General features: G+C 41.4%; 48 protein-coding genes. 31 read left to right on the forward strand and 17 right to left on the reverse strand.

What is annotated here, in order from left to right; all coding sequences use genetic code 11:
• The first annotated feature begins 361 nt into the window (after positions 1–361).
• On the forward strand, positions 362–775 hold the full coding sequence (locus L1267_RS17115) for a hypothetical protein (RefSeq protein WP_235383567.1): 414 nt from the start codon (positions 362–364) through the stop codon (positions 773–775).
• Positions 776–1,012: 237 nt separating this feature from the next.
• On the opposite strand, the gene L1267_RS17120 is transcribed toward L1267_RS17115, so the two are convergent.
• On the reverse strand, positions 1,013–2,038 hold the full coding sequence (locus L1267_RS17120; protein WP_135926437.1) for a lytic murein transglycosylase: 1,026 nt from the start codon (positions 2,036–2,038) through the stop codon (positions 1,013–1,015).
• A complete protein-coding gene (locus L1267_RS17125; protein WP_135926436.1) occupies positions 2,031–2,312 on the reverse strand; it encodes a YcgL domain-containing protein in 282 nt (93 codons plus the stop codon). The genes L1267_RS17120 and L1267_RS17125 overlap by 8 nt, the downstream gene beginning before the upstream one ends.
• 155 nt (positions 2,313–2,467) lie before the next feature.
• Between L1267_RS17125 and minC the strand changes: the two genes are divergently transcribed.
• From minC to minE, 3 genes are read left to right on the forward strand one after another with little or no spacing between them, the layout of a single operon-like run.
• Positions 2,468–3,172: a septum site-determining protein MinC gene (minC, locus tag L1267_RS17130; protein ID WP_135926435.1), complete on the forward strand. Its 705-nt coding sequence runs from the start codon at positions 2,468–2,470 to the stop codon at positions 3,170–3,172.
• A 5-nt stretch (positions 3,173–3,177) separates the two neighbouring features.
• Positions 3,178–3,987 (forward strand): septum site-determining protein MinD, encoded by an 810-nt coding sequence (minD, locus tag L1267_RS17135; RefSeq protein WP_135926434.1) that lies wholly within the window; start codon positions 3,178–3,180, stop codon positions 3,985–3,987.
• A gap of 1 nt (position 3,988) precedes the next feature.
• Positions 3,989–4,252 (forward strand): cell division topological specificity factor MinE, encoded by a 264-nt coding sequence (minE, locus tag L1267_RS17140; protein WP_135926433.1) that lies wholly within the window; start codon positions 3,989–3,991, stop codon positions 4,250–4,252.
• Positions 4,253–4,308: 56 nt separating this feature from the next.
• Here minE and L1267_RS17145 read toward each other — a convergent pair whose 3' ends face one another.
• Positions 4,309–4,725 carry a GNAT family N-acetyltransferase gene (locus L1267_RS17145; protein WP_235383568.1) on the reverse strand — a complete coding sequence of 139 codons (417 nt, stop codon included), beginning with the start codon at positions 4,723–4,725 and terminating at the stop codon, positions 4,309–4,311.
• A 72-nt stretch (positions 4,726–4,797) separates the two neighbouring features.
• The gene (locus L1267_RS17150; protein ID WP_235383569.1) at positions 4,798–7,587 is read right to left on the reverse strand and encodes a TonB-dependent receptor; all 2,790 of its coding nucleotides are present in this window, start codon (positions 7,585–7,587) and stop codon (positions 4,798–4,800) included.
• Between the two features lie 391 nt (positions 7,588–7,978).
• Here L1267_RS17150 and L1267_RS17155 point away from each other — a divergent pair, with 391 nt between their 5' ends.
• Together L1267_RS17155 and L1267_RS17160 are read left to right on the forward strand one after the other, a co-directional pair.
• Positions 7,979–8,707: a copper homeostasis protein CutC gene (locus L1267_RS17155; RefSeq protein ID WP_235383570.1), complete on the forward strand. Its 729-nt coding sequence runs from the start codon at positions 7,979–7,981 to the stop codon at positions 8,705–8,707.
• A gap of 2 nt (positions 8,708–8,709) precedes the next feature.
• A complete protein-coding gene (locus L1267_RS17160) occupies positions 8,710–9,579 on the forward strand; it encodes a BadF/BadG/BcrA/BcrD ATPase family protein (RefSeq protein ID WP_235383571.1) in 870 nt (289 codons plus the stop codon).
• Here L1267_RS17160 and L1267_RS17165 read toward each other — a convergent pair.
• Entirely contained in the window at positions 9,576–10,301 is a 726-nt protein-coding gene (locus L1267_RS17165) for an AraC family transcriptional regulator (RefSeq protein ID WP_235383572.1), read from the reverse strand. The genes L1267_RS17160 and L1267_RS17165 overlap by 4 nt on opposite strands.
• 162 nt (positions 10,302–10,463) lie before the next feature.
• Between L1267_RS17165 and L1267_RS17170 the strand changes: the two genes are divergently transcribed.
• The 8 genes from L1267_RS17170 (at position 10,464) to L1267_RS17205 (ending at position 18,987) form a co-directional block, all read left to right on the forward strand.
• The gene (locus L1267_RS17170) at positions 10,464–11,624 is read left to right on the forward strand and encodes a Gfo/Idh/MocA family protein (protein WP_235383573.1); all 1,161 of its coding nucleotides are present in this window, start codon (positions 10,464–10,466) and stop codon (positions 11,622–11,624) included.
• Positions 11,625–11,630: 6 nt separating this feature from the next.
• On the forward strand, positions 11,631–12,683 hold the full coding sequence (locus L1267_RS17175; RefSeq protein WP_135926427.1) for a sugar phosphate isomerase/epimerase family protein: 1,053 nt from the start codon (positions 11,631–11,633) through the stop codon (positions 12,681–12,683).
• Between the two features lie 34 nt (positions 12,684–12,717).
• Positions 12,718–13,938, forward strand: coding sequence for an MFS transporter (locus L1267_RS17180; protein WP_235383574.1), 1,221 nt, complete (start codon positions 12,718–12,720; stop codon positions 13,936–13,938).
• 24 nt (positions 13,939–13,962) lie between these two features.
• On the forward strand, positions 13,963–14,655 hold the full coding sequence (locus tag L1267_RS17185; protein ID WP_054552038.1) for a 3-keto-disaccharide hydrolase: 693 nt from the start codon (positions 13,963–13,965) through the stop codon (positions 14,653–14,655).
• A 1-nt stretch (position 14,656) separates the two neighbouring features.
• Complete coding sequence (locus tag L1267_RS17190; RefSeq protein ID WP_235383575.1) at positions 14,657–16,336, forward strand: GMC family oxidoreductase; 1,680 nt, start codon at positions 14,657–14,659, stop codon at positions 16,334–16,336.
• A 2-nt stretch (positions 16,337–16,338) separates the two neighbouring features.
• The gene (locus L1267_RS17195) at positions 16,339–17,094 is read left to right on the forward strand and encodes a gluconate 2-dehydrogenase subunit 3 family protein (RefSeq protein ID WP_235383576.1); all 756 of its coding nucleotides are present in this window, start codon (positions 16,339–16,341) and stop codon (positions 17,092–17,094) included.
• Between the two features lie 73 nt (positions 17,095–17,167).
• Positions 17,168–17,998 carry a sugar phosphate isomerase/epimerase family protein gene (locus L1267_RS17200; RefSeq protein ID WP_235383577.1) on the forward strand — a complete coding sequence of 277 codons (831 nt, stop codon included), beginning with the start codon at positions 17,168–17,170 and terminating at the stop codon, positions 17,996–17,998.
• Positions 17,999–18,534: 536 nt separating this feature from the next.
• Positions 18,535–18,987, forward strand: coding sequence for a hypothetical protein (locus tag L1267_RS17205; protein WP_235383578.1), 453 nt, complete (start codon positions 18,535–18,537; stop codon positions 18,985–18,987).
• Between the two features lie 22 nt (positions 18,988–19,009).
• Here L1267_RS17205 and rnd read toward each other — a convergent pair whose 3' ends face one another.
• The 3 genes from rnd to L1267_RS17220 all read right to left on the reverse strand — a co-directional run bounded on the left by rnd (position 19,010) and on the right by L1267_RS17220 (position 22,820).
• Positions 19,010–20,140 carry a ribonuclease D gene (gene rnd, locus L1267_RS17210; protein ID WP_235383579.1) on the reverse strand — a complete coding sequence of 377 codons (1,131 nt, stop codon included), beginning with the start codon at positions 20,138–20,140 and terminating at the stop codon, positions 19,010–19,012.
• A gap of 48 nt (positions 20,141–20,188) precedes the next feature.
• Complete coding sequence (gene fadD / locus L1267_RS17215) at positions 20,189–21,850, reverse strand: long-chain-fatty-acid--CoA ligase FadD (protein ID WP_135926420.1); 1,662 nt, start codon at positions 21,848–21,850, stop codon at positions 20,189–20,191.
• Positions 21,851–21,968: 118 nt separating this feature from the next.
• A complete protein-coding gene (locus L1267_RS17220) occupies positions 21,969–22,820 on the reverse strand; it encodes an alpha/beta fold hydrolase (RefSeq protein WP_235383580.1) in 852 nt (283 codons plus the stop codon).
• 110 nt (positions 22,821–22,930) lie between these two features.
• Here L1267_RS17220 and L1267_RS17225 point away from each other — a divergent pair, with 110 nt between their 5' ends.
• Entirely contained in the window at positions 22,931–24,220 is a 1,290-nt protein-coding gene (locus L1267_RS17225; protein WP_235383581.1) for an alkaline phosphatase, read from the forward strand.
• An 82-nt stretch (positions 24,221–24,302) separates the two neighbouring features.
• Here the strand turns inward: L1267_RS17225 and L1267_RS17230 are convergent, their stop codons facing one another.
• The 5 genes from L1267_RS17230 to L1267_RS17250 form a co-directional block, all read right to left on the reverse strand.
• Entirely contained in the window at positions 24,303–24,626 is a 324-nt protein-coding gene (locus L1267_RS17230) for a hypothetical protein (RefSeq protein WP_235383582.1), read from the reverse strand.
• Positions 24,627–24,714: 88 nt separating this feature from the next.
• Positions 24,715–25,407 (reverse strand): tRNA (adenosine(37)-N6)-threonylcarbamoyltransferase complex dimerization subunit type 1 TsaB, encoded by a 693-nt coding sequence (gene tsaB, locus L1267_RS17235; protein ID WP_235383583.1) that lies wholly within the window; start codon positions 25,405–25,407, stop codon positions 24,715–24,717.
• Between the two features lie 10 nt (positions 25,408–25,417).
• On the reverse strand, positions 25,418–27,334 hold the full coding sequence (locus tag L1267_RS17240; protein WP_235383584.1) for an ATP-dependent DNA helicase: 1,917 nt from the start codon (positions 27,332–27,334) through the stop codon (positions 25,418–25,420).
• A gap of 104 nt (positions 27,335–27,438) precedes the next feature.
• The gene (locus tag L1267_RS17245; protein ID WP_235383585.1) at positions 27,439–29,301 is read right to left on the reverse strand and encodes a M28 family metallopeptidase; all 1,863 of its coding nucleotides are present in this window, start codon (positions 29,299–29,301) and stop codon (positions 27,439–27,441) included.
• Positions 29,302–29,362: 61 nt separating this feature from the next.
• Positions 29,363–31,558, reverse strand: a complete 2,196-nt coding sequence (locus L1267_RS17250) for a M4 family metallopeptidase (protein WP_235383586.1) — start codon at positions 31,556–31,558, stop codon at positions 29,363–29,365.
• Positions 31,559–31,945: 387 nt separating this feature from the next.
• Between L1267_RS17250 and L1267_RS17255 the strand changes: the two genes are divergently transcribed.
• Together L1267_RS17255 and L1267_RS17260 are read left to right on the forward strand one after the other, a co-directional pair.
• Positions 31,946–33,025, forward strand: a complete 1,080-nt coding sequence (locus L1267_RS17255; RefSeq protein ID WP_135926412.1) for a mechanosensitive ion channel family protein — start codon at positions 31,946–31,948, stop codon at positions 33,023–33,025.
• A gap of 221 nt (positions 33,026–33,246) precedes the next feature.
• Entirely contained in the window at positions 33,247–34,530 is a 1,284-nt protein-coding gene (locus tag L1267_RS17260; protein WP_235383587.1) for a cation:proton antiporter, read from the forward strand.
• Between the two features lie 25 nt (positions 34,531–34,555).
• Here the strand turns inward: L1267_RS17260 and L1267_RS17265 are convergent, their stop codons facing one another.
• Together L1267_RS17265 and L1267_RS17270 are read right to left on the reverse strand one after the other, a co-directional pair.
• Entirely contained in the window at positions 34,556–35,524 is a 969-nt protein-coding gene (locus tag L1267_RS17265; protein WP_235383588.1) for a sensor domain-containing diguanylate cyclase, read from the reverse strand.
• 83 nt (positions 35,525–35,607) lie between these two features.
• Positions 35,608–35,841 (reverse strand): hypothetical protein, encoded by a 234-nt coding sequence (locus L1267_RS17270; RefSeq protein WP_063529102.1) that lies wholly within the window; start codon positions 35,839–35,841, stop codon positions 35,608–35,610.
• A gap of 344 nt (positions 35,842–36,185) precedes the next feature.
• On the opposite strand from L1267_RS17270, the gene hisG reads away from it, so the two are divergent.
• The 9 genes from hisG to L1267_RS17315 all read left to right on the forward strand — a co-directional run bounded on the left by hisG (position 36,186) and on the right by L1267_RS17315 (position 44,214).
• The gene (gene hisG / locus L1267_RS17275) at positions 36,186–37,085 is read left to right on the forward strand and encodes an ATP phosphoribosyltransferase (RefSeq protein ID WP_235383589.1); all 900 of its coding nucleotides are present in this window, start codon (positions 36,186–36,188) and stop codon (positions 37,083–37,085) included.
• 6 nt (positions 37,086–37,091) lie between these two features.
• Complete coding sequence (hisD, locus tag L1267_RS17280) at positions 37,092–38,393, forward strand: histidinol dehydrogenase (protein ID WP_235383590.1); 1,302 nt, start codon at positions 37,092–37,094, stop codon at positions 38,391–38,393.
• Positions 38,383–39,480 carry a histidinol-phosphate transaminase gene (gene hisC, locus L1267_RS17285; RefSeq protein ID WP_235383591.1) on the forward strand — a complete coding sequence of 366 codons (1,098 nt, stop codon included), beginning with the start codon at positions 38,383–38,385 and terminating at the stop codon, positions 39,478–39,480. The genes hisD and hisC overlap by 11 nt, the downstream gene beginning before the upstream one ends.
• Positions 39,477–40,538, forward strand: a complete 1,062-nt coding sequence (gene hisB, locus L1267_RS17290; RefSeq protein ID WP_235383592.1) for a bifunctional histidinol-phosphatase/imidazoleglycerol-phosphate dehydratase HisB — start codon at positions 39,477–39,479, stop codon at positions 40,536–40,538. The genes hisC and hisB overlap by 4 nt, the downstream gene beginning before the upstream one ends.
• Positions 40,535–41,125, forward strand: a complete 591-nt coding sequence (hisH, locus tag L1267_RS17295; RefSeq protein ID WP_135926405.1) for an imidazole glycerol phosphate synthase subunit HisH — start codon at positions 40,535–40,537, stop codon at positions 41,123–41,125. Before hisB ends, hisH begins: the two co-directional genes overlap by 4 nt.
• 27 nt (positions 41,126–41,152) lie before the next feature.
• Entirely contained in the window at positions 41,153–41,887 is a 735-nt protein-coding gene (locus L1267_RS17300; RefSeq protein WP_235383593.1) for a 1-(5-phosphoribosyl)-5-[(5-phosphoribosylamino)methylideneamino] imidazole-4-carboxamide isomerase, read from the forward strand.
• Positions 41,869–42,648, forward strand: a complete 780-nt coding sequence (hisF, locus tag L1267_RS17305; RefSeq protein WP_055021694.1) for an imidazole glycerol phosphate synthase subunit HisF — start codon at positions 41,869–41,871, stop codon at positions 42,646–42,648. The genes L1267_RS17300 and hisF overlap by 19 nt, the downstream gene beginning before the upstream one ends.
• Positions 42,639–43,253 (forward strand): bifunctional phosphoribosyl-AMP cyclohydrolase/phosphoribosyl-ATP diphosphatase HisIE, encoded by a 615-nt coding sequence (hisIE, locus tag L1267_RS17310; protein ID WP_054552013.1) that lies wholly within the window; start codon positions 42,639–42,641, stop codon positions 43,251–43,253. The genes hisF and hisIE overlap by 10 nt, the downstream gene beginning before the upstream one ends.
• Before the next feature lie 373 nt (positions 43,254–43,626).
• Entirely contained in the window at positions 43,627–44,214 is a 588-nt protein-coding gene (locus L1267_RS17315) for a hypothetical protein (RefSeq protein ID WP_235383594.1), read from the forward strand.
• 129 nt (positions 44,215–44,343) lie between these two features.
• On the opposite strand, the gene L1267_RS17320 is transcribed toward L1267_RS17315, so the two are convergent.
• Positions 44,344–44,508, reverse strand: coding sequence for a hypothetical protein (locus L1267_RS17320; protein WP_199527748.1), 165 nt, complete (start codon positions 44,506–44,508; stop codon positions 44,344–44,346).
• A 187-nt stretch (positions 44,509–44,695) separates the two neighbouring features.
• Between L1267_RS17320 and L1267_RS17325 the strand changes: the two genes are divergently transcribed.
• From L1267_RS17325 to L1267_RS17340, 4 genes are all read left to right on the forward strand, one after another.
• The gene (locus L1267_RS17325; RefSeq protein ID WP_235383595.1) at positions 44,696–45,433 is read left to right on the forward strand and encodes a hypothetical protein; all 738 of its coding nucleotides are present in this window, start codon (positions 44,696–44,698) and stop codon (positions 45,431–45,433) included.
• 151 nt (positions 45,434–45,584) lie between these two features.
• Positions 45,585–46,097 carry a hypothetical protein gene (locus L1267_RS17330; RefSeq protein WP_235383596.1) on the forward strand — a complete coding sequence of 171 codons (513 nt, stop codon included), beginning with the start codon at positions 45,585–45,587 and terminating at the stop codon, positions 46,095–46,097.
• A gap of 41 nt (positions 46,098–46,138) precedes the next feature.
• Positions 46,139–46,324 (forward strand): DUF1289 domain-containing protein, encoded by a 186-nt coding sequence (locus L1267_RS17335; protein WP_235383597.1) that lies wholly within the window; start codon positions 46,139–46,141, stop codon positions 46,322–46,324.
• Positions 46,325–46,389: 65 nt separating this feature from the next.
• Positions 46,390–47,184: a glycosyltransferase family 25 protein gene (locus L1267_RS17340; protein WP_235383598.1), complete on the forward strand. Its 795-nt coding sequence runs from the start codon at positions 46,390–46,392 to the stop codon at positions 47,182–47,184.
• A 4-nt stretch (positions 47,185–47,188) separates the two neighbouring features.
• Here L1267_RS17340 and L1267_RS17345 read toward each other — a convergent pair whose 3' ends face one another.
• Positions 47,189–48,970: a M61 family metallopeptidase gene (locus tag L1267_RS17345; RefSeq protein WP_235383599.1), complete on the reverse strand. Its 1,782-nt coding sequence runs from the start codon at positions 48,968–48,970 to the stop codon at positions 47,189–47,191.
• Between the two features lie 202 nt (positions 48,971–49,172).
• Here L1267_RS17345 and L1267_RS17350 point away from each other — a divergent pair, with 202 nt between their 5' ends.
• Positions 49,173–50,186 (forward strand): GGDEF domain-containing protein, encoded by a 1,014-nt coding sequence (locus L1267_RS17350; protein ID WP_235383600.1) that lies wholly within the window; start codon positions 49,173–49,175, stop codon positions 50,184–50,186.
• The last annotated feature ends 99 nt before the right edge of the window (positions 50,187–50,285 follow it).

Genomic DNA, 50,285 nt, shown 5'->3' on the forward strand with positions numbered 1-50,285 from the left:
CGTTTTGTCGCCATAAATGACGACCTACATCAATATAATCCCTCAACAGAGGCCTTTAAAGCCAAACATCCAAAGATTCACGGCTGAAGCCGTTCCTACGATGTTTTGTAGGTCGTGCTTTAGCGCGTCATTTGAAAAATATTTAACGTTTTGTCGCCATAAATGACGACCTACATCAATATAATCCCTCAACAGAGGCCTTTAAAGCCAAACATCCAAAGATTCACGGCTGAAGCCGTTCCTACGATGTTTTGTAGGTCGTGCTTTAGCGCGATTGAACGGGTAATCATAACTGCTCTTGCCTTTGCTATACTAATAATTAAGTGTTTATTTACGTTCTGACTTAAAAGGATATTAATCTATGTATAAACAGACAGGAATAAATTACTCGTTAATTATTATTTTATTAGTGATTAGTGCCTTTATAATTTTATCGCCTGAACTGGCTGGCCTCAAAATAATTATATTATCGATAAACCTGCTTATTACTTTGTTATTCTTTTCACTAACAATTGTCATCGATGAGCAAACGCTTCGTTGGTATTTTGGCTTTGGGATTATTAGCAAACGTGTTGAATTATCTCAGATTGCCGATACTTCTGCATACCAAACAAAATGGTATCAAGGAATTGGTATACGTATGCTAAGTGATGGCTGGTTATATAATGCCTCAGTTGGAAATGCCGTTAAAATAACTTTAACTGACGGAAAAAACATATACCTTGGCTGTAAAAACGTAGAGGCACTGCAAAAAGCACTCAAGGTAAAGGTTTAAAATTGAATCGAGGGGAAAGTTTGCGAGTTTGTAGGAGGCGTTTTAACGCCGAACATCTAAGGTTCACGGCTGAAGCCGTTCCTACAAAAAATGTTCAAGATTGTGTCGCCATAAATGACGACCTACACCAATACAATTTCTCGACGTAGGAGGCGTTTTAACGCCGAGTAAGTTAGCAAGTTACTCGGGTAAAACTTGTAGCTTTACCCTTGGACCTTGCTAACTTTTATTAGTCAATTACTTAATCGCTGGGTAACCGATGCGGTCAGATAAGTAACCAACACTAGTAGCAAAGTAATACGAGCGATTCCAGTGCATAAGTGCTTTGTAGTTATCGTAGGCTAGATACATACGACCGTTTACGTCATCAGGCATTACCATTGCGGCGGTAATATCAACGTTTGGTAAGTCGCTACCATCCATTTTACGAACCCCAAGAGCTTGCCAATCAGCAAGGCTGCGCTCTGAATCTTTCCAATACTCTAACCATTGACTGCGGGTTTTAGTGCCGCGTTTAAGAATATTTGAATTATCGAAGCCTTCAGGTAATTTAACTTGGCGACCCCAGGTTAAATCATCGTTCCACCCTGCTTGCTTTAAGTAATTGGCGATTGAAGCGAATGCGTCTTCTTCTGTGGTCCAAATGTCTTTGCGGCCATCACCATTGTAATCAACAGCGTAAGCGTTAAATGAGGTTGGCATAAACTGCGTTTGCCCCATTGCACCAGCCCACGAGCCCTTGAACTTATCAAGGGTAATGTGCCCCTCTTTTAAGATATCAAGCGCTGCCCAAAGTTGGTTTTTGTACATAGTTTCGCGGCGGCCATCAAAAGCAAGTGTTACTAATGATGCAATGACACTGTGACCACCTTGGATTTTACCGAAGTTACTTTCAAGGCCCCAAAGTGCCACAATAAAACGTGCTTGAACGCCGTATTCTTTGGCTACTTTTTCTAGAACGTCTTGGTTTTCTTTGTATAACTTACGCGCGCGGTCAATTTTCCATTGCGGCACACGTTTAGGTAAATAAGTTTCGAGGGTTTCTTTTACTTCTGGCTGATTTTTATCTGCTGAGATTACTTTCTTTTTAAATTTAGCCGTTGCGAATGCTTGTTCAATCAGGGCTTGATCATAGCCCTTTTCAATTGCTTCTTTTTTTAATGCAGCAACGTAAACGTCAAAATCAGCTTGGGTTTTTTCTTCTGCCAGTACTGATGTGCTCAAAGAGGCACTAAGTAAAATAACGGCAAGTTTTTTAATCACTCTCAACTCCCTTGTTTTTTTTGAATTGGGTTAACAGGTTTTCTTCTGGCGGTGGTAATTGTAAGTAGAAACCTTTATCAATTAACGCTTGCTTAACCGTTTCGATATCTGCAAAACCTAACTTTTCACGACTAGCAAGATTGATCATCATTACGTATTTAGGTTGACCAAACGTTTCTAGTAAAGGTTCAGGAACACGACCAAAATCGTCTCTTTTTTCAATAAAAAGGTAAGTATCCGCTTTTTTAATACTTTTATACACCGCAGTTAGCATTATGGCCCTATAATATCTTGCTTAACGAAGTCGCACACTATAACATGAGTCAAATAATAAGTTAGAAAAAATAGATTAGTTTTTACTGTGTATGCCTTGTTCAGCCTGTGTTTATATACAAACTATACTAATCAAAACAAATCAATTGAGCGTGTATGTCGGAACAAATTTTTGAGCTAAAAGGGAACCTTTTTACGTTATCTGTTTTACATTTATTTTCAGCAGATACATCCCTCTTAAGTAAGCAGTTAGATGAGAAAATCGCCCAAGCACCTAAGTTTTTTGCTGGTGCCCCCATCGTAATTAACTTAAGTGACATACAAGACGAAACACTTGATTTCTCATTCTTAAAGTCAATGTTAAGCGGTCTTTCGCTAAACCCTGTTGGCGTTTGCAATGGCTCTCAAGAGCAAAACGAAAGCGCGAAAGCCGCAGGCCTGTCGGTGTTAAATTATTCACAAGACGTTAAGGGTGCAACCGCTAAACAACAAACAAATACATCTATCGTTGAAAAAACCGTTCATTTGCCTGCGCAGGTTATTAGCGGCACTGTACGCTCTGGTCAGCAAGTATATGCAAAAGACCGCGACCTAATCGTGATTGGTTCTGTAAGTCATGGCGCCGAAGTCATAAGCGACGGTAACGTGCACATTTATGGCACCCTTCGCGGCCGTGCAATTGCAGGGGCAAAAGGTTACAACGAAGCACATATATTTTGCCAAAAATTAGAAGCAGAACTTGTTTCAATTAATGGTAGTTATTGGATCAGCGACTCTCTTCAGGGTGAACACTGGGGTAGCGCAGTACAAATCCAACAAAAAAATGATTCATTAGAAATTTCAGCTTTGGTTAAAGGATAAATCTCATGGCAAAAGTGATTGTCGTTACTTCTGGTAAAGGTGGTGTTGGTAAAACCACATCGAGTGCTGCGATTGGCACAGGTTTAGCGCTTAAAGGCTTTAAAACCGTTATTATCGATTTTGATATTGGTCTGCGTAATCTTGACCTTATCATGGGTTGTGAGCGCCGCGTTGTTTATGATTTCGTAAACGTAATCAATGGTGAAGCAAACCTTAACCAAGCGCTTATCAAAGATAAACGCGTTGATAAGTTACATATTTTACCTGCTTCACAAACCCGCGATAAAGATGCCCTTACCCGTGATGGTGTTGAGCGTGTACTAAACGAGCTGAAAAAAGATTTTGATTACATTGTGTGTGATTCACCAGCAGGTATCGAAGCCGGTGCAATGATGGCAATGTACTTCGCTGACGAAGCGATTGTAACAACTAATCCAGAAGTATCATCAGTACGTGACTCTGACCGTATCCTAGGTATTTTACACAGCAAATCAAAACGTGCTGAAGAAGGCCTTGAAAGCGTAAAAGAACACTTACTATTAACTCGCTATAATCCTGAGCGTGTTGAAAAAGGCGAAATGCTTTCGGTAGAAGACGTACAAGAAATCTTAGCGATTAAACTACTGGGCGTTATTCCAGAATCACAAGCTGTACTTAGTGCATCAAACTCTGGTCAACCGGTTATCTTAGATTCTGAATCGGATGCAGGCCAAGCGTACACTGATGCTATCAATCGTTTATTAGGCGAAACTGTTGATTTTCGTTTCTTAGACGTAGAGAAGAAAGGCTTATTTAAACGGATTTTTGGAGGTTAATGTGTCTTTACTTGACTACTTCCGCTCAGAAAAGAAAAGCAGTGCGTCACTTGCAAAAGAGCGATTGCAGATCATCGTCGCGCACGAACGTTCACAGCGTGGTACTCCAGATTATTTACCACAGCTAAAACAAGACATCCTTGATGTTATTCGTAAATATGTGAATGTAAACAGTGATGCAGTTCAGGTGCAGTTTGACCAAAACGAAGATGACTTAGCGGTACTTGAGCTTAACGTCACTTTACCTGACGAAGAAAAGAAATAGTCAAAATTGGGCGCTTAGTTATTCTTAACAGCGCCCTTTTTTTATTTCTGCTGTATTTATTTTTGCCACTGCATATGAAACTCGTAGTCATCTTCGCCTAGAGTTTTAAACCCTGCCCGTTGATATAGCCCATACGCTGGGTTCGCTTTTAGCACCGTTAAATTAATTTCTGATGTTTGCGCTTTTAGTGCATCTAACACCTTTGTGCCTAGCCCCTTGCCCTGCTCTTTAGGTGCAATTTGTAGCTGTAATAAACTAATTGCTTGCTCACTAACTATGAACTTGGCAGCGCCTACACATTGCCCGTTATTTAACACTAAATGACTGTGCTCAAAGTGCTCTGCTACTCGTGCTTGATGCTGCTCAAGTGATAAAAATAATCCCTGATTCTCTAAGTGCTCAACCATGGTATTTAACCTTAAGTCGAGTAAATAGGCTTTGTCTTGCTCGGTAGTCGCTACAAATTCAATCATTATTGTCTTAAAAAGAAAAAGGTACTTTTATAAAAGTACCTTTTTAGGTTGCAACAAACAACATATCTAAGGTTAGAAGCTATAATTTGCGCCTAAGTAAAAACGGCGGCCCGAATATTGGTTATAGGTAAAGCGATTACTTTGTTTCCAATAACCTTCTTCTAATTCTTCTGTTAGGTTTACAACTGACGCGGTAAACGAAAGATCCTCTGTAAGGTTATAAGAGGCATTCACATCAAGCTGACCATAGTCTTTGGTATATAAGTTGTAGCCTTGGTGAATACCGTTGGCACGGTCGTCTTTCCAGTTATATGACGCACGAACACTAAAGTCGTCATTCTCAAAATACACCGATACATTATACTGGTGCTTAGCCGTGCCTGGAATTTCAGCCTTTGTTTTTTGCCCGTCAGTCGATACTTCGCTGGTGCTGGTATCTGTGTAGGTATAGTTGGTTAAAATACCAAAGCCATTATCAAACGAATGCTGGAAGAACAGCTCTAAGCCTTCTGATTTTGCATCACCGCCACCTACTTTGGTGTTCATTTCAACTTCAATTGGGCCATTACAACAATTGTGCTCACGCTCAACTATTTCCACTGATGAAATCGGTAAATTAGAAATATCCTTAGAGAATAAAGTTGCCCCTAGCGCAGAGCCATCATCGTAATACCATTCAATACCTAAATCGAATTGATCAGATAGCATTGGCTCAAGCCCGGTGTTTACAGAAGTACCTGTACCACGACCAGTCCATGAATCCGGCGAGTTAATGTTAACTGGTGGTCCGTATGATTCCGCTTGGCTTAAGTCTGAATAACTCACTCTTGCCATTGTGCGCGCTGCAGCAAAGCGAACGACAAGGTCTTCGGTTGCATCCCATGCTAAGTTAAAGCTTGGTAATACTTCACTGCCATCACTACTGCGTTCATTCGGGTCTGTATCATTATCATCATGGCCAATGACTTCGTCGTAAGTCAAAGTACTAAGCTCTGTGTTTACATAGCGCACACCAACATTACCGCGGAAATCTTGCCATTCGAAATCAGCTTGTGTGTAAACAGACCAAATTTTCTCTTCAAGGGCATAGGTACCCGACAGTGAAGGTACAACTGTTTGGCTAAAGTTCTCTTTTAAGTAGTTATCAAGCGCTCCAAAATCAAACGCTAAGAAGTTAAATGCACCGGTATCACCCGCACTGTTATCAACGACATGGTCGCTCACCAATGTTGGTGCATCCGGGTGAAAATCTGGATTATGGAACCACTCAGTTCCCGGTAAATAACCACGGTAACCACCGTTATCAGCTATGCCGTCATCCCAACGAAAGTCGTTACGAATACCTTTAATTTCGTGGTCGCGGTATTTAGCCCCTACATAGACACGGGTGAAAAAGCTGCCATCAAGGTCAAATTTTACATCAGTTTGAATGTAATCTTCTGAGTCTTCATTTTCTGATGAGTAAGAATCAAACCAATCATAATATTGGTACGCTTGTTTATCGGTGGCTAAATCAGTCGACACTTCGTAGCTTGGTTTTCCGTTTTCAATTGACCATAACCAGCTATTTACTGAGCCTAATCGAGCATCAATATTAGCGTAGGTTTCTTTTGAAGTACCACCTTCAGCTTCAGTATGACCAAGCTTTAATGTAACGCTGTAAGTATCGCCAAAATAAGTGCCTTCAAAATCATAGGTATTTGATTTTGACTCACCAAAGCGTTCACGCCCTGTCAACTGCGGCGATAACAAACCACGACGAACGGGCACTCCGCCATTTACATCGGCATCACCCCAGTTATTGTCATTCAGTAAACCGTTATCAGCATTACCATAGGCAACCACCGTATCACCATCTAATACAATACCGTAATACGGGTTGTGGTTATCGTTCCACTCAGCAAAAGTAATGGCTTGACTAGATTGGTCATAGCCTAGCTTGGCGCCAAAATAGTTAAAGTTTAAATCAAGTCTGTCACTCGGTGCCCACTGAACAGCCACTTGATAACCATCGCGTGTACGGTCTTGGTTTGAGTTTGTAACGTACATAGCACGAGGCGCCCACACATTGTTGTACACTTCGCCTATGGCTTGGTCTACCAGCGCTGGGCGCTCTGCCCCTTCAACGGTATCTGAGTGAAAACGCCAGTGTGATGCGTTGTTAGTGATGGTTGTTACGGTGCGATCTTGACGAGTAAATCCGGCAAGCACACCAAAGTTTTCGTCGTCATTTTTCCATGAATACAGCACATTAACTTGCGGCTTAGTGTCTTCAGACACATCATCGTAAGTCACCTCTGCGCTTAACGCCCCTGAGTTTGCTTCCATTTCAAGTGGTTTACGGGTGTGTAAAATAACTGTACCACCAATACCGCCTTCATCAATGCGAGCTTCAGCACTTTTGTATACTTCTACACTTTTGATCATGCTTGATGGCAATAGCGTGTAATTAAAACTACGGGTAGGAGTACCTGAACCTGATGAAGCGATATAGTTACCGTTTAATTGGGTAAGTGTCCAATCAGGTGACGTACCACGAATACTAACACGGCTACCTTCGCCACCATCGCGGTCAATCAAAACGCCCGATACACGTTGCAATGAATCAGCGACATTTTTATCAGGAAATTTACCAATATCCTCTGCTGTAATTGCATCGACAGTTGCAGCTGAAAGTCGTTTTATTGCTAAGTTTTCTGCGGTTGAAGAACGAATACCACGTACCTCAATCACTTCTACATCATCATTTACTTGCTCTGCCGCGTAACTTGTATTAACTGCAGCCAGTAGCGAAATCAAAATTGCATTACGCTTGAAATGCCGTCCCTGTCCTTTTGTTTTTATTACAGTTTGCTTGCCCATGCCTATCTCCAGTTGTGTGTTCGGTTTTTGTTTATGAGGCTTTAGCCTCTACAAAAACGATTTATTGTTGTCGGTTTTTAAACTGATTTTTGGTAGTTAACAGCTTGTTAAACTCAAACTCAGAATAGGGGGAGGTGGTCAAAAAGTGATAATAAAAATTCGGTGACAGATATGACAAAATCGGCGTTAAGAATATTTTATCTTATTTTTTGTAATTTATGTTTTATAGTGAATCACAAGTTTATACAGTCAAAAACTCTTGCATTTAAAATAGGAACTAAATAATAAGCCACTGATTTCAAATTAAAATAGTAACAGAAACAATACTATCATTATGGTTCTTAAATAGATACTTTAAAGCTGGTGCAATAAAAATGGCAAACAAATAACAATGAGCAATGGTAAAATTCTTGAAGTCTGCTTAAATGAAACAGACACAAAGCAGCTGACAAACAATGTTTTAATGGCTGGCAACTTAGGTGTAAGCCGTTTTGAGCTATGCAGTAATTTACACTTAGGTGGCCTAACACCAAGTGTAAATGCGATTAACTGTGCTGTAAAAAGCCTAACTAATGGCGCAGAGTTATTGGTGATGATCCGCCCTGAAGCTGGTGATTTTATTGTTAGTGCCGAGAGTCACAAATTAATGGAAAAACAAATAATAATGGCAGCTAATGCGGGGGTGCATGGGGTGGTATTCGGTGCAGTAAAGCATGGCAAACTTGATTTAGAGGTGACCCGCTCTTTAGTTGCCACAGCCAAACAGCATGGCCTGATGGTGACCTTTCACCGTGCATTCGATAGCCTAACAAACCCGTTAAGCGCACTTGATAAACTCATTAGCTTAGGCGTTGATCGCGTTTTAACAGCAGGCACGCCGTGGCAAAGCGGCCAAAGTGCCGTAGATGGCTACAAGCTGCTCAACACATACTTAGCGCACTGCGCTAATCAAATTGAAATTGTTATGGGTGGTGGCGTTACTTTAGAAAACGCGGAAGCTCTTTGGCAATTAATAGAAAATCATTCAGCACATGCATCTGTGCATGTACACTCATGCGTGCATAACGAAAATGGTGCAATTAACGCTGAGGCTATCAAAAAGCTTCTTTCAAAGGATTAAGCATGGCAAGCAAAGCAACGTATTTTTTAGGAATTGATGGCGGTGGCAGTAAGTGTAAAGTCCGTTTAGAAAACGAAAACGGCACTCTACTCAGCGAAGCTATAAGTGGCTCTGCAAACGTGGCCACCAACTGCCAACAAAGCCAAGAATCAATACTCCACGCCACTGAACATGCTTTTCATGTGGCTGGGCTTGCCCTAAGCGAGCTAAAAAACACTTATGTGCATGCAGGACTTGCCGGAGCTAATATCGACTCAGCTTACCAAGCCATGACCAAATGGCAGCACCCTTTTGCCAAGTTTACCCTCTCAACAGATATGCTGATTGCCTGTAAAGGCGCACATCAACACCATGATGGCGCGGTGATTATTCTTGGTACGGGCTTTTGTGCGGGTTACCAGCTGCAAAACCAATTTAGCGAATTAGGGGGTTATGGGTTATTACTGAGCGATGGTGCCAGTGGTGGTTGGTTAGGTTTACAACTTTGCCGAAAAGCATTTGAAGTTCTTGATGGTGTTGAAAAAAGTTCAGCGGCTGTAGATGCCCTGCTCACCCAGCTTAACTGCCACTCGAGCCAAGCGTTAAGTCAACGTTTAATATCGGCTCGCCCTGCTGAACTTGCCAAATTTGCGCCGCTTGTTTTTAGTCATTCAGACGACGCTTTTTGTCAGCAATTAATCAGTGAAGCGTGTGCATTCATTGCGCGCTATATCACTTACTTTGAAAAACAAGGTATTACAAAAGTCACCTTGATGGGCGGCATTGCCAGTGCCATCACGCCTTACTTAACTGATGCCGGTAAAGCGCATTTAACTCCCGCCCTTGCCAGTGCAGAGCAAGGGGCTATTCTAATGGCGAGAGAGGCAATTTAATCGTCTAATTGTTCACGCATTTGCGAAGGTATTTCACCAAACAAACGCCGAAATTGTTTGCTGAAGTAACTCGGTTCAGAAAACCCGCACTGATAAGCGACTTGTGAAATGGGCAGTCGCGTTTCAATCAGTAGCTTACGGGCATTTTCGAGACGCACTTCGTTAATAAATTGATTGGGTGTTTTTGCTAAGTGCTTTTTAAAACGACGCTCTAAAGCGCTAACCGACAAGTGTGCAAGCTCTGCCAATTCATCAATACTGATCTGACGATGAAAATGCTCACGAATAAATTTTACCGGCTCTTCAATTGCCCTGACATGAGAAAGCGCTTTTGAGGTTTTTTGTAAATGTCGGGTCACCCCATAGGTGCCAATCACATTACGATCGTGATCTTTTAAAGCATGCTTTGATGTAGAAAACCAACCAAGCTCACCTTGTTGGGTTTGGTTAAGCTCTAAACGGTCAGTTACTATGTAGCCTTCCATCACCCGTTTATCATCATTGACGTACTGAAACGCGAGGTGCTTTGGCGAAAAATCAAAGTCAGTTTTTAGCAATATTTGCTCCAGTGTTTTATAACCCTGATGCTCAATAAAATGCTGATTACAATGCACGATTCTACTATCTGTATCTTTTACCCAAAAAAGGATATCTGGCAGTAAATCAAATGCAGCAATCAGCTGATTTACGCCAGCTTTTTTAATTATTTCTTGAATATCCATCGCTTTAATTTGTCTCTATAAAGAACAATTCTATATATTTTAAACGCCGATTTTGTTGCATTGTCAACCGAATTTTTATTAGCGCTTATCGCTTAAGCTTTCCTATTATCAATAACATGATATTAACAGTAGCCGACGCTATTTAAATTAGGAGCGCTTAAGATGAGCAAAGCTAAGATCCGCATGGCAATGGTAGGCGGTGGCGATGGAGCCTTTATTGGCGCTATTCATCGAATTGCAGCGCGATTAGATGGAATGATAGAGCTTGTTGCAGGCGCATTCAGTTCAGACGCAAACAAATGTAAAGCAACCGGCGAACTACTCGGGCTTGATAGCAGCCGCTGCTACGACAGTTACCAGACACTATTTACCGAAGAAGCAAAATTACCCGCTGATGAGCGTATCGATTTTGTGGCTATTGTCACGCCAAACCATTTGCATTTCCCGGTCGCGAAAATGGCGCTTGAGCACGGCTTTCACGTGTTATCAGATAAACCTGCAACACTCACTCTCGCAGAAGCAGAGCAATTACAAAGCATTATTGCAAAACAGCAAGTTTTATATGGACTGACCCACACTTATACCGGTTACCCAATGGTAAAAGAAGCCAAGCATCGCGTTAAAGCTGGTGAGCTTGGCATCATACGAAAAGTCATTGTTGAGTACACCCAAGGTTGGTTAGCGCACAGCGAAGACGAAGGCTCAAAACAAGCGAGCTGGCGTTTAGACACCAGTAAGTCTGGCATTAGTTGTTGTATGGGCGATATTGGCGTGCATGCAGCTAACTTAGCCGAGTATGTTTCTGATCTCGAAATCACCGAGCTTTGCGCCGATTTAAACCATGTAGTTGAAGGCCGAGCCCTTGATGATGATGGCACCGTGCTACTTAGATTCAATAATGGTTGTAAGGGCGTTTTACTGGCAAGCCAAGTTGCTATTGGCGATGAAAACAATTTACGCCTGCGTATTTATGGCGATAAAGCCAGTCTTGAATGGTCGCAACTTGAGCCTAATAGCTTATGGCTAAGAGGCCATAATCAAGCAGCTACGTTACTAAGAGCTGGCGTGGGAGAATTACACCCTGACACTCAAAATGCCCTGCGCACCCCTGCCGGTCACCCAGAGGGCTACCTTGAAGCATTCGCCAATATTTACCGCAATTTTGCAGCACAAATTCATGCCTTTAAGCAAGGCGACAACGCGACAAATTTTGCATTTGATGTACCAGGCATTAAAGATGCCGTGCGCGGTATGGCGTTTATTGAGCACGTTGTAGCTTCTTCAAAACAAGACACTAAATGGCACAAATTACAGATTGGATAATAAAGAATGAATAAAATCAAAGGGCCAGCAATATTTTTGGCGCAGTTTATTTCAGAGCAAGCCCCGTTCAATAACTTTAAAGGTTTATGTGAGTGGGCAAGCGGTTTAGGTTACAAAGCGATTCAAGTGCCAACCTCAAACCCAGACATTTTCGATTTAGAAAAAGCAGCTCAAAGCCAGCAATACTGCGATGAAGTCACTGGTATTGCCACAGAGTATGGACTTACAATTTCAGAGTTATCAACGCATTTGCAAGGTCAGCTAATTGCTGTACACCCTGCCTACGATGAAATGTTCGATAACTTTGCCGCAGAACATGTAAAAGGTAACCCTGCTGCGCGTACCAAATGGGCAACAGAACAACTAATGCTAGCTGCGAAAGCGAGTAACAACCTTGGCTTAACCACCCATGCGACGTTCTCAGGTTCTTTTTTATGGCATACCTTTTACCCGTGGCCACAGCGTCCTCAAGGGCTTGTTGAACAAGGCTTTAGTGAACTTGCTAAGCGCTGGTTACCCATTTTAGATTGCTTTGACGAGTATGGCGTGGACGTGTGTTATGAATTGCATCCGGGTGAAGACCTACATGATGGTGTGACATTTGAGCGCTTTTTAGCAGCAACCAATAATCACCCACGCGTTAATATTCTTTATGATCCGAGCCATTTTGTATTGCAACAGCTCGACTATTTAGCGTTTATCGATATCTATCATTCGCGCATTAAGGCATTTCATGTCAAAGATGCCGAATTTATCGCAAATGGCCGCTCAGGTGTTTATGGCGGATTTCAGAACTGGCAAGACCGACCGGGGCGTTTTCGTTCTTTAGGTGATGGCCAAGTAGATTTTAAGCAAATCTTTAGCAAGTTAACTCAATATGGTTTTGACGGTTGGGCTGTACTTGAATGGGAATGTTGCTTAAAGCACCCAGAAGATGGGGCAAGAGAAGGAGCTGAGTTTATTAAAGCACACTTGATAAACCCAACAGACAAAGCCTTTGACGATTTTGCCAGTGGCGCAACAAACACTGAGCGTAATAATCGAATTTTAGGTTTATAAAACCGACAACAATTGAACACACAGGACACACAATATGGACAACAATAATTATAACCGCATTGTCTTTCGGCTTTGCTGTATAGCACTGATTGTGACCTCTATGACCTTTGCCATCCGTGCTGGTATTTTGGGTCAACTTGGCAGTGAGTTTGGCTTAACCGACACCGAATTAGGTTGGGTTAATGCCATGGCATTTTTAGGTTTTCCGGTTGCGACTATGGTCGGCGGTATTATTTATAATGCCATTGGCGCGAAGAAATTAGTGGCGTTAGCGTTTATCTGTCATTTACTTGGTCTTGTTTTGACGATAACAGCTGATGGTTTTTGGGGCTTACTGGTTTCTACCTTTTTAATTGGTTTTGCCAACGGGGCTGTTGAAGCGGGCTGTAACCCACTAATTGCAGAAATGTACCCTAAAAACACCACCACTATGCTAAACCGTTTTCATGTTTGGTTCCCTGGAGGCATTGTGATAGGCGCACTTGCGTCGAATTTTATGTCGGGAGCGGGTTTAAACTGGCAATGGCAAGTGGCTTTAATTTTAGTTCCTACGGTTATTTATGGCGCTATGCTGATCAAAGCGCAGTTTCCACGCTTTGATACACGTACTCACTCAACTAGCAGCAATATTCGCCACTTATTCACGCCGTTATACATCTTTTTAATTGCCTGCATGACATTCACCGCAACCACTGAGTTTGGCACACAACAATGGATTGAGCGTATTTTAGGGTCTTCAGGCGCCTCTCCTATGGTGGTGTTAGCCCTGATCACCGGCTTAATGGCTGTTGGTCGCTTCTTTGCAGGACCAATTGTACATAGGCTTAATCCTACCGGTGTGTTACTTGGCTCTGCCATTTGTGCAAGCTTGGGGATTTTTATGATGAGTCAGGCCGAGGGCAGCATGATTTATCTAGCAGCGATGCTTTTTGCACTTGGCGTTACCTACTTTTGGCCGACCATGCTTGGCTGCGTTGCTGAATACATTCCAAAGTCAGGAGCGCTGGGTATGTCGTTAATGGGCGGTGCAGGCATGTTTGCTATGAGCATCTGGAACCCTGTAATTGGTAGCTGGATAGATACGGCACGCTCATCAGCAGAAGCAAGTGGCGCAAGCCCTGAACAAATTGAAATCTTAGCCGGACAGGCTGTATTACAAAACCTACTGATCTTCCCAATTATTTTAATCGTCGCATTCATTGGGTTGCATTTAGTAATTAATAACAACAAACGCACCGAAAAATGTGCGCCTTAAGCAAGTAAATCGTCGAGGAACACTATGTTTAAATCTCTTAAAGCACTGACTTTAATGCTCACCGTTAGTAGCTGTGCACTCGCTAATGCGGCTGACAATCAGCTAACACAACAAGAAAAGCAAGCTGGCTGGCAGTTGTTGTTTGACGGCAAAGATATGTCGCAGTGGCGTAATTTTAAAAGCGAATCTTTAAATCCTGCATGGGTCGTTGAAGATGGCGCTATGACATTAACCAAAGGTGGCGGTGATCTGCTTACTAAAAAGCAGTACCAAAACTTTGAATTACAGATTGACTGGAAAATCTCTACTAAAGGCAATAGCGGTATTTTTGTCTTAGCTGATGAAACCGGACAGATGATTTACTCTCATGCACCTGAAATTCAAATTATCGATAACGAAGAACACCCAGATACCGAAATTGACTCGCACTTAGCAGGGTCAATTTACGATTTATTTGCTGCGCCAGTTGCGGCGCACAAACCAGCAAATAGCTGGAACCATGTACGCATTAAAATGCAAGACAACCACTTACAAGTTTGGCAAAACGGTATTAGCACCACCAGCATTGTAATTGGCAGTACAACATGGAACACCCTTGTAAAAGGCAGTAAGTTTGCAACCTGGAAAAACTTTGCAACGGCTGAACAAGGTCATATCGGGCTTCAAGACCATGGTGACAAAGTGTGGTTTAAAAATATAAAAATCAAGGAGCTATAAGATGTCTGATTTTAAACATAAGGTATTAGTTGTTGGCTCTGGTGCTGGCGGTGCAATGGCCGCATACACGTTAACCAAGCTTGGTCACAAGGTGTTATTACTTGAAGCGGGCCGTAATTATGACCCGAAAACAGAAAGCCCGATGTTTCGTCGTAACAACGAAGCCCCACTTATGGGTGCAGGTAACAAAGACAAAAACTTTGGCTTTTACGATGCAACCGTTGATGGCGGCTGGCAAGTACCTGATGAGCCATACACCAGCGCCAAAGGTAGCGACTTTTATTGGTGGCGCGCCCGTATGTTAGGTGGTCGAACAAACCACTGGGGCCGCTATTCATTACGCTTTAGTGAGCACGATTTTAAAGGTAAAAGCCGTGATGGTCACGGTGCCGACTGGCCATTTGAATACGCTGATTTAGCACCTTGGTACGATAAAACAGAAGAGCTTGTTGGCGTATGTGGCACTAATACAGGCCATGAAGATATGCCAGATTCGTCACCGGGTATTTTACAGCCGCCACCAAAACCGCGTGTGCCTGAACTTCTAATTGCCGCTTCTGCAAAGAAAATGGGCATTCAAGCAGTGCCGATGCATCGCGCTGTATTAACTCGTCCGAAAGATGATCGCATGGCGTGTTTTTATGCAACACCTTGTGGCTCTGGTTGCTCAATTGGTGCTGCTTTCCAAACTACGACATCATTACTGCCAATGGCAAAAGCCACCGGAAACTTAAAAGTCATTACCGATGCTATGGTTAAATCAGTTAAGGTTGATGAGCAAGGTAAAGTCACTGGCGTCACTTATGTTGATAAACACACAGTAACCGAACACGCTATTGATGCCGATGTGGTTATCTTAGCCGCCAGCGCCTGTGAATCAGCACGTATTTTATTAAACTCAAAGAATAAAAAGCACCCGAAAGGCCTTGCTAATTCAAGTGGCCAAGTAGGTCGAAATTTAATGGATTCGACGGGTGCATGGTTAGGTGCGCAAATTCCGGCACTTAAAGGTCGCCCGCGTTACAACGAAGATGGACATACCGCTAACCACTTATTTATTCCTTGGTGGGGTCATCAAGCACAAGCTAACAATGAATTAGATTTCCCACGTGGTTATCACTTTGAAATTGGCAGTGGCTTTGGTCAGCCGGGCTCAGGGGTGTCGGGTGATAAACAAGGCTATGGCCCTGCCCTTAAACAACAAATTCGTGATGCATATGGCTCTTACGTTGGCTTTGCCCTGCGTGGTGAGATGTTACCGAACAAAGATACCTACATGGAGATTGACGAAAACGTTAAAGACAAATGGGGTATTCCGGTATCAAAGTTTCACTTTAAGTGGTCTGACAGAGAGTTAAAGCAAATCGAACATGGTTTAAAAACCGCGAAACAAATCCTAGAAAACATGGGTGCGACCGTTGGCGAACTCCCGCCTGCTGAAAAGGCAATTTCAAAAGGTGGCGAAATCATCCACGAAGTGGGCACCACACGAATGGGTAACTCGAAGAAAGACTCGGTCACCAATCAATGGGGTCAAACATGGGATTGTAATAACCTATTTGTAATGGATGCGGGCGTATTTGCTTCTAACCCTCATAAAAACTGTACGCTCACCATCATGACACTGGCAATGCGTAATTCAACTTGGCTTGCTCAACAAATTGATAACGGGGTACTTTAATTATGCATCATCGTAACGAACACGACTCATATAACTATGTTTCTAACATGAGCCGCCGTGAGTCTTTAAAATGGCTTGGCTTATTAGCTGCAGGCTCGGCGGTTGGTTTAACTGCAGGTTGCACAAAAGCACTTGAAGATGACGGTGCAGTCTCTGCAAAAGAGCATTGGCCTGATTTAGATATTAAGCCTGTGACCGCTAAAGGCTATGGTCAAGACCCTAATTTGGTGATGCCACCAGAATCACCTTGGCCACTAACCTTAACCGCAGACGAGCTTACGTTAGTAGCATTATTAGCTGATTACATTGTGCCACGCGAAGGCGCTATTCCTTCAGCCAGTGAGTTAGAAGTACCGGCAGTTATTAATGAGTGGGTGAGCGCGCCTTATGAAGGCCAACAACGCGATAGAATTAAAATTTTAAACTCTCTAGCGTGGCTTAACGATGAAGCGCAGCTTCGCTTTAAAAAGCAATTTGTTGCGCTTAACGAAAAGCAACATCGTGCGATTTTAGACGATATTGCATTTTTAAACGAGCAAACACTTCTGCAATTTCAGCGTATTGGTAAAGCTTTTTTACGCTTTAAAGAATTAGTGCTCGCTGCTTTTTTCTGTACGCCAGAAGGCTGTAAAGACATAGGCTACTTAGGCAATGTTCCTATTGCTGGTGATTACCCAGGGCCTTCAGATGAAGCAAAAGCCCATTTAGATCAGGTTTTAGCTGAGCTTGGTTTAAGCGAGTACGCCTATACCGATTAACTTTCCCCCTTGTGTTGTTTAATAACACAATTTAATGCAGGGGGTCACTCCCCTGCTTTTTTAGGATTTGAGTATGTTTAAAACCCGCATTTTATTGCTCATTATTAGCCTTGTATTTAGTGGTCAATTATTCGCAAAACTGCCAGTGAGTGTGCAATTGTGGTCAGTCAAAGACACCTTAAAAAATGACTTTCATGGTACGCTTAAATCACTTGCCGAAATGGGATTTGACGGCGTTGAGTTTGCCGGAGATTTTGGCCCTTATTCTGATAACCCAGCGACCTTAAAAGCAAAGCTCTCTGAATTAGGTTTAGTTGCCAGTAGTGCCCACATCGGCTTTGATGCTCTCACCGAAAGCACTATTGATAGCACCCTACTGTTTTACAAAACCCTTGGTGTTACCACACTGTATGTACCTTGGGATGAGCGAGCATGGCATCCTGAAGGGGTTAAGTCACTGGTTAAAGAGCTCACTAAAGTTAGTGATTATGCAACTCGCTTTAATATGAAGATCGGTTTTCACAATCATAATAAAGAGTTTAATGCATTTAATAACGCTACATTTTGGGATTATATTGCCAGTAATACACCCAAGACCATGCCATTGCAGTTAGATATTGGCTGGGTTAATTACGCAGCTAAAGATCCAATTTACTTCATTAAACAGTACCCTAACCGCACACTTGCTACGCACATCAAAGTACGTACGATAGAAGGTAGCAACATGAGCCCGATTATCGGCGAAAACAACATTGATTGGCCTGCCATCATCGACACTTTAGAGTCGTACGGCAACACCAAGTGGTTAGTGCTGGAGCAAGAAGAATACCCAAGTGGACTAACACCGCTACAAAGCGTTGCGAAATCAAAACAAAATCTGGATAAGATTTTATTAAATAAGTAATTGATTTTGATCTCTAGTCTGAATTAATTGTTTGTTTAAAAGTAAGTGAATTTCATACTAAAAACCTAAGAAATCAACACTGACACTGTTTGTTTTTTATACTTATAAAATCCGTTTTTTTATTCGTCTGTGTCGGTTAAATAGGCATGCAGCTATTAGTTGCATGCCATATTACTTACTATTCACTTTATTGTAAGCAATAACGAAGCTTCCTTTATTTTTCAGTATAGTAAGTTTAATTGGTACTAATAATAAGCTGATATTAAGTTATCTACAAATAACATTATTCACTTTTTTTGCATTAACCTGCTCTGACCTTTGGTCAATTTCAAGTTGTTTCAATGCGGCTATAAACCAGCCCTCACAACCACATAATATATTGATTAAAAATATATTATTCATCATTCCTAGTAAAAAACATAGATAAAAAAATAATAATAAAAGCTGAACACTTGTCCCTATTTTCATTTTTTTGGCAGATTGCTTTAAATTCTTGGAGAGGTAGCATTAAGCTATAAAAATCTCAAGGGATGAGTATGAAAGTTCTAAATCTTAAGAAAAGGTCAGAAAAAAAGGTTTATTCTTTTTTAGCCTTAATATTGTTTTTCACATTGATGTTGTTAAAGCTTTTTTCTCCACAGCATATTATTTATGAGCTAATCGCTGCGCTGTGCTTTTTTATCGCGCTGGTTTTGTTCTTTCTGGCAATTAACTGCAAACATGCTCTTACTGTTTGCCGACACGGTATTTATTATCATTCAATTTGGGGGCACCACTACATTGCAGCGCAAGAAATAAAATTGATTCAGCATTACTCAAAGTTTGGTTTAAGCTGCATATTTATAATAGGTCCTAGGTTTATTATATTTGCTCCTTTTTATTGTTTAACATCAAAACAAATGCACAGATTAAAACGATACGATTACAACCTATTACAATGGCTGCAAGTAAGTAATAAACGCGACAAATTTTATGGCTCTAAGCTCTGAGCAATTGCTTAGAGCCAAATTTTTAGTTATCCCACTCTTTAAGGGTGTCTTTAACCAGTTCGTAACGCCACGAGTTTAATAAGTCGGGCTTTGAACTGTCTTTACGCTCTTGTGCATCTAGCTTCCAATTCCAACTAATCAATTGATTGATTTGCTTTTTAGATGCAAGCACATCTTCTGGGATTCCATTTGCTTTAGCAGCTTTGGTAATTTTTTGTTTTATATCTTTAGCGGCTTTTTTGTATGCCGGAAAATCAATAAGTCGTTTAAGTTGTGCAGGTTGCTCTTCTGGCGCAACCGCTTTACCCAGTTCGATGCATTTTAAAATTTCAACACCAGAACGGTTTACTTCCATTGGCTCAACACCCGGAACGCGGCGAAGTGCATTAAGACTTACTGGTTTACGTTTAGCTATTTCAACCAAGTTATGTTCTTTTAACACAAAGTTAAGAGCAAGATTTTTGCGCTCTGCCTTTTCACGGCGCCACTTAGCAAGTTCACGTAATACCGCTAAATCATGCGGTCGTAACTGCCAAGCATTTTTAATGTCTTTGTAAAGCTGCTCTGCAGGTGTTTGATAAGCACGTTTTTGCGCGACTAACTCACTTTCACTGATCACAATGTCAAAAAAGCCTGCTTCATCAATTTGTTTTTTAATAATTTCAAAGCATGGGAGTAAATGAAAGGTATCGGCAGCGGCATAATCTAGCTGTTTTTCTGTAAGCGGGCGCTGCAACCAATTAGTGCGCGATTCACTTTTATCAATTTCGATATCTAGTAACTCTTTGACCATATGCGCAAAGCCCATGCAGTTACCATGACCTAAAATTTGCAATGCAAATTGGGTATCAAATAGCGGTTTTGGTACAAAGCCAGCGTACTTTTGAAATACTTCAATATCTTCTGACGGTGAATGCAGTACTTTTAACACCTCTGGGTTTTTAAGTACTTGCCAAAAATCATAGAGCGATAACTCTGCCAGTGGGTCGATTAACGCTAAATGCTCACCATCATATACTTGAATAAGTGCAACTTCAGGGTACAGGGTGCGGCGGCGCATAAACTCAGTATCAATTGCTAATACTGGTTTTCCTATTATTTTTTCTACAAAATCATTTAACTGATTTTGCGTTTCGATCAGTTGGTATTGCACTTACACCCCTTTGTTTTACATAAAAAAGCCGGCTAATGCCGGCTTTTATTATTTCTCTTCGTCCTTTAAGGCTCTTCTAAGAATCTTACCAACGTTGGTTTTTGGTAATTCATCTCTAAACTCAACGAGTTTAGGCACCTTATAGTTCGTTAAATTATCACGACAATGCTTTATTATATCTTTTTCAGTTAAAGATTGATCTTTTTTCACGACAAAAACTTTAACTTGCTCGCCACTTACTTCATGCGGGACACCGATAGCAGCTACTTCAAGCACACCATCGTGCATTGCGACAACTTCTTCAATCTCATTAGGGAATACATTAAAGCCAGATACGATAATCATGTCTTTCTTACGATCAACAATGTAGAAAAAGCCTTCATCATCGTAAGTTGCAATATCACCGGTTGCAAACCAACCGTCTTTTAAGCATTCAGCTGTTGCATCTGGACGGTTATAGTAACCTTGCATAACTTGTGGGCCTTTAACCCAAAGCTCGCCTGGCTCACCTTTCGCTGCTTCTTCGCCGTTTTCAAGCATTAGTTTAATGTCAGTACTTGGTGCTGGTAAACCAATTGAGCCGTTATAACCATCAAGATCATATGGGCTTACAGTTACAAGTGGCGCGCACTCAGTTAAACCATAACCTTCCATTAATTTGGTTTTAGTTACAGCTTGCCATTTTTCAGCAACTGGACGCTGTACCGCCATACCACCGCCAAGTGACATTTTTAAGCTTGAGAAATCAAGTTCAGCAAAACCCGGGGTATTTAGTAAACCATTAAATAAGGTATTTACACCCGTTACCGCAGTAAATTTGTGTTGTGCTAACTCTTTTACAAAACCCGGCATATCGCGTGGGTTTGTAATAAGTACATTTAAACCACCATATTTCATAAATGTTAGGCAGTTAGCTGTTAAAGCAAAGATATGATAAAGCGGTAGTGCCGTGATAACGACTTCTTTGCCACGCTCAAGCACGTTATCTAAACAGCCCGATACTTGCTCAAGGTTACCAACCATGTTGCCATGCGATAGCATTGCACCTTTAGATACACCCGTAGTACCACCAGTGTATTGTAAAAATGCTAGGTCGTTTAAATCAACATCAGGCTTTTTGTAGGTTGCTTCGTTACCAGCAAGTGCATCTGCAAATTTAATTGCATTTGGCAATGAGTAGCTAGGTACCATTTTTTTAATGTGCTTAACCACAAAGTTAACGATGTGCTTTTTAAGGCCACCCACCATGTCACCTACTTGGGTAACCACGATGTGCTTAACGTTGGTTTTTGGTAAAGCCTTTTCTAGAGTATCTGCAAAATTAGCAAGAATGAAAATTGCTGATGATTCAGAGTCATTTAGTTGATGCTCTAATTCACGTACCGTGTAAAGTGGGTTTACGTTTACCACTACACAGCCTGCACGAAGAACACCTAGAATAGTCACAGGCGTTTGCAGTAGGTTCGGCATCATAACCGCTACTTTATCGCCTTTTTTCAGACCAAGATCATTTTGAATGTACGACGCAACACGTTTTGTAGCACTGTCTAACTCACTATAGGTCAACACTTTACCCATGTTGGTAAAGGCTGGAAGGTCACTATAGTCAGCAAAACTTTTTTCAAACAAGTCGAGTAGCGAGTGATAATGCTCAGGGTCGATTGTTTCAGGCATACCTTCTGGGTAGCGTTTAAGCCAGATTTTTTCCACTCTTAGCTCCTGTTTATAATTATATTTTTTTAATAACCTTAATCTAACTAAGGCCGTTTCTCAATGGAGTAAATACTCTAATGGTGCAGATAATCCCACATTTGGTGCAATTATACAATTAACTTGCTTTATACTGCCCAATAAATGCATGAATGTGCTCTAAGGTTAATGCAGGACTTTGCATATGGCAATGGTGACCTCCAGGTATCTCATGAATTTTTAACTCCTTGTAATATTTACCATATGCCTCTAGGTTATCTTTCACAAAAGGATACCCCTTATCCCCTAAGATAAGCTGACATGGTGCGTTTATTTGTTTGATGGTTGCAATACATTGTGCCTCATCAAAGCGAAATCCTGAGTGATTTTTAAGCTTTGGATCGGTTGTTAAATACCACTTCCCTGCTTTTTCGTAACTATTGCGTGTCATTAATAGCTCAGCTTGTGGGTATTCAAGATCCCCACTTGCAAGCCTTGCACTAATAATGTGCGCTATTGAGTCAAATGCACGAGGCCCTTTAGTGTTTACACGCGCTCTATTTAAAATTGCTTTACGAAGTTGGCTGCTCACTTCATTGCTGTTTGTTGTAACGCAGCCTATTCCTTCAATAAAGTTTACCGATACCACCTTCTCAGGAAAACAGCTGGCAAAAACCCCGGCAACCATGGCCCCCATTGAGTGGCCAACTAAGTGCACTTTCGTTACATCAAGTGACTCAATGAACTTATATACGTCATCAATATAGTCAATAAAGTAATAGTGGGCATCACTACTTCGCCAATCAGATAAACCATGGCCAGGAAAATCGAGACAATACCAACGCTGATTAAGCTGCACATTTTGTAACATAGGTATGTAACTATGTGCGTTATCAAGCCAACCATGTAAGGCAATCACAACTTCTTCGCCATGACCAAAGGTTAGGCCATGCATTGCCTGAGTGCCAGTTTGAAAAGAAAAAGGTTGCACAATTGCTCCTATTTATTAAGCGTTTCAACTTAAAGGCGTTTATTTATCGTCTGGCTAGTATACAATAATCCTCGCAGTATAAATAAGGGCACAATAATAAGGTTACATCAATGAAATTAAAATTAAGTCTTTTAGCATTATTATGCTCAGCAGGCTCAGTAATGGCTGAATCAGCACCAAAAAATATCATTTATATGATTGGTGATGGTATGGGCCCGGCGTACACAACTGCATATCGTTACTTTAAAGATGATCCGAATACTAAAGTTGTTGACCCAACTGTTTTCGATACTATTTTACGTGGTATGGCACATACCTACCCTGATGATCATACCTATGTAACAGACAGCGCAGCAGGTGCAACAGCACTGAGTAGTGGTCATAAAAGTTATAATGGCGCAATTGCCGTTGATACTGATAAAAAACCAGTAAAAACCATGCTTGAAGTTGCAAAAGAACGCGGTATGACAACAGCACTCGTAGCTACTTCGCAAATCAATCATGCCACACCAGCAAGCTTTGCTTCGCACAACGAATCACGCCGCAACTACGACGAGATTGCTAACGACTATATCGATAACAAAATCGCAGGTAAATTACCGGTTGATTTAATGTTAGGTGGCGGCACTAAATATTATGTTCGTGAAGACCGTAATCTAGTTGAGGAGTTTAAAGCTGCAGGTTATCAATACAGCGATGACTTCGCAGCAATGAGTGACTTAAAACAAGTTCCTGCACTTGGTTTATTCGCTGAAGTAGGTTTACCGTTTGCGCTTGACGAAAATCCAACGCGCCTTACGCAAATGACAACTAAAGCACTTGATTTACTTGATGGTCAAAACGACAAAGGTTTTTTTGTGATGATCGAAGGTAGCCAAATTGATTGGTGTGGTCATGCAAACGATATTGCTTGTGTGATGGGTGAAATGGACGACTTTGCTAAGTCAATTGAACAAGCAAAAGCGTATGTAGATAAAAACCCAGATACTCTACTGGTTATCACCGCCGATCACTCAACAGGTGGTTTAACGCTTGGTGCTCATGGTCAATATAAGTGGGAAACTGAGGTGATTAAAGGTGTTAAAGCAACAGCTGGCACTATCACAAAAGATCTACTTGAAAGCGATGACTTAAAAGCAGTATGGCAAAAGTATTCTGATATCGAATTCACTGATGCAAACAGCATTAAGCTTAGCGAAGCTAAAAAAATGGGCGAGAAAGCACTGCTACTTGCTGTAAAAGATATCATCAATCATGCCAGCTTCACCGGTTGGACTACTGGCGGTCACACGGCTATTGATGTACAAGTATTTGCCTATGGTAAACGTGCTGAAGATTTCTACGGTTCGCAAAACAATACTGCGATTGCCGACAAGCTGATTGATTTTATTAAACAGTAATTTATATTGAATACTGTCCAAACATAAAAAAAGCCTAAACATTTTGTTTAGGCTTTTTTGTGAATTCAGTATTAGCAATTAGCTAAGCATATACATCAACGCCAATGAGGCTTTGCACTTCGGCGCGGCGCTCTAAGTTAGCAAATTCGGTGTAGGTTGAAATTGCCCGGCTGATTTTTGGGTTACTTGGTTTGTCATAAATTGTTTGCTGATAGTTTTGCGACTCAGCTTTAAATTCATCGGCAATAGCAACTGCTTGAGGGCTCGATTTAACATATTCGGTTGACGATTTTTGCTCAGCCGTTTGGTCTGATATCGCTTTAGGCTTATCAGTAACGGTATTTTTACGGCTAAATTGACCGGGAATGTCACCGGTATAAAAGCCTGAGCCAATTGGTAAAGTCAAACTCGTAATTCCACATCAAACATGACTAAATTATGTGCCATAACTGACGAGCACGCAAGTCCCGTTACTCTCTCAGTTAATATCTCAGTTACTCTCGGCCTGGTAGCTTTTTCCAAGTCACTGTATCACGAACATATTTAGGCTGTGCATTGGCTGCTGTCACTGTTTCACCGTTAGCAAAAGCCGTTGCAACCGAGGCCAGCATGTATTTCGCATCAGGCAGTAGAATAGTTTCATTTAAACTTACATTTGCAAGTTCTGAAACAAGCGAAGGATAGGTCTGCCAGCCAGTACCCACCGCAGTTGCTGCTGTTTCAGGTAGCGTTAGCAACTCAGGTTTAATAACTTGCTCTTCATCAACAAGTAGCATTAAGCCATTATCATCTGCTTTGTAGTGAGCGAAATAAATCTCACCCATACGCGCATCAATCGCAGAAAACACATCACTTGCTTGGTGTTGTTCAAATGCTTGTTGCGCTATCATCTGCAATGTTGATACGCCAACCAAAGGTAAACGTGCCGCATAAGCTAAACCTTGTGCAATCGCAACACTGATGCGCACGCCCGTGAAGCTACCCGGCCCTTGGCCAAAACCAATGACATCTAAATCGGTTAATTTACATTGCGCCTTTGCGAGTAACTCATCAATTAAAGGCAAAATCTTTTGGCTGTGCTGCTGTGGGCACTCTTCAAAATGATGAAATGTTTGCCCTTGATAATGTAGCACCAGCGATAACGCTTCAGTTGATGCATCTAAGGCAAGAATATTGTGTTTAATCATCTAAGTTACTCTAATTGATCTGTTCTAAAAACGCGTTTGCCATTGATAAATCGCGTGTGCGGCGCATGGGTGGCAAACTTTTTAAAAATACTTGGCCGTAATGGCGTGTTACTAAGCGGTTATCGCAAATAACCAGCACACCTTTATCTTTACTATCGCGAATAAGTCGCCCAACCCCTTGCTTTAATGCAATCACCGCTTGGGGTAATTGAATATGCGCAAATGGGTCTTTACCTTGCAGCTGGCAATCTTGCATTTTTGCTTGCAATAAAGGGTCATCTGGTGCGGCAAACGGCAATTTGTCAATGATAACACAACTTAATGTGCTGCCTCTAACATCTACGCCTTCCCAAAATGAGGCTGTGCCGAGTAAAACGGCATTACCGTGACGGGTAAACTTCTCAAGGATAATGCGTTTAGACATTTGCCCTTGCATATAAACCGGATAATCCATTTGTGTGGTTAAACCTTCAGCCACTAAGTGCATCATACGATAGCTAGTAAATAGCACAAAGCAGCGACCTTTTGCTGATTTTATCAACTCAAGGGTCAACTTAATAATAGCATGGGGCATATTATTCGCATGAGACTCAGGTAAGTAGCGCGGTAAGCAAAGTAGCGCTTGTTGTTGATAATCAAACGGACTTTCAACAATCATGCTTTGCGCTGGTTTTAAGCCAAGGCTGGCGTTAAAGTGCGCTAAGTCGTTATCGACCGATAAAGTGGCCGATGTAAACACAAAGCCAGCTCCCGTGTCTTTCATCATTTGTGCGAATTTAGCCGATACATTAAGTGGTGTAATGTTTACCGTTAGGTATCGGCGAGTGGTTTCGTACCAATAACTATAGCCCGTTTGTGCGGTATCAAATACCCGCTCTAACTGACCTTTAAAGGCCAGTGTACGCTCAAATGGATGCTCTATTTTTTCGCTACGGTCTAAGCATAACTTTAATACTTGGTATAAAAAGTCGAGGTCGCTAATTACTCGGTGCAGTGCTGCACAAATCTCTTTATCGGCCAGCTTTTCACGCCAATCACCACGGCTACCATCAACCCCAAACTGTAAGCGTAAATCTGCTACGCTGGTTTCTAACTTGTTGAGGGTTTTACCTAATTGCAGCATATCCGGGATATCTGCACGGTATATTGCTCGTAAGTCATTAATTAAATCCACCAGCTTTTTAGTGCTAACACTTTCACCAAAATAGTCACTGGCAATTTCACTAAGCTGATGAGCCTCATCAAAAATATAGGCGTCTGCGGTAGGCATTAATTCAGCAAAACCCGTGTCTTTCACGGCCATATCAGCAAAAAACAAATGATGGTTGATCACCACCACATCAGCTTCCATGGCGTTTAAGCGCGCTTTACGAATATAGCAATCTTGAAAATCGGGGCACTCTTTACCTAAACAGTTATCAGCGGTTGAGCTAACATAAGGCAGTACTTTGGCGTCTTCTTCTATGCCAATACAATCTGCTAAATCGCCGGAACGGGTTTCACTTGCAAACTTTGCCACCATCGCGAGTTGATGCATTACATCAGGATCATCTGTTGGTACATGCGCAACATGCTGACTTAAACGGTAGGTACACAAATAATTCGCACGTCCTTTTAAAAGGGCGACTTTTTTAGTGGCGCTCAGTGCTTTGACTAAGTTGGGTAAATCCCGATGAAACAACTGCTCTTGTAATGCTTTTGAACCCGTTGAGATAATGGTTTTGCCTTTTGATTTTAACGCAGGCGCTAAGTAAGCATAGGTTTTACCCGTGCCTGTGCCCGCCTCAACCACTAATTGGTGACGTTTTTTTAAGGCATCGTCAACTGCAACAGCCATGTCAATTTGTGGCTGCCGAGGAGTATATCCATCAAGAGAAAGTGCAAGGGGGCCCGTGGCACTGAAAAGTTGTTTGATAAACTTCGCCAATAGATTAAAAGTGATGGGCAGATTTTACGTAACTGACTTGCCAAGGGCAAGACTAAATGAGGAAGCAAGGCTTCCTCATGGTTAAAAGTATGATTGCATTTAAATCATTGTCCTTGAATCGTTAATGTCACGCCTGATGCAGCTCCGTAACCCTGTAAATCTATGTACCAAGTTCCACTTTGTGGGTTATCAAATTGACAACTTTCTTCGTTACCATTTTTGTAAGGCCGACAAAGATAATTTGAGCTTGTTGACGCTGAGCCATAGTTAACATACAAATCTGCATCGCCACTACCGCCAGTAATCGTCACCGTTAAATTACTAAGGCCTGCCGGTATTTGTTGAGTAAAGCGCTGCCAACTACCGGTAGCCACACTCAAGTTTGTCTCAGTTCGGTCAACGTTTTCGCCGCCACCTGAAGTGCTATAACTTCCCGTGAGTGACACATTCGAAATCTCATTCCACGCTTCAACCATGACATGATAGGTGCCAGTTTGAACTGACGACATCACACAGCTTTCATTACTTGTAGAGGTTGTGCTTTTACAGTCAAAGTCTTGTAAGGTCGGCTTACTGCCAAATTTAACGTATAAATCGGCATCACCGGAGCCCCCCTCAGTTACAAACTCAAGGTTACTGCTCATTGCAGGTACTTCAAGCGTAAAGAATAGCTGCTCTTTTGCTGCGCCAGCCAAACCCGTTATAGCTACGCCATTTTCAAGCTGATTAGTTGGCTCAGTCACCACATCACCGGCATTTTTGGCCATTTCAGCAACATAGCTCACTGCTAGTTTGGCAAATTTACTCGCGTGAGCCGCATCAAACTGGGCATCATTTGATGTGTGGATCAATGGGTTAATATCACTCATTGTTGATTCAAATGGCATTGAGGCGGCAAATCCTTGTTGATACCAAGAGGCATGATCTGAGCAGCCATAACCACATTGATCAAAGCCATAGCTCACTGTGGGTTGATAAGCATCGAGCAACTGCGATAGATACTGATTTTGCGATGAGTTTGTGTAGTCGGTCATCATCACAATATCTGTGCTGCTGCCTTTATTACCAGTCATATCAAACTGCACCATGCCTACAACATTCTTACCCTGTGTTTTATAACTTTGAGCAATATCTTTTGAGCCTCTAAGACCCACTTCTTCAGCAGCAAACCCCATAATTTGAATGGTTCGCTGAGGTTGGTAGTTATTTTCTACAATCGCTTTTAGGGTTTGTGTAAGCACCGCAATACCAGAGGCGTTATCATCTGCACCGGGAGCACGACCATTACTTGGATTTGACTGATTAATTGAGTCTAAATGACCACCAATAATGACGATTTCATCTGCTTTTTCTGCACCAGGAATGGTCACAATAACTGATGATTGAGAAAAGCTATGGTTAAAATACTCAACAGTTATATCACTGCGGCTACTGGCTATTTGTTGCCAATGGCTCTTTAACCAATCTGCTGCATCAACACCACTTTGCACTGCATAATATCGGTTATGAAAGTTCATCATGCTATTAACCGTATCACTCAGTTCACTAGTATTAATCGAAGATATTAGCGCGTTAACTGTCGCAGCATTATTAATGCTGTAGTTAACAAGGCTGGCATTCATCGCAATGTTCGATACCGCATTTAATTGCTGGGTATAAAGCTCTGCATCTGCTAAAGAATCATGTGCTACAAAACCACCACAGCGATGATAGTTATCGTGCATAAATTCACTTAATCCAGCGATATCCTGCTTGTTAACGCGCATAAAATTAACTTGATTTAAAGCTGATTTTTGCATCGCAAAATTGCTGTTTTGTTTACGTTTACTCACTGTATCTTGTTGAAAGTGCTCTGCAGCAAGGGCATCAATGGTGACCCAAATTGTTTCGTCTTTCGCTGCATAACTTAATTGGCTCAGTGACAATGTTGCAAAGCCCACTAGGCACTGTGTTAGGCGGGTTGTCATAATCAATCCTTTTATTATTTGTATTAATAAAAAAGGGAGCCGAAGCTCCCTAAAAGGGTGGCTAGTTAGCCGAAATGGTGAGTGTTACACCACTTGCAGCGCTGTAGCCGCGAAGGTCGATATACCAAGTACCCGCTTGTGGGTTTGTAAATGTGCAAGTTTCGCTATTGCCATTTTTATATGGGCGGCAATCATAGCTAGATGTTGTCGATTGCGAACCAAAGTTCACATACAAGTCAGCATCACCAGACCCACCAGAAATAGTTACATCAAGTGACGAATAACCCGCATCTAGGTCTTGCGTGAAACGAGTCCAGCTATTTGTAGCAACACTTAAGTTAGACTCAGTGCGGTTAATCGGTGTTACACCACCACCGCTGCCCGAATCAAAGCTACCAGTAAGTGATACACCTGAAATTTGATTCCACGCTTCTACCATTACGTAGTAAGTACCCGCTTGCACATTACTAATAGCGCAGCTTTCTGTGCTAGTAGATGAAGTACTTTTACAATCAAAGTTGCTCAGTGTTGGTTTTGCGCCATACATAACGTAAAGGTCTGCATCACCACTTCCACCTGTTGTATTGAATTGTAAATTCGTTGCGTCTGCTGGTACTTCAAGAGTAAAGAACATTTGCTCTTTCGCCGCACCACTGATCCCTGTGCGCGCAACGCCATTAGTTAGCTCTTCATCACCGCCCGGAGGTGGCTCAGTCGTGCCACAGCTACTACCCGCACTTAAGCTTGAAGTCACACCGACCGCTGCAAGTGCCGCTTGTACATCTGCTGGGTCATAACTTAAATCACAGGCCGCATCCATTACGCCGTTACCTGCTAAATCCCAGTTTGTGCTGGCTGTCCAGTAAAGTTGGTTAGCACGTGCCATCACAACGAACGCCTTTTGCGTATCCCAACCTGGTGTGGTTGCAAGGTTATAAAATGCCTTGTTGAATACACCTGAGCTGTAGTGTACATCCATACCTGAGTAGTAACTGTTTTGATGATCAATCGAGCTGCCATCTTGGGTTGGGTTATTCATGTAACGTAATGCACCGTTACCTTTGAAAATTTCCTGACCTACTAACCAGTCGTTTGAGCCTTTCATGTAAAACTCAGCCGCTTCACCTGCCATATCAGAGAACGCTTCGTTCAAACCACCTGATTTACCAGAATAAATAAGCCCTGAATTTTGCTCAGTAAAACCATGGCTTACTTCATGCGCTGACACATCAAGACTTACCAGTGGGTAGAAGGTATTTTGGCCATCACCAAAGGTCATGGCACTGCCATCCCAAAACGCATTTTCGTAGTTATTTCCGTAATGAACGCGCATTTTCAATTGGAAAGTTAATGGCGCAGTGCCTACCCAATCGTTATACATATTAAAAATAACGTTACCGAAATAATGCGCATCATTTAAAGGTGAGTACGCACCGTTAATTTCTTTAAAGGTATTTTCAGGGCATGTAAACGAATATGCTGTAGAACCACTCGTACTTCCATTTAAGTTAATGGTTTTTACGTTAGCGTTATTCATCGTACAAGTGTTGCCAGACTGGGTTACATCTAGGCTATCAAAGTCAGTACCGTAAATGTATTTACCGGTTTTTAAGTTACCACCTGGGCCTGTTGCACTAGCATGTTGTAAATTATCGAAGCTGAATAAGACTTCACCGCTGTTGGCATCAATAATTTGATACGGACGAGATGGGTTATCACCATAAGTCACATAAGATACTTCATACACTAGGTGTGCAACACTATCTTCATCTAGCCAAATAGCTAAACGTGATTGTTCATTATGCTTTTTTAACCCAACGGATTTAATTGCAGCAGGTGAGTTAGCAAGACCTTTCGCCATTGCTTTTTTCTTGTTAAGAGCCGGAGAGACAGAATCGATGTCGGCGGCAATATCATATACCGCAGCACCATGTGCACGTTTTAATTGGCCATTAGCATCAAATGTAAGGCTAACCGTATCGCCAATGACAGGTAGACCTTGATACATCTGTTGATAACGGCGAGTGGTGTTGCCGTTACTGGTTTTGATTTCTTTTAATACAACTAAATCATTCCCTGCACCTAAACCAACTAACTGATTAGGATTTGCACTCAATACCGATAACGCATTGGTTTGCAAAGCTTGGTTAATCCCTGTTTGTTCGTTTAGGTATTTCTTGTTCGCAGCTACTGCACTTGTTGCTTGAGTCAAAGCAAAAGCAGCAAGAGTTGCTAATGTGATTTTAGATAAATTCACGTTTACGCTCCGTTAGATTGTTATGTATTTAGTATTTTCCTAGTAACCGGACTGCACTGTTCCCGATTAGTGACCAGCCTAGATTGAATGGAGCGAAATTGAAAATGAAACAAAAAATTTACAAGTAAAGTATTAGCTCTAATTTAAAACACTATAATTAACAGTAAGATAAGTATTTTCGGGTTTATTAAATGTTAACAAACACACCTTTAGTGTAAATTTATTGATACAAAAGGATAACATTTAATAAACATTTGTACCTTTTATTTGTATTTATTTTGCTCACCTTACCATTTGTGATTCACCGCTAAAAATTCAGCTATTAACCAAAAAGCCTAGGTACATAACTTGCAGCTATCGCAAGTATCTAGGGTTTAAGGACTAAGTATGATTACTGAACTAATACAAAATGAATGGCTAAATGAGCCTTGGCTGGTCGTCATTGGCGGCACTGTACTAGCCGCCATAACCCTGTTTTTATTAAAGTTTGTAATTATCTATTGCCTAAAAAAATGGACCCAACGAACTGATTTTGTGTTCGATACCTTGCTGGTTAACTCACTTTCTACGCCATTGACCTTGTGCACAATGATGGTGCTTGTGATCATTTTTGGTCAGTTATTAAACATCACCGGCTTTATGGCCGAACACCCCTTACCCATTGCAGCCACCGCTAAAGCCATTTGTATTTTTGCCTTAGTGTTATTTTTAGACCATTTCTTATTTGGCACCGTTGATTATTACAGTGCCCGCTCAGTGGTGGTTTCGAATAGTCATAGTATTATTAAAGGCTTGATCCGCTGCGCCATAGTCTGTATTGGCTTATTGGTGTTATTGGGCACGTTGGGGATTTCAATCACTCCGATTATTGCCTCTTTGGGCATTACCTCACTTGCTGTTGCTTTGGCTTTGCAACCGACACTTGAAAACTTCTTTTCAGGCGTTCAGTTGGTGATTGATAAACCTATTCGGGTTGGCGATTTTATAGAACTTGAAAGTGGCGACCAAGGTTTTGTTGAAAAAATTGGTTGGCGCTCTACATGGGTAAAAATGTTGCCGAATAACATGATAGTCATCCCAAATAGTCAGCTGTCTAAATCACGCATCATTAATTACTTTTATCCCGAAAAAGAACTCAGCGTCCCCGTTGAGGTGGGTGTTCATTATGGCTCAGATCTTGAAAAAGTTGAGCAAGTGACTTTAGATGTTGCCAGACAGATTTTAAAAAGTCATCAATGGGGTGTTGATGACTACGATACTTTTGTGGTGTTTCACACCTTTGATCAATCAAGTATTAACTTTACGGTGATGCTAAGAGCAAAAGAGTACTTCAACCGATTTTGGGTTAAATCAGCGTTTATAAAAGCACTCCATAAACGTTACGCCGAAGAAGGCATTGTTATTCCTTATCCAATCAGGGCTATAAATACCAGTCAAGAATCTGCCCAGTTCAACAAATTGACCTAACTAAACTTATCAATGCTACATATTTTGCAGGGCTTTTTATGTCTCTTTTTAGACATTTTTAACAGCAATTATACATATGCAATCAGCATCAAGTATTTTTACTCTAAAAAGTCATAAAAATCGCATAAACACTGTGACATACCTATATTAGAGGCGTACTATATGCGGCCAGAAAGTGACAGCTTTCTGCGTCTTGTTATAAAAATATTTAAGGTCAAACAATGAATGCTTGGTACCTCATTTGTTTTCTTTCAGCATTAGCTATTTTTATTGCTTTTGCTAATCAATATATCCTCAAAATGCAAACCACGATTGCTATAACAACTGGCTCTGTTGTTATTTCTTTGCTACTTATTCTTGCCGTTAAAATGCTTGGTGATACCACGGCCCTCGAAATAACTCAGATTGTTTCTAGTATCAACTTTAATCAGTTGCTATTAAAAGGCATGCTTGGGTTTTTACTATTCGCAGGGGCATTGGAAATCAACTTGGCTGCCCTTCGTAAACAACGATGGGAGATAACTGCATTAGTGCTATTTTCAACCATAACCTCCACGGTCATAGTCGGTTATTTAAGTTATTACTTATTTGCCTTTGTTGGCTGGCCAGTACCGTTTATTTATTGCTTGCTATTTGGAGCATTAATAAGCCCAACCGATCCGATTGCCGTGTTAGCCATTATTAAACAAATGCGAGCCCCAGAAGGAATTTCTGTACAAGTTGAAGGTGAGTCTTTGTTTAATGATGGTATTGGCTTAGTCATATTCACCACCATATTTTCAGTGGCCTTTTATGGCACCGAAGCCACCTTTACTGATGTTGCCGAACTGTTCTTAGTGGATGCCATTGGCGGTATTGTGTTTGGGTTAGTCATTGCATTGGTTGGGCACTTTTTGATCATCAATAGCCGCGATGTGAATATTCGGTTACTTCTAACTTTGACCATCCCAACCGCTGGTTTTGCAGCAGCGAATATTTGGGAAATTTCGGGCGCACTTGCCATGGTTACCAGTGGTATTTTGCTTGGTAATATTACCCGCTCAAAGGCAACAGAGCGCACAGGGCCTGAAGATACCCGTTATGTAAAAGACTTTTGGCATGCCACCGATAGCTTTTTAAACGCCTTGCTATTTTTGATTATCGGTATGCTCATCGTGACTATGCCTATTACCTTTGAAGAAATCGGTTTAGGTCTACTCATGGTACCTGTGGTGTTGCTAGCGCGATTTATAAGTGTAGGTGCGCCATTTGTATTCTTTAAAAAGTATCGTCAATACGATAAACACTCGGTAAAAATCTTAACTTGGGGCGGCCTGCGTGGTGGATTAGCACTGGCAATGGCAGCTGCCATCCCACGCGATCAAGTGATGATTGCAGGGTCTGACTTGCATGACCTAATAGTAATAGTGACTTATGTAGTTGTGATTTTTTCGATTATTGTACAAGGCTTAACAATCTCACCATTGATCCAAAGCAGTATTCAATCTGCTAAAACGCAACAGTGAGTATGCCATTAGTCATTAAAAAGGCTCATAATTGAGCCTTTTTTTGTACCTTTGCGTTATACATTCTACTATCAGCAACAGCTAATAGCTTTGCAAGTGAACAGGGTTGCTGGCCCGAAAAATCAGCAATTCCATAAGAAAAACTCAATATGCTTTGACCTGTAAAGCTCGAAGGTAAATTACAAAATGACTGCAGTAGACGTTGCATGATTGTTTCGCATTCTGAGGTGTTTAAATCAGTGAAAAGAATCACGAACTCATCCCCACTCAAACGTGCATATAAGTCTGCTTTTCGGCAGTATTCTTTTAGTAATGATGCAAATTCTTTCAGAACTCTATCACCAGCAGCATGCCCAAAGTTATCATTAATGTATTTGAAGTTATCTAAATCTATAAATACCAATTTGGCATTTAATTGCTGCCTGATACACAAATCTAAATAATGCTCAGCAGTGCTTGTAAAACCTCGACGATTAGGGAGCAAGGTCAATTCGTCCATTGTAGCAAGTTGCAATATGGCAAATTCACGCTCAATAATTGCAGCAAAATCTTTCAGCGCTTGAAGATTTTTATTACTCAATGTGCGGGGCTTATAGTCAATAATACACAGTGTTCCAATACAATTACCTGATTTAAGGATGATTGGGCATCCCGCATAAAAGCGAATATGTGGCTCTCCAACTACTAGCGGATTATCTGCAAACCTTTTGTCTTTCAACGCATCATTAATCACAAAAGGTTCGTCTTGTAGGATTGCATGGCCACAAAAAGAGATATCTCGGGCAGTTTCAGTGACATTTAAACCAACACAAGACTTAAACCACTGACGTTGCTCATCAACTAAACTTATGATGCAAATTGGCACTGAAAAGAATTGCTGAGCAAGGCGTGTGATTCTGTCGAAAACAGGTTCTCTTTGCGTATCTAATATTTCAAGCGAACGCAATTCGTCAAGGCGAGCTTGCTCATTCAATGGCACTGCAGGTTTATCCATTAATCTGCCCTGTAAAATATAAATGAACTTACTTAAACGTTAGCAGAAATTGCGCAACTGTTGCAGAAAAATTTGGCTTTCGTTTAAGCCCAGGTATCTAGGTGCTTATTACCCTCTTCATCTTCTTCAATAGCATTTTTACTGTTTTTATCGCCATTTTCAGCAGCTTTTTTACGTCGTTCAATTTCACGTTTTTGCCGTTTTTCGAGCTCAATTCGCTGCACGTTCGCGTCTTTTACGCCCGCAATATGAAACGCGCCTTTACTCTCCAACTGTAAGCGCGTTATGCGACCTAAAAAGGGGATCATGATATCCATTTGTACCTCCTATCACTCCATTTATTATCGGCAGTTATAGCATATACTTTAATTTAGAAAAAAAATGCTTGCCAAAGATTAGCAAAGCATGTTTATCTATATACGTAAATTATTTAAACAGATATACGCACTGGTTTACATAAACGAGTGCAATACAGGAAAAATTATGCGTTTCAATCTGACAACTATCCATCATCACCATCATTCACCGGAATAGCCTGTCAGGTTTTTCGCTGAGAGGTTATTCCTAAAAGGAACCTCTGGCGAGCAATCAACCAAATTATTTATTTTCGCCCTGAGGTTCCCTCGGGGTTTTTAGTTTTTGAATTAAAGGAAAATAAATAATGAGCAATACCAATCGTTTACGAATCGCCATCCAAAAAGGTGGCCGCTTATCAAAAGACTGCCAAGAATTACTTAAGCAATTAGGCGTTAAATTAAACCTTCGTGAACAACGTTTAATCGCACACTCTACCAACATGCCAATTGATGTACTTCGTGTACGCGATGACGATATTCCGGGCCTAGTAATGGACGGTGTGTGTGACCTAGGTATCGTTGGCGAAAACGTACTTGTTGAAGTACAAGCCGAACGCGAACGCCAAGGCGCAGCATTCGAAGTAAATAAACTTTCTAAACTTGATTTCGGTTACTGCCGCCTAGCACTTGCATGGCCACAAGAACTTGGTCCGCAAGATAAAAACTGGTTTGAAGGTAAACGCATTGCCACTACCTACCCAGAAATCTTGAGCCAATACCTAAAACGCGAAGGCATCAACGCAAGCACGGTCATGTTAACGGGTTCTGTTGAAGTAGCCCCGCGTGCAGGTTTAGCTGATGCAATCTGTGATTTAGTGTCTACTGGTGCAACATTAGAAGCAAACGGCCTAATGCAAGGCGAGACCATCTTAGAATCAAACGCATGTTTAATTCAAAACAAAGACCTTAAAGACCAAAGTAAACTTGATTTAATCAATACGCTAATGCCGCGTCTACGTGGTGTTCGTCAAGCTAAAGAAAGTAAATACATTATGTTACACGCACCAAAAGCAAAGCTTGATGAAGTGTGCGATTTACTACCAGGTACTGGCCAGCCAACATTGTTAGCACTTGCTGGTAGCGACGATTACGTAGCACTGCACATGGTTAGCAGCGAAACTCTATTTTGGGAAACAATGGAACAGTTAAAAGCACTAGGTGCTAACTCAATCCTTGTTATGCCAATTGAAAAAATGATGGAGTAATAATCCATGTTTCGCTGGAATGAGGAAAATCAACAAGCACAGCAGGCGGTACTCACCCGCCCTGCTGTTACTGCAAGTAAAGAGGTCGAAGCAATTTGCATCGACATCTTAAATGCAGTTAAAACCGAAGGTGACGCTGCGTTGTTAAAGATGGCTAAAGAGTTTGATAAGCGCAAGACACCACGTTTATTAGTGCCAGTTGAAGAAATTAATCAAGCTGAGCAGTTATTATCAAACGAGTTAAAAGCCGCCATCGAAACGGCCTACGCCAATGTAAAACGTTTTCACCAAGCACAATTACCTAAAGACATTAAGTTAACAACGCAACCTGGTGTGTTATGTGAACTTAAATATCAAGCCATTGAAGCGGTAGGTATTTACGTGCCAGGTGGCAGTGCGCCATTGCCATCATCAGTGATCATGCAAGGAGTGCTTGCACAATTAAGCGGTGCACAAACTGTTGTGCTTACTACACCTGTAAAAGCCGATGAAACCATCAACCCTGCCATTTTATATGCAGCAAAACTATGTGGTATTAAAACCATTGTAGAAAGTGGTGGCGCCGGAGCGATTGCAGCAATGGCATATGGCACAGAGTCAGTGCCTAAAGTGAACAAGATTTTTGGCCCGGGAAATAGCTTTGTCACCATGGCAAAACAACTTGTTGCGCAAACCATTCCGGGCATGGCGATTGATATGCCTGCGGGCCCTTCTGAAGTGTTAGTGATTGCAGATGAGCGTGCAAATCCAGAGTTTATTGCGGCAGATTTATTATCGCAAGCAGAACACGGTGCCGATTCGCAGGTTATTTTACTGTGTAACAGCGAACGTATTATTGAAAAAACACAGCAAGCTTTAACTGAGCAGCTAGCAAAATTAAGTCGTAAAGACACTGCCGAGCAAGCGCTTGCAAACTCAAGCTTGATATTAGTGGACTCGGTTGAGCAAGCCTTTGCGGTGTCTGCTCAATATGGTCCTGAGCACCTTATTTTACAACTTGCTGATGCGCAGCCTTATTTAAATTTAGTGAAAAATGCTGGCTCAGTATTTGTAGGCGATTACACCCCAGAGTCTGCCGGTGACTATGCGTCTGGCACGAATCACGTACTACCAACGTATGGTTACAGTGCGACCTATTCGAGCTTAAACTTACTAGACTTCTTTAGAACTTACACAGTGCAAACCATCAGCAAAAATGGTTTACGTGAATTATCTAAAGCAATTTTACCTTTGGCCGCAGCAGAAGGGCTTGATGCTCACGCTAATGCTGTTTCAATTCGTCTTGAGGCTATGAACAATGAGCGATAATTCAAAAATAACAACGCTGTTGCCAGATAACATTGCAGCGCTTACAGCCTATAGTTCAGCGAAAAGTGAAAAACTAACAGGTACAACGTGGTTAAATGCCAATGAAAGCCCGTATTCACGTACGCCAAATATCAATTTAGCTGATTTAAACCGCTACCCAGATCCGCAGCCTCAGCAAGTGATCAATCGTTACGCTTGCTATGCTAATTTAGAGCCAGAGCAAGTACTGATGACTCGCGGTGCTGATGAGGGTATTGAACTATTAGTACGTACTTTTTGTAGCCCAGCTAAAGATAGCATTGCACTCTTTTTGCCAACTTACGGCATGTACAAAGTAACAGCTGATACCCACAACATTGCGATTAACGGTTTAACTCAAGAGCTGTTATTAAAAGGCACAGTTGATGAGATTGTCACTGCAGTTGCTGATTCAAAGTTGGTATTTATTTGTAATCCCAATAACCCAACCGGCAGCATGACAAGCCTAGACAAAATCAGAAAAATCACCCAGCAACTTGCGGGTAAAGCGATTGTAGTGGTGGATGAAGCTTATATAGAATTTTGCCCAGAACAAACAGCGGCAAGCCTGATCAACGAGTTTAGTAACCTTGTGGTACTAAGAACCTTATCAAAAGCATTTGCACTTGCGGGTTTAAGAACTGGATTCACTTTAGCCAACAGCGAGCTGCTTGCACCTATTCGTAAAGTGATTGCGCCTTACCCTGTATCAACGGTGGTTGCTAGCATTGCAGCAGATGCATTAAGTAGTGACAACATCGCTTCAATGCGCCGTCAGGTGACTATTCTAAATAGCTTAAAAGGCAAACTGAAAAGCTGGCTTGAGCAATCACCTGCTGTTATCAAAGTACTGAGCGGTGAAGGTAACTTTGTCACCTTAAAATTAAGAGACAAACAATCATTTAATATCGCACTTGAGCAAGGACTCGTGATGCGTGCCTTCACCTTGTATGGCGAAAATGATTGGTTACGAATTTCTATCGGTAACGAGCAAGAACTAGAACAAGTAAAAATTTGGTTAGATGGCTTATCACTGACCAGCAATACAGTAGAACAGGAATTATCATGAGCAACCCGTATTTATTTATTGACCGCGATGGCACGATTATCGAAGAGCCTATCACCGACAAACAGGTTGATAGCCTCGAAAAATTAGTGTTTTTGCCAAATGTAATCCCTGCTCTGTTACAACTTCAAGCGGCAGGTTACCGCCTTGTAATGGTTTCAAACCAAGATGGTTTAGGCACTGATAGCTTCCCGACAGCTGATTTTGATATTGCTCAAGACAAGATGATGAATATCTTAAACAGCCAAGGAATTAAATTTGATGAAGTTCTGATTTGCCCTCACTTTGATGAGCAAAATTGTGACTGCCGTAAACCAAAAACCGGCTTACTTACAGAGCTGATGCGTTCAGGTAAAGTCGATTTAGCACGCTCATTTGTGATTGGTGACCGCCAAACTGATATTGGACTTGCTAATAACTTATGTTGTGAAGGTATTTTGTATGACGGCAGCTGGGATGCCATTGTCACTAAACTGACAACCGCGAACCGTGAAGGCCGTGTCACTCGCAACACCAAAGAAACGCAAATCGATGTGCAAATTAATTTAGACCAAACAAAAAATGGCGAAATTAGCACTGGTCTTGGCTTTTTCGATCACATGCTTGACCAAATTCGCACTCATGCCAATATCGGACTTAATATTCAAGCCACTGGTGACCTACACATTGACGAGCATCACCTTGTTGAAGATATCGGTATTGCGCTTGGCCTAGCCCTTAAACAAGCCCTAGGTACAAAAACACAAATTGGTCGCTATGGTTTTGCATTACCTATGGATGAATGTAAAGCAGAAGCGCAAATTGACTTATCGGGCCGTGCCTCGTTTGTATTAAATGCCGATTTTAGCCGTGAAAAAGTGGGCGACTTAGATGTACAAATGGTTGAGCACTTCTTTAAAAGCTTAAGTGATAATGCCGCCATGAGCCTAATTCTGTCGGTTAGCGAAGGTAACTGTCACCACCAAGTTGAAGGCCTATTTAAAGCGTTTGCAAGAGCACTTCGTGCTGCGATTGCAAAAGATGCTTCGCAACAAACTGCCAGCTCTAAGGGGTGTTTATGATTGCCATAATTAATACCGGTTGTGCCAACATTAACTCTGTTCGCTTTGCCTTTGAACGCTTAGGTGAAAAGCCAGAGGTGATCACCTCACCTGAACAACTAAAAGGCTTTGAACGTGCGATTTTACCTGGTGTAGGGCATGCTTCCGTTGCAATGAAGCGTCTAAAAGACGGTGGTTGGCAACAAGCAATTGATGAATATCAGCGTCCGTTGATGGGAATTTGTTTAGGCATGCAATTACTTTGTGATAGCACAGAAGAAGGCAATGTCGATTGCCTTGGCAAAATTCCGGGTGTTGTTAAGCACTTAGATGTGGGTACATTAACTTCTCCACACATGGGTTGGAACGACCTAAGCGTACTAAAAGAGCATGCCCTTACCAAAGGGTTATCGGCGCAGGATCAAGTGTACTTTGTGCATAGCTTTGCGCACACAGTAAACGATGCCACCCTAGTAAGCGGTGAATACGGGCAAGCTTTTTCAGCAATTGTTGCCAAAGATAACTACGCAGGCATGCAGTTCCACCCAGAGCGAAGCGCCAAAGTCGGCACACGACTTTTACAAAACTTTTTAGATTGGCAGCTGTAAGCGCAGCAAAAAATAAGAGAAATAAACGTGATTATTCCAGCACTCGATGTATTACAAAACCAAATTGTGCGCTTATACCAAGGTAAGTATGACACAGCACAATTTTACCCTTACGAACTTGGCGCACGCTTACAAGAGTACGCAAGCAGCGGCGCAGGCAAACTGCACCTAGTTGATTTAGAAGGCGCGCGCGATCCAAATAAAAAACAATGGCAGCATATTCAAGCCGCAACCAAAGCGCTTAATGTACCTTATCAAGTCGGCGGCGGTATTCGCTCAGAGCAAGATGTTGCTGACTGGCTTGAAGCCGGAGCTAATCAAGTCGTGATCGGCTCAATGGCCGTTGAAAAGCGCGAACAAGTAAAGGCGTGGATTGAAAAATTTGGCAGCGAACACTTTGTTATCGCATTGGATGTTAATAAAACTGACAACGGCTGGGCGCCAGCAACACATGGTTGGTTAAGTGAATCTGAGTTTGGTTTGTTCGAACTTGTTGATTTTTACGTGGCACTTGGTGTGGTTGATTTTCTGTGTACTGACATCAGTAAAGACGGCACCATGACCGGCCCTTCGTTTGCACTTTATGAAGATTTAACCAACCACAACAGCGAGATTAAAGTTCAAGCATCAGGCGGTGTAAGCTCTCTTGATGATATCGCAAAGCTGAAAAAACTAGGCGTTGGCGGTGTTATCTTAGGTAAATCATTGCTCGATGGTGCCTTTAATGTTGAGGAGGCGTTAGCATGTTATCAAAACGCATAATCCCTTGTTTAGATGTAAAAGACGGCCAAGTTGTTAAAGGCGTTAAATTTAAAGGCCATGAAGTAGTTGGTGATATTTTAACGCTTGCCAAGGCTTACAGCGATGCTGGTGCGGATGAACTGGTGTTTTATGAAATCAGTGCCAGCGTCGAAAAACGCCTACTTGATGTCAATTGGGTAGAGAACATTGCACGCCACATTGATATTCCATTTTGTGTGGCTGGCGGTATTAAATCTGTTGCCGATGCAGCACGTGTTTTAGAACGTGGTGCAGATAAAATCAGTATTAACAGCCCTGCTATCGCGCGCCCTGAGCTTATCAAAGAGTTACACGATGAGTTTGGTAAACAGTGCGTGGTTGTGGGAATAGATAGCTTTTATGATGAAAACACTGGCGAGTATTTAGTCTACCAGCTAACTGGCGACCCAAATGCATCAAGCCGTACTCGCTATAAAACCGAAGAATGGGTTAAGCGTGTGCAAGACCTAGGTGCTGGTGAAATCGTGCTCAATTGCATGAACCAAGACGGCGTGCGTAAAGGCTACGACAATGTTCAGCTATCAAAAATGCGTGCACTGTGCGATATTCCACTGATTGCTTCGGGTGGCGCAGGGACGATGCAAGACTTTGTTGATGTATTTCAGCAAAGCCAAGTTGATGGCGCGCTCGCTGCCAGCGTATTTCACAAGAACGTCATTGATATTGGCGAACTAAAACAATTTTTAATCGATAATAATGTAGCGGCAAGACTATGCAATTAACCAAAGACACTCTTTCTCAAGTCGATTTTGCCAAAAGCGAATTGATCCCAGCTATCGTGCAAGACGCACGCTCTGGGGTGATTTTAATGCAAGGCTTTATGAATCAAGACGCATTAGCTGCCACTTTCGACAAACAAAAAGTAACCTTTTACTCGCGCTCTAAAGAGCGCTTATGGACAAAAGGCGAAACATCAGAAAACTACCTTGAAGTAGTTTCTGTACACACCGATTGTGATTACGACTCACTATTAGTACTGGCAAACCCACTTGGGCCAACATGCCACTTAGGTACACAAAGCTGCTTCGGCGATGATGCTAAACCTAGCTTGTCGTTTTTAGCTGAGCTTGAACAAGTGATTGTCTCGCGTAAAGACGATGATCCAAGCAAAAGCTACACTGCGTCTTTATTTGCAAAAGACTTAAGCCGTAGTTGCCAAAAAGTAGGTGAAGAAGGTGTCGAAGTTGCCCTTGCAGCCATGAAACATGATAACGATGAATTAACCAATGAATCGGCAGACTTACTGTATCACTTAACCGTGTTATTACAGCGCCAAGGTTTATCATTGGCTGATGTGGTGAGCTGTTTACAAGGCCGCCATAAGTAATTGAAATTGATTAAGATGCACCTTTTCAGGTGCATCTTTTTAGTGTTTCTTAAATCCAATTTTATCTACCCAGAGCTTTTAGAACATCACGAGTAAAGTCATGTTCACTAAAGCCTTTAAGACCCGCAAGGTCATACCCTCGCCTAACAATAACTAGCTGCTCGCTAACTGCAACCTTTAAAAACCTGCCAAAATTTCCTCGGGCTAAGAAAATATAAAACCACGGGTACTTAATACACCAAGAAACACAATCAAACGAAAATCAATATATTTGCATAAAAATCAATAATTTAAAGTTTATATAAATTTGATAATTGCGATATCTTATGTTTTAATTTTCTCGAAAAGGACAAAAATAGAAGGATTTTCTGTAATGAATAAATCAAAACTATCAATTGCAACGCTTTTTACGATTGCATCTACATCAGCACTTTCGCAAACAAGTGTTTTTTCAGGTGCAGCGCACTGCAGTGAGGATATCGTAAAAAAAACTTCTGCTGTAAACCAATTAATAGCTTCAAAAGGTGATTTAAAAGCCCTTAAAGAAGTTACTCTAGAAAATGTAGGTACAACTGATAATGGATATTTCACATTCAATCCAACATTTTCAAGAACCTCTCGTTATTTTAATTGTTCAGTTCCATTAAACGACAATATTGGTCAATATCAGCTTACTGTTTATGGAACAACTCAAGGCTTAAATAATTCTTTTGGTGGATGCTCGATATCTCACCTTAGAAAGGTAAACGATGGCAACTCTGAAGTATGGCTAAAATATGGAACGGGGCAAGGTTTCGACTGGATTAGTATTTCAGAACAAAATAATTCATCTAAACAATACGTTAATTTTAGTACAAGTTTAGATAATAGTTACCAAGAACATTCGATTCTTTCTTTGACTTGTAGAACAACTTGGCAACAAGGAACTGTTTCTGTAGGTCAAATAGAAATAAATTACTAATTAAACATTGATGTCCTTTTTGTAGAGCTTGGTAAATCAAGCTCTACATACACTTTTAAAGAGTCGATTTAACTGGCTTTTAATACTCTTTTTTAATGAGTTTCATAACGTAACAAATCTTCCTACTTCCTATTGAAAACACCAGCACAGCAACTCCAAAGCAAACAAATGATGGAGCAGTGAATAAATGCTGCTTAACGCTTTACCTGTGAAACATTCTGCAGGCCCTGCAATTGGATCTTGAGAACCTGACTTAATTACTTGCATATCGTTTGTTTGCGCTGAATCACTCATATGTTTCTCCTTGGCTTGCTTAGGTTATGGTCTACTATTTCAGTCTAAAGCATCACGAAAAACCATAAATGCCTGAAGCTCGCGCTTTCTTGCCTATTTGTGTAAAAAAGTTTTTAAAGCCTTTAAACCTTTTTTATCAGCACTTGCGACTAAGCTAATAACACCACAGATATGAAAGGGAAGAACCATGTTAAGTACAGTAAAAACGCTTTCACTAATTGCCGCAGGCTTATTATCAGCACAAACATTTGCTTGGGGTGATATGCCACTACAAGAAACTAAAAACCTAACGCTAGATGCAGCCTCATTAAGCGCTTTAAAAGTAGAAGCAGGCTCTGGTTTTTTACACATTACCGGTAGTGACAGTGATGAAGTAACCGTTAAAGCCGAGATTTATCAAGAAAAGCCTCATGATGAATACTGCTTAAATCTTGAAGCCAAAGGCAATAACGCAGCACTTAGTGCAGGCCAGTGCGATTACCATACCAATAAGCAAACTCGCATTGATTTAACTGTTGCGATCCCTCGTTCATTTAATGTTGATGTACACGATGGCTCTGGCGAAATTATCATTAGCAAAGTTGCGAGTACTGTGATCAACGATGGTTCAGGTTCAATTACCGCAAATGACATTACAGGCATATTAGAAATCAATGATGGTTCGGGTAGCATAGAGGCACGTAATATCAGCCGTGATATTAAAATTCATGACGGCTCAGGTAATATTGATGTTGCCAACGCACAGGGCAATATTGAAGTACACGATGGCTCAGGCGGTATCGACTTAAATGATATTTCGGGTGATGTTGTCGTTTCAGATGGTTCGGGCAGCATTCGCGTTGATACCGCAGCAAATTTTGAGTTACTAAGTGATGGTTCTGGCTCAGTAAAAGTGACCAACATTGCTGGTAAAACTAAGATGTAAGCCCACGCTTCACCGTTATTAGCAACTAAAATGCCTTCCTTTGCGAAGGCATTTTAAATTGTAATCACCAATCTTTATTAGCATTTTTACAAGGGCTTAGGTATCCTTTAGGAAACGTTTAAGGAACTGCTATTTAAAAGGATAGCCTGATATGAAAAAGCCACTCGTCGCCTTACTAACTGGCCTTGTTTTAACTGGTTGTACAGGACTGACAACTGAACAACAAGCGGCCATTGATAACCTAACCCCTTGCGAGAAAATCAATGCCCTATTAGGTGCTTACGACAACCGCTTTGAAGGCTTAAAACGTAGCCGTGTAAATACTAAATACATGGAAACATGGACAGCAAAATACAACCTTATTGCCGATAACTGTCAAATCACGGCGCTTGATAAAGACAATGTTACCTACCGCTGTGTAGGCAACTATGAGCAACAGCAGCAAGCTGTCGCTGATCAAACCCGTGCGGTTAATTTTACCCAAGCGTGTTTAGCAGGTAATAATTGGCATCAAACACAAAAAGAATCTGCTGAATCGTTACGCACAACCTTTGTACTTGACGAAAATACCCCTGTTATCTCAATTCATTCGGGTAAAACTCTATCGCGTAAACAGCCTTGGTCTACCACGCTTGAAATTGGTAAGCCTGTTGAAGGTAAGTAATACACTTAGGAAGGCTAATAGACATTAGCCTTCGTATCTCTATGGCACATTCAAAAAAACCAACCAGCCAATTTAAAACAGATTGCATCGGTCAATGTCATCGCCTCAATGGCTATTGCACTGGCTGTGGTCGCAGTAATGACGAAATTTTTGATTGGATCATTTTATCCGAGCAAGAAAAACAAGCGATTTTAAATACTCCTCGATCTGACATAAAAGCGAAATAGTTCTGACACCCAAGCGTCATTAAAGCTTGTTAGCCTGATTCAAACTGACCCATCAGGTAACAATAATGACCGCTATTTTTGTAATTAACTTAGCAAGCTCTACAGAACGATTACACCGTGTGAGCAATGAACTCAACGCGCAAGGTTTAGCATTTGAACGCATTGATGCAATTGATGGTAGAGAGCTTTCTGATACAGCAATTGCTGAGCATTATAATGCTGATTTAAATCTAAAAAAATACCATAAACCATTGAGTAAAGGTGAAATTGGCTGTTACCTGAGTCACAGAAAAGCATGGCAAACCATGGTCGATAGACAATTAGATTACGCCATTATTTTAGAAGATGACTTTGTTCTCGACCGCTCTATCCACAGTGCAATTGAAAACATTAATACATTAAAACAGCCTTGGCAGCTAATAAAATTGGCCGCTTATAAAGACCGAAATCGGGAAATTGCCTTTACAAAACCCCTCGCTGATGAGCAGCATTTAGTCATTCATAAAAAGCTTATGTCTGGCTGCTGTGCAACGGCTGTTAGTTTAGCTGGTGCAAAAGCGCTATTAAAAGCCACTGCTACATTTGGCCGCCCTGTCGATTGCGATTTACAGCATGTGTGGGAAACCGGCGTATACGGTTATTCTTTACTGCCCTACCCGGTATCACAACCTGATAATTCACAAAGCGATATTCGTGATAGATCAGACAAAGTTAAAAAGTCGTTTTGGCGACGTAAAAAGCAGCAACTTAATAGTGCACTACTAAATGCAAAATACACTAAGCAGTTTATCAAGGCGCAGCAAACGCCGAATAAAAAGAAAGGAGCCGCAGCTCCTCTCTTACCAATTAAAGATCATTAACGAGTTATTTTGCTAGGTTTGGGTGATCAACGCCCATCCATGCTTTAAACAGTGCCATTTGAGCTGGTGTTGCATCTTTTAATGCTTTTACCCTTTTCTCTTTATCAAAGTCTTCGCTCAGTGTTAGCGTTGTACTTTGCAGTGCATCACGTCTAATAAAATCAACAGTCACTGTGTCGCCTGCTTTAAACGTTTCAAGGCTGGCTGTTAAGTCTTTACCAACATGCTTTTTGTTAAACGCAACGATTTTATCATCTGTAGTTAAGCCTGCTTGCCATGCAGCGCCACCACGACGAACATGAGTTAGGGTTAATAACTCACCGCTGTTTTTAGCAAACGAGTCAATACTAGGTACTGATTTAGCGCCTTCAGGACGAATTAAACCTAAGCCCACTTTTTCAAGTAGCAAATCAAAGTCGATAGCCGCTGGCTCATCCACATTCGCTTGCCACCAAGCACTGTAATCACGACCTGTAAGTTCTTTTAAAATCGCTTTAACATCATCAGGCGTAAAACCATCAGGTAAACGATGCTTGTTGTACAGTTCACGGTGAACATCGCGGTAACTGATTTTGCCATCGCTTTTTTCAAGTAAATCAATATCAAGCGCCATTGAGATCAATGAACCTTCTAAATAGATATTGGTGCTATAGTTGCGAGCGTGGTCACCGCCTTGGTTGATCCACTTATCAAAACTGGTTTCGGTTGCGCTTTGCACTTCGCGACCCGGTGTTTGTAAGTGACGATTAATCGTTTTCGTTAACGTACCAAAAAATTCATCGGTTGTTTCAATACCAGAGCGAACCATTAAGTGGTCTTCAAAGTAGCTGGTTGAGCCCTCTGCAATCCATAATGTTTTAGCGTAGTTAATATTGGTGTAATCGTATGGAGCAATACCTTTTGGACGGTATGCTTTAACGTTCCAAGTATGAATAAATTCGTGAGCTGCGGTGCTGATAAACGCAAGGTAGTCTTTACGAGAACCAAAACGGTCACGTGGGCGCTGGATAATCGTAGAGTTTAAATGCTCTGTTGCACCACCGGCACCAGACGTAGCATGGACCATAAATACATAGCGCTCATATGGGTAACCGTCCCAAATTACATTGCCAGTTGTCACTAGCTTTTTAAGGTCAGTTAGCATTTGATCCACGTCGTAGTTGCCATCGCCCCAAATAACTAATTCGTATTCACGGCCATCAACAGTGAACTTGTGTAGCTCATTGATACCACTTTCGATTGGTGAATCAACTAAAATGTCGTAATCAGCGGCTTTAAAGCTGTGTTTAGAGCCTGCATTTTCCATACCCGATACTGAACGCCATTGTTTTGGTACGTTTAATTTTACGGTTACCGGGTCTTGACGGAATGATTCACTAAACATGAAAAAGCCAGATGCATCAATAAATGCATGGCTGTCATCAATATGACGAGCGCGTTTACCTAGCTCGTTAGCGTAAACTTGGTAATCTACATTGACTTGAGTTGGCTCGTTTAGGTGAACACGCCACGTGCTGTGATCAATTTTTTCCCACTTTAATGGCTTGCCGTCATCATCTTTTGCTTCGAAAAAACGTACGCCATTAGCAAGATTCAAAATCTCATAACGACCAGTACGCCAAGCGGGAAGTTTAACATCTAAATGTGCTTGTGCAGTTTCAGGAAACTCAACACTCACATTACCTAAATGATGCTCTGGCTCAGTAATCGACAGTGAATAGTTTACATCTGCAAACACACTGCTTGAGCACGCTGCCAAAATTGACAGTGCCAAAAACTTTTTCATAACAACTCTTTTTATTACTTTTAAAATTGCGAACAAGCCTAACAATTGCGAGAAAAAATGTGAATTAAAAACCGATAAACAGCCATTGCAACAGGTTTGATATACAAATTAACTAAGTTTTTGACTTGGAACCTACATTTCGTATTAATTTGTTGTAAACTTACCCTATAGAAAATTTGAATCTTGACGGCGGTATTACTAGGTGCAGCAACAGCATGATGTTCTTAATAAAAAGTTAAAGCAGGCTATCGACGCACGCACAGTGGTCGAAGATGCACGCAAACATCAAGTTGAAGTGCTTTCACAGTTTGCGGCAAAACTGTCGCTCAGCTGTAAAGGGCTAGACATTGAGCTAGATAACCGTTTAGCCAAATTTAGAAACGCACTAAAAAAAGGTGTTAATTTTGAATTACTAACACCTTTCATAGATGATGTACTTGGTCTTCTAAAACAACAAGAAACCAAGCAAATGGCTCAACAACGCGAGCTTAACAAAAGTATCACTGATGCAGGTAAACAATTACAAAAAGTCCAAGGTTTACCTGATAATGCCCGTCGAACATTGCGTTATCTGCTTGACCACGAATTGAATAATATACAGTCTAATCATGACTTTATACCTTTATTGTCTAAGCTGGTTACTATTTATCACCAAGCACTTCAAGCAAAGCTCGCTAAAAGTAGTCAAGCCGAGGCATTAATCAAACCTGAGTTAGCGTCTGAGCTGCTGTCTCTTGCTAATGAGCTTGTGCTCGAGGATGAAAGTGCAGAGCAAATAAATATAATTAAAAGCAAAATCACTCATAATGACAGTGTTGACGATTTACTTGATTCTGCGCTGAGTATTATCACCATCATTACGCGTAATATGAGTAAAGAGCGTCAATCTGCACAAAGCTTTTTAATCTCATTAAATCAAACTATTGAAGATTTACATCACTCTATTGTTTCAACCAGTAAACACTCAGAGTCGATTAGCGCAGAATACGATTCCCTGAACAAACAGATTGAAGCAAAAATTAAGAATCTTCATACGCAAACTCAACAGGCTACCTCAATAACATCACTTAAAGAATTAGTAGAAGAAGAACTTAAATCTTTAAGTGATGATTTAATTGCCAAAGAAAAACTAGAGCAAACGGAGCGAGAAAACTTGCTCGCTAGCTTTAACGATATCAATAGCCGTATTATACCCGTGATCATTGAAGGTGCTTGATTTTCCGTAAAAATAGGATCATGCTACGCCACTATGAAAGTAACGCTATCTCCACAGAAGAAACAAGAACTCGAACAGATGCACGATTCCGCTCGTGAC

The sequence above is a fragment of the Pseudoalteromonas sp. OFAV1 genome, from assembly GCF_021532595.1.
Lineage (GTDB): Bacteria > Pseudomonadota > Gammaproteobacteria > Enterobacterales > Alteromonadaceae > Pseudoalteromonas > Pseudoalteromonas lipolytica_C.

What these genes read in the sequence shown, in the direction of transcription:
- L1267_RS17115 (WP_235383567.1), top strand. Translation starts at nt 362, where the DNA reads ATGTATAAACAGACAGGAATAAATTACTCGTTAATTATTATTTTATTA.
- L1267_RS17335 (WP_235383597.1), top strand. Translation starts at nt 46,139, where the DNA reads ATGGCACATTCAAAAAAACCAACCAGCCAATTTAAAACAGATTGCATC.
- L1267_RS17205 (WP_235383578.1), top strand. Translation starts at nt 18,535, where the DNA reads ATGAAAGTTCTAAATCTTAAGAAAAGGTCAGAAAAAAAGGTTTATTCT.
- tsaB (WP_235383583.1), bottom strand. Translation starts at nt 25,407, where the DNA reads ATGATTAAACACAATATTCTTGCCTTAGATGCATCAACTGAAGCGTTA.
- L1267_RS17125 (WP_135926436.1), bottom strand. Translation starts at nt 2,312, where the DNA reads ATGCTAACTGCGGTGTATAAAAGTATTAAAAAAGCGGATACTTACCTT.
- L1267_RS17320 (WP_199527748.1), bottom strand. Translation starts at nt 44,508, where the DNA reads ATGAGTGATTCAGCGCAAACAAACGATATGCAAGTAATTAAGTCAGGT.
- hisD (WP_235383590.1), top strand. Translation starts at nt 37,092, where the DNA reads ATGTTTCGCTGGAATGAGGAAAATCAACAAGCACAGCAGGCGGTACTC.
- L1267_RS17150 (WP_235383569.1), bottom strand. Translation starts at nt 7,587, where the DNA reads ATGGGCAAGCAAACTGTAATAAAAACAAAAGGACAGGGACGGCATTTC.
- L1267_RS17190 (WP_235383575.1), top strand. Translation starts at nt 14,657, where the DNA reads ATGTCTGATTTTAAACATAAGGTATTAGTTGTTGGCTCTGGTGCTGGC.
- hisC (WP_235383591.1), top strand. Translation starts at nt 38,383, where the DNA reads ATGAGCGATAATTCAAAAATAACAACGCTGTTGCCAGATAACATTGCA.
- L1267_RS17195 (WP_235383576.1), top strand. Translation starts at nt 16,339, where the DNA reads ATGCATCATCGTAACGAACACGACTCATATAACTATGTTTCTAACATG.
- L1267_RS17180 (WP_235383574.1), top strand. Translation starts at nt 12,718, where the DNA reads ATGGACAACAATAATTATAACCGCATTGTCTTTCGGCTTTGCTGTATA.
- minC (WP_135926435.1), top strand. Translation starts at nt 2,468, where the DNA reads ATGTCGGAACAAATTTTTGAGCTAAAAGGGAACCTTTTTACGTTATCT.
- L1267_RS17155 (WP_235383570.1), top strand. Translation starts at nt 7,979, where the DNA reads ATGAGCAATGGTAAAATTCTTGAAGTCTGCTTAAATGAAACAGACACA.
- hisH (WP_135926405.1), top strand. Translation starts at nt 40,535, where the DNA reads ATGATTGCCATAATTAATACCGGTTGTGCCAACATTAACTCTGTTCGC.
- L1267_RS17175 (WP_135926427.1), top strand. Translation starts at nt 11,631, where the DNA reads ATGAATAAAATCAAAGGGCCAGCAATATTTTTGGCGCAGTTTATTTCA.
- L1267_RS17340 (WP_235383598.1), top strand. Translation starts at nt 46,390, where the DNA reads ATGACCGCTATTTTTGTAATTAACTTAGCAAGCTCTACAGAACGATTA.
- hisIE (WP_054552013.1), top strand. Translation starts at nt 42,639, where the DNA reads ATGCAATTAACCAAAGACACTCTTTCTCAAGTCGATTTTGCCAAAAGC.
- hisG (WP_235383589.1), top strand. Translation starts at nt 36,186, where the DNA reads ATGAGCAATACCAATCGTTTACGAATCGCCATCCAAAAAGGTGGCCGC.
- L1267_RS17325 (WP_235383595.1), top strand. Translation starts at nt 44,696, where the DNA reads ATGTTAAGTACAGTAAAAACGCTTTCACTAATTGCCGCAGGCTTATTA.
- L1267_RS17245 (WP_235383585.1), bottom strand. Translation starts at nt 29,301, where the DNA reads ATGACAACCCGCCTAACACAGTGCCTAGTGGGCTTTGCAACATTGTCA.
- L1267_RS17145 (WP_235383568.1), bottom strand. Translation starts at nt 4,725, where the DNA reads ATGATTGAATTTGTAGCGACTACCGAGCAAGACAAAGCCTATTTACTC.
- L1267_RS17265 (WP_235383588.1), bottom strand. Translation starts at nt 35,524, where the DNA reads ATGGATAAACCTGCAGTGCCATTGAATGAGCAAGCTCGCCTTGACGAA.
- hisB (WP_235383592.1), top strand. Translation starts at nt 39,477, where the DNA reads ATGAGCAACCCGTATTTATTTATTGACCGCGATGGCACGATTATCGAA.
- L1267_RS17185 (WP_054552038.1), top strand. Translation starts at nt 13,963, where the DNA reads ATGTTTAAATCTCTTAAAGCACTGACTTTAATGCTCACCGTTAGTAGC.
- L1267_RS17255 (WP_135926412.1), top strand. Translation starts at nt 31,946, where the DNA reads ATGATTACTGAACTAATACAAAATGAATGGCTAAATGAGCCTTGGCTG.
- L1267_RS17345 (WP_235383599.1), bottom strand. Translation starts at nt 48,970, where the DNA reads ATGAAAAAGTTTTTGGCACTGTCAATTTTGGCAGCGTGCTCAAGCAGT.
- L1267_RS17160 (WP_235383571.1), top strand. Translation starts at nt 8,710, where the DNA reads ATGGCAAGCAAAGCAACGTATTTTTTAGGAATTGATGGCGGTGGCAGT.
- L1267_RS17260 (WP_235383587.1), top strand. Translation starts at nt 33,247, where the DNA reads ATGAATGCTTGGTACCTCATTTGTTTTCTTTCAGCATTAGCTATTTTT.
- hisF (WP_055021694.1), top strand. Translation starts at nt 41,869, where the DNA reads ATGTTATCAAAACGCATAATCCCTTGTTTAGATGTAAAAGACGGCCAA.
- L1267_RS17270 (WP_063529102.1), bottom strand. Translation starts at nt 35,841, where the DNA reads ATGGATATCATGATCCCCTTTTTAGGTCGCATAACGCGCTTACAGTTG.
- L1267_RS17200 (WP_235383577.1), top strand. Translation starts at nt 17,168, where the DNA reads ATGTTTAAAACCCGCATTTTATTGCTCATTATTAGCCTTGTATTTAGT.
- L1267_RS17170 (WP_235383573.1), top strand. Translation starts at nt 10,464, where the DNA reads ATGAGCAAAGCTAAGATCCGCATGGCAATGGTAGGCGGTGGCGATGGA.
- L1267_RS17315 (WP_235383594.1), top strand. Translation starts at nt 43,627, where the DNA reads ATGAATAAATCAAAACTATCAATTGCAACGCTTTTTACGATTGCATCT.
- L1267_RS17225 (WP_235383581.1), top strand. Translation starts at nt 22,931, where the DNA reads ATGAAATTAAAATTAAGTCTTTTAGCATTATTATGCTCAGCAGGCTCA.
- minD (WP_135926434.1), top strand. Translation starts at nt 3,178, where the DNA reads ATGGCAAAAGTGATTGTCGTTACTTCTGGTAAAGGTGGTGTTGGTAAA.
- L1267_RS17165 (WP_235383572.1), bottom strand. Translation starts at nt 10,301, where the DNA reads ATGGATATTCAAGAAATAATTAAAAAAGCTGGCGTAAATCAGCTGATT.
- L1267_RS17330 (WP_235383596.1), top strand. Translation starts at nt 45,585, where the DNA reads ATGAAAAAGCCACTCGTCGCCTTACTAACTGGCCTTGTTTTAACTGGT.